Origin of the sequence: Aurantiacibacter flavus (genome assembly GCF_039710615.1) — a bacterium.
GTDB classification, from domain to species: domain Bacteria; phylum Pseudomonadota; class Alphaproteobacteria; order Sphingomonadales; family Sphingomonadaceae; genus Alteraurantiacibacter; species Alteraurantiacibacter flavus.
Window position 1 is genome coordinate 1 of sequence record NZ_JBDLBR010000006.1, and the last position, 52,355, is coordinate 52,355.

At 64.1% G+C, this 52,355-nt stretch carries 64 protein-coding genes, 1 tRNA gene and 1 riboswitch (1 of these 66 running past the window's edge); of the genes, 28 read left to right on the forward strand and 37 right to left on the reverse strand.

Annotated elements, in window-relative coordinates; all coding sequences use genetic code 11:
* Positions 1-320 precede the first annotated feature (320 nt).
* Positions 321-411: transfer RNA gene (locus ABDJ38_RS15065), tRNA-Ser, on the reverse strand.
* A 108-nt stretch (positions 412-519) separates the two neighbouring features.
* On the opposite strand from ABDJ38_RS15065, the gene ABDJ38_RS15070 reads away from it, so the two are divergent.
* The 3 genes from ABDJ38_RS15070 to ABDJ38_RS15080 are packed head-to-tail and all read left to right on the forward strand — an operon-like array spanning position 520 to position 2,306.
* Positions 520-924 (forward strand): metallopeptidase family protein, encoded by a 405-nt coding sequence (locus ABDJ38_RS15070; RefSeq protein WP_346785958.1) that lies wholly within the window; start codon positions 520-522, stop codon positions 922-924.
* 36 nt (positions 925-960) lie between these two features.
* Positions 961-1,986, forward strand: a complete 1,026-nt coding sequence (locus ABDJ38_RS15075) for a peptidylprolyl isomerase (protein ID WP_346785959.1) — start codon at positions 961-963, stop codon at positions 1,984-1,986.
* Positions 1,983-2,306 carry a DUF1905 domain-containing protein gene (locus ABDJ38_RS15080; protein ID WP_346785960.1) on the forward strand — a complete coding sequence of 108 codons (324 nt, stop codon included), beginning with the start codon at positions 1,983-1,985 and terminating at the stop codon, positions 2,304-2,306. The genes ABDJ38_RS15075 and ABDJ38_RS15080 overlap by 4 nt, the downstream gene beginning before the upstream one ends.
* A 7-nt stretch (positions 2,307-2,313) precedes the next feature.
* Here the strand turns inward: ABDJ38_RS15080 and ABDJ38_RS15085 are convergent, their stop codons facing one another.
* The 5 genes from ABDJ38_RS15085 to hemF form a co-directional block, all read right to left on the reverse strand.
* Positions 2,314-2,688, reverse strand: a complete 375-nt coding sequence (locus ABDJ38_RS15085) for a VOC family protein (RefSeq protein ID WP_346785961.1) — start codon at positions 2,686-2,688, stop codon at positions 2,314-2,316.
* Entirely contained in the window at positions 2,685-4,766 is a 2,082-nt protein-coding gene (locus ABDJ38_RS15090; RefSeq protein ID WP_346785962.1) for a RelA/SpoT family protein, read from the reverse strand. The genes ABDJ38_RS15085 and ABDJ38_RS15090 overlap by 4 nt, the downstream gene beginning before the upstream one ends.
* Positions 4,767-4,878: 112 nt before the next feature.
* Positions 4,879-5,352 (reverse strand): CHAP domain-containing protein, encoded by a 474-nt coding sequence (locus ABDJ38_RS15095; protein WP_346786074.1) that lies wholly within the window; start codon positions 5,350-5,352, stop codon positions 4,879-4,881.
* Between the two features lie 234 nt (positions 5,353-5,586).
* Entirely contained in the window at positions 5,587-7,515 is a 1,929-nt protein-coding gene (locus tag ABDJ38_RS15100) for a M1 family metallopeptidase (RefSeq protein ID WP_346785963.1), read from the reverse strand.
* Between the two features lie 102 nt (positions 7,516-7,617).
* Entirely contained in the window at positions 7,618-8,472 is an 855-nt protein-coding gene (gene hemF / locus ABDJ38_RS15105; protein WP_346785964.1) for an oxygen-dependent coproporphyrinogen oxidase, read from the reverse strand.
* Between the two features lie 45 nt (positions 8,473-8,517).
* Here hemF and pdeM point away from each other — a divergent pair, with 45 nt between their 5' ends.
* The 3 genes from pdeM (at position 8,518) to ABDJ38_RS15120 (ending at position 10,580) form a co-directional block, all read left to right on the forward strand.
* On the forward strand, positions 8,518-9,222 hold the full coding sequence (pdeM, locus tag ABDJ38_RS15110; RefSeq protein ID WP_346785965.1) for a ligase-associated DNA damage response endonuclease PdeM: 705 nt from the start codon (positions 8,518-8,520) through the stop codon (positions 9,220-9,222).
* A gap of 98 nt (positions 9,223-9,320) precedes the next feature.
* Positions 9,321-9,842, forward strand: a complete 522-nt coding sequence (gene infC / locus ABDJ38_RS15115; RefSeq protein WP_346785966.1) for a translation initiation factor IF-3 — start codon at positions 9,321-9,323, stop codon at positions 9,840-9,842.
* A 294-nt stretch (positions 9,843-10,136) separates the two neighbouring features.
* Positions 10,137-10,580 (forward strand): hypothetical protein, encoded by a 444-nt coding sequence (locus ABDJ38_RS15120; RefSeq protein ID WP_346785967.1) that lies wholly within the window; start codon positions 10,137-10,139, stop codon positions 10,578-10,580.
* A gap of 31 nt (positions 10,581-10,611) precedes the next feature.
* Here the strand turns inward: ABDJ38_RS15120 and ABDJ38_RS15125 are convergent, their stop codons facing one another.
* Entirely contained in the window at positions 10,612-11,010 is a 399-nt protein-coding gene (locus ABDJ38_RS15125) for a VOC family protein (RefSeq protein WP_346785968.1), read from the reverse strand.
* Positions 11,011-11,087: 77 nt separating this feature from the next.
* Here ABDJ38_RS15125 and ABDJ38_RS15130 point away from each other — a divergent pair, with 77 nt between their 5' ends.
* Together ABDJ38_RS15130 and ABDJ38_RS15135 are read left to right on the forward strand one after the other, a co-directional pair.
* The gene (locus tag ABDJ38_RS15130; protein WP_346785969.1) at positions 11,088-12,500 is read left to right on the forward strand and encodes an SLC13 family permease; all 1,413 of its coding nucleotides are present in this window, start codon (positions 11,088-11,090) and stop codon (positions 12,498-12,500) included.
* A 196-nt stretch (positions 12,501-12,696) separates the two neighbouring features.
* Positions 12,697-13,704 (forward strand): GGDEF domain-containing protein, encoded by a 1,008-nt coding sequence (locus tag ABDJ38_RS15135; protein WP_346785970.1) that lies wholly within the window; start codon positions 12,697-12,699, stop codon positions 13,702-13,704.
* A gap of 125 nt (positions 13,705-13,829) precedes the next feature.
* Here the strand turns inward: ABDJ38_RS15135 and ABDJ38_RS15140 are convergent, their stop codons facing one another.
* Positions 13,830-14,600, reverse strand: a complete 771-nt coding sequence (locus tag ABDJ38_RS15140) for a hypothetical protein (protein WP_346785971.1) — start codon at positions 14,598-14,600, stop codon at positions 13,830-13,832.
* A 32-nt stretch (positions 14,601-14,632) separates the two neighbouring features.
* Entirely contained in the window at positions 14,633-15,166 is a 534-nt protein-coding gene (locus tag ABDJ38_RS15145; protein ID WP_346785972.1) for a J domain-containing protein, read from the reverse strand.
* A gap of 155 nt (positions 15,167-15,321) precedes the next feature.
* On the opposite strand from ABDJ38_RS15145, the gene ABDJ38_RS15150 reads away from it, so the two are divergent.
* Positions 15,322-15,513 carry a hypothetical protein gene (locus tag ABDJ38_RS15150; RefSeq protein ID WP_346785973.1) on the forward strand — a complete coding sequence of 64 codons (192 nt, stop codon included), beginning with the start codon at positions 15,322-15,324 and terminating at the stop codon, positions 15,511-15,513.
* Here the strand turns inward: ABDJ38_RS15150 and pal are convergent, their stop codons facing one another.
* The 13 genes from pal to hisB all read right to left on the reverse strand — a co-directional run bounded on the left by pal (position 15,514) and on the right by hisB (position 24,173).
* Positions 15,514-16,029, reverse strand: coding sequence for a peptidoglycan-associated lipoprotein Pal (gene pal / locus ABDJ38_RS15155; protein WP_346785974.1), 516 nt, complete (start codon positions 16,027-16,029; stop codon positions 15,514-15,516).
* A gap of 84 nt (positions 16,030-16,113) precedes the next feature.
* Positions 16,114-17,535, reverse strand: coding sequence for a Tol-Pal system beta propeller repeat protein TolB (gene tolB / locus ABDJ38_RS15160; RefSeq protein ID WP_346785975.1), 1,422 nt, complete (start codon positions 17,533-17,535; stop codon positions 16,114-16,116).
* Positions 17,535-18,377, reverse strand: coding sequence for an energy transducer TonB (locus tag ABDJ38_RS15165; RefSeq protein ID WP_346785976.1), 843 nt, complete (start codon positions 18,375-18,377; stop codon positions 17,535-17,537). Before ABDJ38_RS15165 ends, tolB begins: the two co-directional genes overlap by 1 nt.
* 30 nt (positions 18,378-18,407) lie before the next feature.
* Positions 18,408-18,857: an ExbD/TolR family protein gene (locus ABDJ38_RS15170; protein WP_346785977.1), complete on the reverse strand. Its 450-nt coding sequence runs from the start codon at positions 18,855-18,857 to the stop codon at positions 18,408-18,410.
* Positions 18,857-19,564 (reverse strand): protein TolQ, encoded by a 708-nt coding sequence (tolQ, locus tag ABDJ38_RS15175; RefSeq protein WP_346785978.1) that lies wholly within the window; start codon positions 19,562-19,564, stop codon positions 18,857-18,859. Before tolQ ends, ABDJ38_RS15170 begins: the two co-directional genes overlap by 1 nt.
* A gap of 14 nt (positions 19,565-19,578) precedes the next feature.
* A complete protein-coding gene (locus tag ABDJ38_RS15180) occupies positions 19,579-20,064 on the reverse strand; it encodes a YbgC/FadM family acyl-CoA thioesterase (protein WP_346785979.1) in 486 nt (161 codons plus the stop codon).
* A 7-nt stretch (positions 20,065-20,071) separates the two neighbouring features.
* Positions 20,072-20,449 (reverse strand): histidine triad nucleotide-binding protein, encoded by a 378-nt coding sequence (locus ABDJ38_RS15185; RefSeq protein ID WP_346785980.1) that lies wholly within the window; start codon positions 20,447-20,449, stop codon positions 20,072-20,074.
* Positions 20,449-20,763, reverse strand: coding sequence for a phosphoribosyl-ATP diphosphatase (locus tag ABDJ38_RS15190; RefSeq protein WP_346785981.1), 315 nt, complete (start codon positions 20,761-20,763; stop codon positions 20,449-20,451). The genes ABDJ38_RS15185 and ABDJ38_RS15190 overlap by 1 nt, the downstream gene beginning before the upstream one ends.
* Positions 20,764-20,837: 74 nt before the next feature.
* Entirely contained in the window at positions 20,838-21,017 is a 180-nt protein-coding gene (locus ABDJ38_RS15195; protein WP_346785982.1) for a hypothetical protein, read from the reverse strand.
* A 69-nt stretch (positions 21,018-21,086) separates the two neighbouring features.
* A complete protein-coding gene (hisF, locus tag ABDJ38_RS15200) occupies positions 21,087-21,845 on the reverse strand; it encodes an imidazole glycerol phosphate synthase subunit HisF (RefSeq protein ID WP_346785983.1) in 759 nt (252 codons plus the stop codon).
* Between the two features lie 253 nt (positions 21,846-22,098).
* Entirely contained in the window at positions 22,099-22,827 is a 729-nt protein-coding gene (gene hisA / locus ABDJ38_RS15205) for a 1-(5-phosphoribosyl)-5-[(5-phosphoribosylamino)methylideneamino]imidazole-4-carboxamide isomerase (RefSeq protein ID WP_346785984.1), read from the reverse strand.
* Between the two features lie 130 nt (positions 22,828-22,957).
* Complete coding sequence (gene hisH / locus ABDJ38_RS15210; protein WP_346785985.1) at positions 22,958-23,632, reverse strand: imidazole glycerol phosphate synthase subunit HisH; 675 nt, start codon at positions 23,630-23,632, stop codon at positions 22,958-22,960.
* Positions 23,580-24,173 carry an imidazoleglycerol-phosphate dehydratase HisB gene (gene hisB, locus ABDJ38_RS15215; protein WP_346785986.1) on the reverse strand — a complete coding sequence of 198 codons (594 nt, stop codon included), beginning with the start codon at positions 24,171-24,173 and terminating at the stop codon, positions 23,580-23,582. Before hisB ends, hisH begins: the two co-directional genes overlap by 53 nt.
* Positions 24,174-24,275: 102 nt before the next feature.
* Here hisB and ABDJ38_RS15220 point away from each other — a divergent pair, with 102 nt between their 5' ends.
* The 8 genes from ABDJ38_RS15220 to ABDJ38_RS15255 all read left to right on the forward strand — a co-directional run bounded on the left by ABDJ38_RS15220 (position 24,276) and on the right by ABDJ38_RS15255 (position 27,832).
* Positions 24,276-24,776, forward strand: a complete 501-nt coding sequence (locus tag ABDJ38_RS15220) for an SspB family protein (RefSeq protein ID WP_346785987.1) — start codon at positions 24,276-24,278, stop codon at positions 24,774-24,776.
* Between the two features lie 35 nt (positions 24,777-24,811).
* Positions 24,812-25,120, forward strand: coding sequence for a hypothetical protein (locus tag ABDJ38_RS15225; protein ID WP_346785988.1), 309 nt, complete (start codon positions 24,812-24,814; stop codon positions 25,118-25,120).
* A 59-nt stretch (positions 25,121-25,179) separates the two neighbouring features.
* Positions 25,180-25,815, forward strand: a complete 636-nt coding sequence (gene gmk / locus ABDJ38_RS15230; protein ID WP_346785989.1) for a guanylate kinase — start codon at positions 25,180-25,182, stop codon at positions 25,813-25,815.
* A gap of 61 nt (positions 25,816-25,876) precedes the next feature.
* On the forward strand, positions 25,877-26,716 hold the full coding sequence (gene dapD, locus ABDJ38_RS15235; protein WP_346785990.1) for a 2,3,4,5-tetrahydropyridine-2,6-dicarboxylate N-succinyltransferase: 840 nt from the start codon (positions 25,877-25,879) through the stop codon (positions 26,714-26,716).
* 19 nt (positions 26,717-26,735) lie between these two features.
* Positions 26,736-27,173, forward strand: coding sequence for an ion channel (locus tag ABDJ38_RS15240; RefSeq protein ID WP_346785991.1), 438 nt, complete (start codon positions 26,736-26,738; stop codon positions 27,171-27,173).
* Between the two features lie 62 nt (positions 27,174-27,235).
* Complete coding sequence (locus tag ABDJ38_RS15245; RefSeq protein WP_346785992.1) at positions 27,236-27,385, forward strand: hypothetical protein; 150 nt, start codon at positions 27,236-27,238, stop codon at positions 27,383-27,385.
* Between the two features lie 4 nt (positions 27,386-27,389).
* Positions 27,390-27,617 carry a hypervirulence associated TUDOR domain-containing protein gene (locus ABDJ38_RS15250; protein WP_346785993.1) on the forward strand — a complete coding sequence of 76 codons (228 nt, stop codon included), beginning with the start codon at positions 27,390-27,392 and terminating at the stop codon, positions 27,615-27,617.
* On the forward strand, positions 27,617-27,832 hold the full coding sequence (locus tag ABDJ38_RS15255; protein WP_346785994.1) for a DUF3008 family protein: 216 nt from the start codon (positions 27,617-27,619) through the stop codon (positions 27,830-27,832). Before ABDJ38_RS15250 ends, ABDJ38_RS15255 begins: the two co-directional genes overlap by 1 nt.
* Here the strand turns inward: ABDJ38_RS15255 and ABDJ38_RS15260 are convergent.
* Entirely contained in the window at positions 27,829-29,079 is a 1,251-nt protein-coding gene (locus ABDJ38_RS15260) for a dipeptidase (protein WP_346785995.1), read from the reverse strand. The genes ABDJ38_RS15255 and ABDJ38_RS15260 overlap by 4 nt on opposite strands.
* Before the next feature lie 91 nt (positions 29,080-29,170).
* On the opposite strand from ABDJ38_RS15260, the gene ABDJ38_RS15265 reads away from it, so the two are divergent.
* The gene (locus tag ABDJ38_RS15265) at positions 29,171-29,587 is read left to right on the forward strand and encodes a DoxX family protein (RefSeq protein ID WP_346785996.1); all 417 of its coding nucleotides are present in this window, start codon (positions 29,171-29,173) and stop codon (positions 29,585-29,587) included.
* A 10-nt stretch (positions 29,588-29,597) separates the two neighbouring features.
* Here ABDJ38_RS15265 and ABDJ38_RS15270 read toward each other — a convergent pair whose 3' ends face one another.
* A complete protein-coding gene (locus ABDJ38_RS15270) occupies positions 29,598-30,866 on the reverse strand; it encodes a gallate dioxygenase (RefSeq protein ID WP_346785997.1) in 1,269 nt (422 codons plus the stop codon).
* Positions 30,867-31,120: 254 nt separating this feature from the next.
* The gene (locus ABDJ38_RS15275; RefSeq protein WP_346785998.1) at positions 31,121-31,900 is read right to left on the reverse strand and encodes a DUF2189 domain-containing protein; all 780 of its coding nucleotides are present in this window, start codon (positions 31,898-31,900) and stop codon (positions 31,121-31,123) included.
* A 379-nt stretch (positions 31,901-32,279) separates the two neighbouring features.
* On the opposite strand from ABDJ38_RS15275, the gene ABDJ38_RS15280 reads away from it, so the two are divergent.
* Positions 32,280-33,356 (forward strand): sensor histidine kinase, encoded by a 1,077-nt coding sequence (locus tag ABDJ38_RS15280; protein ID WP_346785999.1) that lies wholly within the window; start codon positions 32,280-32,282, stop codon positions 33,354-33,356.
* A gap of 109 nt (positions 33,357-33,465) precedes the next feature.
* On the opposite strand, the gene ABDJ38_RS15285 is transcribed toward ABDJ38_RS15280, so the two are convergent.
* Both ABDJ38_RS15285 and ABDJ38_RS15290 read right to left on the reverse strand, forming a co-directional pair.
* Positions 33,466-34,005 carry a GNAT family N-acetyltransferase gene (locus tag ABDJ38_RS15285; RefSeq protein WP_346786000.1) on the reverse strand — a complete coding sequence of 180 codons (540 nt, stop codon included), beginning with the start codon at positions 34,003-34,005 and terminating at the stop codon, positions 33,466-33,468.
* 48 nt (positions 34,006-34,053) lie between these two features.
* Positions 34,054-35,316: a gallate dioxygenase gene (locus ABDJ38_RS15290; protein ID WP_346786001.1), complete on the reverse strand. Its 1,263-nt coding sequence runs from the start codon at positions 35,314-35,316 to the stop codon at positions 34,054-34,056.
* Between the two features lie 240 nt (positions 35,317-35,556).
* On the opposite strand from ABDJ38_RS15290, the gene ABDJ38_RS15295 reads away from it, so the two are divergent.
* Positions 35,557-35,874: a DMT family transporter gene (locus ABDJ38_RS15295; protein WP_346786002.1), complete on the forward strand. Its 318-nt coding sequence runs from the start codon at positions 35,557-35,559 to the stop codon at positions 35,872-35,874.
* An 80-nt stretch (positions 35,875-35,954) separates the two neighbouring features.
* Here ABDJ38_RS15295 and ABDJ38_RS15300 read toward each other — a convergent pair whose 3' ends face one another.
* Both ABDJ38_RS15300 and ABDJ38_RS15305 read right to left on the reverse strand, forming a co-directional pair.
* Positions 35,955-36,206, reverse strand: coding sequence for an SWIB/MDM2 domain-containing protein (locus ABDJ38_RS15300; protein WP_346786003.1), 252 nt, complete (start codon positions 36,204-36,206; stop codon positions 35,955-35,957).
* Between the two features lie 126 nt (positions 36,207-36,332).
* The gene (locus ABDJ38_RS15305) at positions 36,333-36,917 is read right to left on the reverse strand and encodes a YbhB/YbcL family Raf kinase inhibitor-like protein (RefSeq protein ID WP_346786004.1); all 585 of its coding nucleotides are present in this window, start codon (positions 36,915-36,917) and stop codon (positions 36,333-36,335) included.
* A 243-nt stretch (positions 36,918-37,160) separates the two neighbouring features.
* On the opposite strand from ABDJ38_RS15305, the gene ABDJ38_RS15310 reads away from it, so the two are divergent.
* Complete coding sequence (locus ABDJ38_RS15310; RefSeq protein ID WP_346786005.1) at positions 37,161-38,627, forward strand: S41 family peptidase; 1,467 nt, start codon at positions 37,161-37,163, stop codon at positions 38,625-38,627.
* Here ABDJ38_RS15310 and ABDJ38_RS15315 read toward each other — a convergent pair.
* Positions 38,624-39,088 (reverse strand): COG3650 family protein, encoded by a 465-nt coding sequence (locus ABDJ38_RS15315; RefSeq protein WP_346786006.1) that lies wholly within the window; start codon positions 39,086-39,088, stop codon positions 38,624-38,626. The genes ABDJ38_RS15310 and ABDJ38_RS15315 overlap by 4 nt on opposite strands.
* Positions 39,089-39,179: 91 nt before the next feature.
* On the opposite strand from ABDJ38_RS15315, the gene ABDJ38_RS15320 reads away from it, so the two are divergent.
* The gene (locus tag ABDJ38_RS15320) at positions 39,180-39,488 is read left to right on the forward strand and encodes an alkylphosphonate utilization protein (RefSeq protein WP_346786007.1); all 309 of its coding nucleotides are present in this window, start codon (positions 39,180-39,182) and stop codon (positions 39,486-39,488) included.
* An 8-nt stretch (positions 39,489-39,496) separates the two neighbouring features.
* Here ABDJ38_RS15320 and ABDJ38_RS15325 read toward each other — a convergent pair whose 3' ends face one another.
* From ABDJ38_RS15325 to ABDJ38_RS15345, 5 genes are all read right to left on the reverse strand, one after another.
* On the reverse strand, positions 39,497-39,799 hold the full coding sequence (locus tag ABDJ38_RS15325) for a hypothetical protein (protein ID WP_346786009.1): 303 nt from the start codon (positions 39,797-39,799) through the stop codon (positions 39,497-39,499).
* A gap of 98 nt (positions 39,800-39,897) precedes the next feature.
* On the reverse strand, positions 39,898-40,251 hold the full coding sequence (locus ABDJ38_RS15330) for a UrcA family protein (RefSeq protein ID WP_346786010.1): 354 nt from the start codon (positions 40,249-40,251) through the stop codon (positions 39,898-39,900).
* A gap of 175 nt (positions 40,252-40,426) precedes the next feature.
* Positions 40,427-40,942 carry a nuclear transport factor 2 family protein gene (locus tag ABDJ38_RS15335; protein WP_346786011.1) on the reverse strand — a complete coding sequence of 172 codons (516 nt, stop codon included), beginning with the start codon at positions 40,940-40,942 and terminating at the stop codon, positions 40,427-40,429.
* 92 nt (positions 40,943-41,034) lie between these two features.
* Complete coding sequence (thiC, locus tag ABDJ38_RS15340; protein ID WP_346786012.1) at positions 41,035-42,894, reverse strand: phosphomethylpyrimidine synthase ThiC; 1,860 nt, start codon at positions 42,892-42,894, stop codon at positions 41,035-41,037.
* A gap of 46 nt (positions 42,895-42,940) precedes the next feature.
* Positions 42,941-43,066: riboswitch (TPP riboswitch) on the reverse strand.
* 48 nt (positions 43,067-43,114) lie between these two features.
* A complete protein-coding gene (locus tag ABDJ38_RS15345) occupies positions 43,115-43,516 on the reverse strand; it encodes a hypothetical protein (protein WP_346786013.1) in 402 nt (133 codons plus the stop codon).
* Between the two features lie 568 nt (positions 43,517-44,084).
* Between ABDJ38_RS15345 and ABDJ38_RS15350 the strand changes: the two genes are divergently transcribed.
* Positions 44,085-44,720, forward strand: a complete 636-nt coding sequence (locus ABDJ38_RS15350; protein ID WP_346786014.1) for an SOS response-associated peptidase family protein — start codon at positions 44,085-44,087, stop codon at positions 44,718-44,720.
* A gap of 84 nt (positions 44,721-44,804) precedes the next feature.
* Positions 44,805-46,856: an alpha/beta hydrolase family protein gene (locus ABDJ38_RS15355; protein WP_346786015.1), complete on the forward strand. Its 2,052-nt coding sequence runs from the start codon at positions 44,805-44,807 to the stop codon at positions 46,854-46,856.
* Positions 46,857-46,874: 18 nt separating this feature from the next.
* Here ABDJ38_RS15355 and ABDJ38_RS15360 read toward each other — a convergent pair whose 3' ends face one another.
* Complete coding sequence (locus ABDJ38_RS15360; RefSeq protein WP_346786016.1) at positions 46,875-47,759, reverse strand: MipA/OmpV family protein; 885 nt, start codon at positions 47,757-47,759, stop codon at positions 46,875-46,877.
* A gap of 80 nt (positions 47,760-47,839) precedes the next feature.
* Here ABDJ38_RS15360 and crtY point away from each other — a divergent pair, with 80 nt between their 5' ends.
* From crtY to ABDJ38_RS15380, 4 genes are read left to right on the forward strand one after another with little or no spacing between them, the layout of a single operon-like run.
* Positions 47,840-49,036 carry a lycopene beta-cyclase CrtY gene (gene crtY, locus ABDJ38_RS15365; RefSeq protein ID WP_346786017.1) on the forward strand — a complete coding sequence of 399 codons (1,197 nt, stop codon included), beginning with the start codon at positions 47,840-47,842 and terminating at the stop codon, positions 49,034-49,036.
* Positions 49,033-50,529, forward strand: a complete 1,497-nt coding sequence (locus ABDJ38_RS15370) for a phytoene desaturase (RefSeq protein ID WP_346786018.1) — start codon at positions 49,033-49,035, stop codon at positions 50,527-50,529. The genes crtY and ABDJ38_RS15370 overlap by 4 nt, the downstream gene beginning before the upstream one ends.
* The gene (locus tag ABDJ38_RS15375) at positions 50,526-51,107 is read left to right on the forward strand and encodes an LOG family protein (RefSeq protein ID WP_346786019.1); all 582 of its coding nucleotides are present in this window, start codon (positions 50,526-50,528) and stop codon (positions 51,105-51,107) included. The genes ABDJ38_RS15370 and ABDJ38_RS15375 overlap by 4 nt, the downstream gene beginning before the upstream one ends.
* A gap of 35 nt (positions 51,108-51,142) precedes the next feature.
* The gene (locus tag ABDJ38_RS15380; protein ID WP_346786075.1) at positions 51,143-52,189 is read left to right on the forward strand and encodes a phytoene/squalene synthase family protein; all 1,047 of its coding nucleotides are present in this window, start codon (positions 51,143-51,145) and stop codon (positions 52,187-52,189) included.
* A 113-nt stretch (positions 52,190-52,302) separates the two neighbouring features.
* Here ABDJ38_RS15380 and ABDJ38_RS15385 read toward each other — a convergent pair whose 3' ends face one another.
* Positions 52,303-52,355, reverse strand: partial view of a glycerol-3-phosphate dehydrogenase gene (locus ABDJ38_RS15385; RefSeq protein WP_346786020.1) — the 3' portion only. Its footprint extends 1,423 nt past the window's final position; 53 of the gene's 1,476 nt are visible here — the last part of the coding sequence; its start codon lies beyond the right edge, outside the window; the stop codon is at positions 52,303-52,305.

Genomic DNA, 52,355 nt, shown 5'->3' on the forward strand with positions numbered 1-52,355 from the left:
GACGAACGCCTTCTGAGCGTCCGTGAACTTCGATGCCTTCATGCCACGACTCCTTGCCCAGCCAAGGAAATCTACGGCCGAAAACTCTAGCTGCGAATGGTCCAAAATTCAGGTGGCAGAGCATTTCGCCGCCGCTGCGCGCACCGCCTTGTCCGTCAGCATCCAATACCCCCAATCCAAATATTCGCTACCCCCAATTTACCCCCATATGCCTTCGGCAAGGGGTAGATTGGCATGGACGGGATTGGAGTCGTAAATGGCGCAATTATAAAGGTTTTTGCGCAATTCTGGTGAGGGCTGGACGGCTCTGAAAGGGCTGATGGCGGAGCGGGAGGGATTCGAACCCTCGATACGGGGTTACCGTATACACACTTTCCAGGCGTGCGCCTTCGACCACTCGGCCACCGCTCCGCATGTCGATCCGCCCCGCACGTAAACCGGAGTGATCGGACAAGGGCGTCGCCCTAGCGGCGTGTGGGACGGATGACAAGCGCGCTTGCGCCGTCTAGGCAAAACCCCATGACCCGAACTTTTGGCAAGGCGCCCGGCGCGCAGGAAATGGAGGCTGTCGCGCGCAAGACCCTCGCCCGCCTCCCCGCAGCCTTCGCCGACCAGCTCGACAACCTCAGCTTCGCGGTCGAGGACTTCGCCGAAGATGCCCTGCTCGACGAGCTCGGGATCGAAAGCGCTTACCAGCTCACCGGCGTCTATGAAGGTATTCCGCTAACCGAACAGTCGATCGACCATTCCGGCACCATGCCCGAGCGAGTGCGATTGTTCCGCCTCCCCATTCTGCTCGAATGGTGCGAGCGTGGCGACGTCACCCTCGAGGACCTTGTGGCGCATGTCGTGATTCATGAGATCGGGCACCATTTCGGGCTGTCCGATGCGGATATGCATGCGCTGGAAGATCAGGTTTTGTAGCTTGCCAAAGCGCGCCGTGGTGGCACTCTCGCCCCCATGATCAAACTTCGCCTGATGGCCGCCAGCCTGCTCGTCCTCCCTTCGCCTGCCATGGCGCAGGACGAGCCACCCACCCCCGACAGCGTGGTCGCCGCAGCCGCGCCGGAGGAATGGGTGCCGATCGCGCCCGAGGATATTCTCGTGATGGAGTTGGCGCCCGCCAACGAAGGCTCGGCGCGCCGGGTGGTGATCCAGCTCCTGCCGCCGCCGTTCAGCCAGCCGTGGGTCGAGAACATCCGGACGCTCGCCCGTGCGCACTGGTGGGATGGCAAGAGCGTCTATCGCGTCGTCGACAACTGGGTGGCGCAATGGGGAGGCGGCGATCCTGAGCTGGGGATGGACCCTGGGCCGTTGCCCGAGGGGGTGGCGGCGCCCACAGCAAGCTACGAATTGCCGAGCCCTTTCGACCTCGACGCGATGCGGCATAGCGGGGTCGCATGGCAGGATGTCGCGGCAGCGGCAATGCTCACCGGTTTCTATGCAAGCGGGCGCACCCTCGAAGATCTTGCTTCGCTTGATGTGTCAGGAGATTACCACAACATCAGCGGTGACCGCTACGCCAGCATCACGGCGTTCACGAACGGCTGGCCTTTCGCCGGAGAAGGAGAGAGCTTCTGGCCAGTCCACTGCTACGGCTCGGTCGGCGTCGCGCGCGATCTTGCGCCCGATACCGGCACCGGTTCAGAACTCTACACAGTGATCGGCCATGCACCGCGCCAGCTTGATCGCAATATCGCCGTGGTCGGGCGGGTGATCGAGGGGACCGAACATCTCTCCACCCTCCCCCGTGGCACCGCCGAAGCTGGAGTCTATGCCGAGCGCAGCGAAGACACTCCCATCGTCAGCGTCCGGCTCGCCAGCGAGTTGTCCGAGCCGCCTGCCTATGAATACCTCGACACAGCCAGCGGAAGCTTCGCCCGCTATATCGCAGTGCGCGCCAACCGGAAGGATAGCTTCTACGAAGTGCCCGCTGGCGGGGTCGACATCTGCAACGTGCAGGTGCCGATAAGGCCCGCCCCATGAGCGACCGCGTTACCCACACCGGCGAGGTCTGGCTCTGGACCAGCGCCACCTCGCCCGGCAGCTGGCACTTCCTCACCATCGACGGCGCGGCGGGCGAGGCCATCGCAGCACACGAGGCCATGCGGCGGCTCGAATTCGGCAGCGGGCGGGGGTTCGGCTCGGTGAAGGTGCGCGTGCGGCTGGGCAAGAGCGAATGGGCGACGTCAGTCTTTCCGTCGAGCGACCATGGCGGCTTCATCCTCCCGCTCAAGGCCGCGATCCGCAAAGCCGAGGGGATCACCGAGGGCGGCGAGGTAACCGCCGAGCTGGAATTGCTCTGACGCGTCCTTAACCGGGCAGCCGCTGCATCAATTCGATCCGGTTTCCGAACGGGTCGTGAATATCCGCCCGGACATAGCCCTCCAGCGGCCCACCTTCACTGCTGGTCACGCCTGCCTGTGCCAGCCGGGCGCAAAACTTCGCCAGATCGTCGACCAACAAGGCCGGGTGCGCCTTCTTCGCCGGAACGAAACCCTGCTCCACTCCGAGATGGATTTGCGCCCCTCCGCCTGCGAACCAGCATCCGCCACGTTTTGCCATGTCGGCAGGCTTGGGCACTTCCGTCAGGCCGAGAATGTCGGCGTAGAAGCCCCGCGCCCGGTCTTCCTCGCCCGGCGGCATGGCGATCTGCACATGATCGATGCCGACGACACCGGCGCTCATATACGCTCTGCCTGAGCCACGGCGTCGGTCGCCCTGAGCGCGGACACAATGCGCGTCAGGTGCGCCAGATCCTGCACCTCCAGATCGACGATGTCGGTGTGGAACAGCTCATCGCGTTCGGCCAGTTCGAGGTTGATTACGTTGGCCCCGGCCTTGGCAAAGACCTCGGCCATCTCGGCCAGCGTACCGGGCCGGTTGTAGAGCGTCACAGACAGCCGTCCGACCGCCCCGTGCGAACGTTCGCCCCACGACAGGTCGATCCAGTCGATATCCTGGCCATTGGCCAGCTCGAGACAGTCGATGGCATGGACTGTCACACTCTCGCCCGCATGGCGCAGGCCCACGATGCGGTCGCCCGGCACCGGGTGGCAACAGTCAGCCAGCGTGAAGCCGACACCTGGTGTCAGCCCCTTGATCGACAGCGCATGGCCAGGCTTCAATTCCTCGGGCAGGTCGGCAGTGCTGCCGGGAACCAGCGCCTCCATCACCGCCCGGTCGGCCAGCTTGGCCGAGCCGATGGCCTCCATCAGCGCGTTCTCGTTCGGTAGCTCGAGCCGCTCCAAGGCCTGCGCGATGGCCTTCTTGCCGATCTTGGTCGGCATCTCCTTGGCAATATCTTCGAACAGCGCACGCCCGACTTCGGCAATCTCGGCCCGTTCGCGCAGGCGCACCGAGCGCCGGATTGCCGCGCGCGCCTTGCCCGTCACCACGAAGCCGAGCCAATGCAGCTGCGGCTGCGCGCTCTTGCCCTTGATGATCTCCACCACGTCGCCGTTGCCAAGCGGCGTGCGCAGCGGCATGTGCCGCCCGTTGATCTTCACACCCACGGTCTGCGCGCCCAGATCGGTGTGGACGGCATAGGCGAAGTCCACCGCGGTTGCTCCCTTGGGCAGCTGGTGCAGCGCGCCCTTGGGGGTGAAGGCAAAGATCCGGTCCTGATAGATTGCCAACTTGGTGTGTTCGAGCAGCTCTTCGGGATCATGGCTCTGCTCGACGATCTCGATCAGATCGCGCAACCAGCCGACTTGCCCATCCACATGCCCGCCCTGCTTGTAGGCCCAGTGCGCGGCGAGGCCGAAGCCGTTGGTGCGGTGCATCTCGCGGGTGCGGATCTGCACCTCGCAGCGCATCGACTTGTCGTAGAACACCGTGGTGTGAAGCGAGCGATAGCCGTTGGTCTTCGGGGTCGAGATATAGTCCTTGAACCGCCCCGGCACCATCTGGAACGTCTGATGCAGCACGCCCAGCGCGCGGTAGCAGTCGCTCACATTATCGGTCAGCACGCGGAAGGCCATGATATCGGAAATGTGCTCGAACGGCAGGTGGCGTTCGGCCATCTTTTTCCAGATCGAATAGGGATGCTTTTCGCGCCCCCACACCTCGACCTCAAGCCCTGCCTCGCTTAGCGCCTGCTTGAAATCGAGCGCGATCCGGTCGACCTGCCCGGCATCGGACGAGCGCAGCTGCTCCAGCCGAGAGACGATGGTGGCATAGGCCTCTGGCTCAAGCTGTTCGAAGGCGAGCAGCTGCATCTCGCGCATATATTCGTACATGCCTACCCGCTCGGCCAGCGGGGCATAGATATCCATCGTCTCGCGCGCAATGCGGCGGCGCTTCTCCGGCTTGGAGATGTGGTGCAGCGTGCGCATGTTGTGCAGGCGGTCGGCCAGCTTCACCAGCAGCACCCGCAGGTCCTCGCTCATGGCGAGCAGGAACTTGCGCAGGTTCTCCGCCGCGCGTTCGTCCTCTGTCAGCTGCTCGATCTTCGAAAGCTTGGTCACCCCATCGACCAGCCGGGCGACCTCGGGGCCGAAGTTTGCCTCGATATCGTCGATGGTGGCGAGCGTGTCCTCCACCGTATCGTGAAGCAGCGCGGTGATGATCGTCTGCTGGTCGAGCTTCAGGTCGGTCATCAGCCCGGCCACTTCGACCGGATGGCTGAAATAGGGATCGCCCGAAGCGCGCTTTTGGCTGCCGTGCTTCTGCACGGTGTAGACGTAGGCGCGGTTAAGCAGCGCTTCGTCGGCGTTGGGGTCGTATTCCTTGACCCTTTCGACAAGTTCGTATTGGCGGAGCATCTGCGCTCCTAGATAGTGGCGATTTCGTGGCTGCACAGCCGCTTTCTTCAGGCTCTTGCAAATTTTGCATTATGAGCAGGCCAAGCGGTGCGCCCCTGCGACGGGGTCGTGATCAGCCCCCGACGTTGGTGGACACCTCAGCTTCCGCCACTTCGATAAGGGGGAGCGCGGCCGGGGGACTGTCAGCATAGATGAAGCCAGCGATCGGATTATGTCGCGAGCCGAGCGCACCAATGGGGCCATACCACACGCGTACTTCGCTCCAGTCACCCGCCTCCGACACATCGACCACCGGCACACCAGTTTCGATCCCGCCGGGTCGCGACCAGTTCGCGTGGTCGATGAGGATGTGCCTGTCGTCGATCACCTCGCTGACCACGGCGACATGGCCGAGCGGCATGGCCCGGCTCGAGCTAAAGGCCATGACGGCGCCGACCTGCGGCTCCTGCCCGCGCGCGTAGCGGCCTTCCGCCGCGCTCCACCACAGATGCGCATTGCCATGGATTGCGATGCCTGAATGATCGCGAGCATAAGGCACACATTGAAGCCGGGCTTGGGCGGGCTGAGCCGTGAGCGCGGCCATCATCAGCAGCAATGGCCAGCGCCACTTGCGCCGTGCACACGCACCAATACCAACCGATCCCCGCAGGAACCCCATGCTCGCGACCATGACTTACCCGTCCCTTGGCTACTTCAACCCCGGGACGAATTGATACAATATATCGTCGCGAATACAATCCCCCCAAGACCTCTTGCGGTCGCGTTAGCGTACCGGTTCAACGCGCAAGAGTGAGTGCTGACAGAAACGCCTAGCGCAAAGTCATTCGGTCAAGCCGACGATCTCATCGACATTACCACGCGTCATCGAGTGATAGCCGCTGCGGGTCTTGGCATAGAGCGCCCTGGCGATGGCCTGTCCCCATTCGTCCTGCGCCATCAGCGTGGCGAACAACGGCGAGACGAACTTGTTACGGCCCACCCGGGTGAGGAACTCCTCCGCCTGCGGCACCACCGGCTGATAGCGATTGCGCAGTGCTGCATCGAGCCACAGGAACTGCACCTCGGCATTGCCCGTCTGCGACAGGCCGAGCGCCTGATCGAGCGCGGCCAATTCATTCGCCGACAGCTCTTCGGGCAGACGTTCGAGGAAACGGCGCTGTTCGGCTGCGCTCCACTCGGGCCATTCGGCTTCGATCAGGGTCAGATCGCGGCTGTCGGCATAGGCGTCCACCGCTGCATCGACCGCAGCGAAGGCCTCCGGATCGGGCTTCAGCGCGTTGGAAGGCAGGCCCGTGCCATAGACCCATTCGTCGAGCATCAGCTTGTCTTCCAGTTCCTCGTCCCCCTCAAGCAGGTTCTCGCGCATGTCGGCAAGGAACATCTCGGAGGTCGCGGGCTGGAAGGCGTGGCGGTCGAACCAGCTGCGCAGCCAGGCATCGAACTTCTCGCGCCCGACAATGCTCTCGACGGTGCGCAGGAACACGGTGCCCTTGTCGTAGATCGCTTCGCTCGCCGTATCGAACGGGCTGGTGCCCGGCGGGGTACGCATGGCGGTGACCGGGTTGCCCTGCCCCATCTCCTCCACCATCTCAGCCAGCGCCGCATAGCTCAGCGCATATTCCTGCTCGGCGCGCAGCTTGCCGAAAACCTTCTCGCTGATGCGGCTCTCGATATAAGAGGTGACGCCCTCGTTCAGCCATCCGTCGCGCCAGCTGGCATAGGTGACGAGATTGCCCGACCAGCTATGCGCCAGTTCGTGCGCCACGAGCCCCGTGTTCGAACGGTCACCCGCGATGAAAGTCGGGGTGAGGAAGGTCATCACCGGGTTTTCCATCCCCCCATATGGGAAGCTCGGCGGCAGCACGATCATATCGTAGCGGCCCCAGCGATAGTCGCCATAAAGCTCCTCGGCGGCGTCGATCATGGCCTCGGTATCGCCCAGCTCGTCCTTCGCCGCCTGCAGCACCGAAGGCTCGGCCCAGACGCCTGTGCGCGGGCCAAGCTGCGCGAAGGCAATGTCACCCGCTGCAATGGCGATGAGATAGGGCGGCACCGAGTGTTCCATCTCGAAGGTGTAAATCTTGGTGCCGTCCGGCCCGCTTGCGGCATCGCCCCGGCGGATGCCGCTCATCACCACGCCCAGCGCGGCGGGCGCGGCGATGCGCGCGTCCCAGCTCTGGCGGATGCCGGGGCTGTCCTGCGTAGGGATCCAGCTGCGGTTGAGGATCGCCTGGCCCTGGCTGAACAGGAACGGATGCTCCTTGCCTGCGGTCTGCTCGGGATCGAGCCATTGCAAGGCCTCGGCACCGGGCGCGCTCTTGTAGGTGATAACGATCTGCTCGGGCGAGATCACCGTGCCGTTGTCCTGAGCGAAGCTGATCGTGAAAGGCTCGCCCTTTTCGCTGCCATCAGGGTTTTCGCCCAGTTCGAAGATGAGCTGCTCGCCCTCGCCATCGGTGACGGCAGACACTTCCAGACCATTGGAATCGAGCACGATCTCGCGCGCATCGTCGGCTGCATCGATATCCAGCGTGGCGGTGCCACCAACCTGCTCCGCCTCGAAATCGAGCGCCAGATCGAGCGAGACATGCGTCACCCGCGCCTCGGTGGGGCGCGCCCAGGTAAAGTCGTCGTGCGCCTCTGCGCTGGTCAGGATCGGCGCGATGAGGCGCTCCTCCGCTGGCTCTTCGCTGGTCGAACAGGCAGCAAGAGCAAAGGCCAGCAAGGCAGCGGGACGGGACAGGCGCATGCAATTCTCCGAAGCGGCTGGCCGAGACTGGCGGCCAGTTTCACCGGCAACTACAACAAAGTCGCACGTCCTGTCATCCCTCTGTCCTCAGCGCCGTTGCAATCAACTCCAGGTGACCTCGGGCGGAAGGCTCATCAGAATCGCATCGATATTACCGCCGGTCTTGAGGCCGAACAGAGTGCCACGGTCGTAAACGAGGTTGAACTCGACATAACGCCCGCGCCATTCCTTCTGCGTGGCCTTGTCGGCGTCGGTGAAAGGCGTGCCCATACGCGCGCGCACGATCTTCGGGAAAGTGTCGAGGAAGGCCTCGCCCACATCGCGGGTGAAGGCAAAGTTGCGCTCGAAAGCGGCCATGTCCTCGCATTCGAGGTGGTCATAGAAGATGCCGCCGACGCCGCGCGCCACATTGCGGTGCGGGATGAAGAAATAGTCGTCGGCCCATTTCTTGAAGCGTTCGTAATAGGTCGGGTTGTGCGCCGAACAGGCCGCGCGCAGCCGGGCGTGGAAGGCCTCGGTGTCCTCGGCATATTCGATCGGTGGGTTAAGGTCCGCCCCGCCACCGAACCAGGCCGCCTGCGTGGTGAGGAAGCGGGTGTTCATGTGCACGGCAGGCACGTGCGGGTTGGCCATGTGCGCGACGAGGCTGATGCCGGTTGCGGTGAACTCGGGGTGTTCCTCGCTGGCGCCGTTGATCGTGGCTGCGAACTGCGGGGCGAACTTGCCAGAAACTGTCGACACGTTGACGCCGACCTTCTCGAACACCTGTCCTTTCATCTTGCCCTGCACGCCCCCGCCGCCGTGCGAACCATCCTCGGTATCGCGATCCCACGGAGTATATTCGAAGGCCGCGTCGGACCCCGCCTCGCGCTCGATCGCCTCGAACTCGGCGCAGATGCGATCGCGCAGGCTCTCGAACCAGGTGCGGGCGGCTTGGGTTTGGTCGGTCCAGGTCATGCCCCTGGCCTTGCCATTGCAGCGCGCCTGCGGCAAGGGAGAGCAATGGTTCCCCTTTCGTTCACCTTCCTGTTTTGCGATGAGGAATTCGTGCTGCTGCCGGGCCGCGCGCTGTTCTGGCCGCGCGAGCAGGCGCTGCTGGTGGCTGACCTGCACCTCGAAAAGGCGAGCTTCTACGCAAGGCACGGCCAGTTCCTCCCCCCTTACGACAGCCGCGAAACACTGGGTCGGCTGGCCGAAGCGGTGCGCGAGACGGGTGCAAGGCGGGTGTTCTGCCTCGGTGACAACTTCCACGATTCGGCAGGCTCCACCCGGCTGGAAGAGCACGCCGCCGGAATGCTTTCGGCGCTCACACGGGCCACAGACTGGGTATGGATCACCGGCAATCACGATCCGGCGATGGAAGCGCGCCACGGCGGCACCATGGCCGAGGAACTCGAGGTCGCAGGCATGGTGCTGCGGCATGAAGCACGCAGCGGCGAGCTGCGGCCCGAGCTTTCGGGCCATTTCCACCCGCGACTCCAGCTCAAGGTCCACCATCGCCATATCCGCAGGCCCTGCGCGGTGGTGAGCCGCGATGCGCAGGGCGCCGGACGGATGATCCTGCCCGCGTTCGGCGCGCTCACCGGCGGGATGAATGCTGCCGACCCGGCGATTCTCAAGGCACTGCAGCCGGCCTGCGCAATCGACGCGCTCGTTCCGGCGGGGCGTAAGCTCGCACGGTTTTCGCTCTGGAGAGACGCGGCCTAGCCTCTGGTATTTTGGGCTGAACGCTCCTACATAGTCTCTGAATAAATCGACCCGACGCAATAGCAGGAGCAAAACCCATACCCCGTCCACCCCGCCGCATGATGGCACCGCCGGTCAAGTCCGGCCCCAAATACGACAATTTCATCCAGGCCAACAAGGTTCGCGTGATCGATGATCAGGGCGAAAATATTGGCGTGATGTACACCAACGAAGCGATCGAGCAGGCGCAAGAGCTCGGGTTGAACCTCGTCGAGGTATCCCCGAACGCCGATCCGCCGGTGTGCAAGTTCCTCGACGTCGGCAAGCATCGCTACGAAGCGCAGAAGAAGGCCAACGCGCAGCGCAAGACGCAGAAGACGCAGGACATCAAAGAAATCAAGATGCGTCCCAACATCGACGATCACGACTATGACGTGAAGATGAAAGCGATGCACAAGTTCATCGACAACGGCGATAAGGTGAAGGTCACACTTCGCTTCCGCGGTCGTGAGATGGCGCACCAGCACCTCGGCATGGACCTGCTCAAGCGCGTACAGGAAGACATGGCGGAAGACGCCAAGGTCGAAGCCTATCCGCGCCTCGAAGGTCGCCAGATGCTGATGGTTCTTGCCCCCAAGTAACGCCAGGCGGGCGCATCCCTTGGGCAGCATGGACAGGGTGATCTAGCCGAAACAGCCGTTTGAACCGGGAACGATCCGGCTCAAACGGCTGTTGGCTTGAGTATGGCACTCGCTTTTTCGCCTTGGTCAGCGAGCAACCGGATTGAGCTCGTCTTTATCCCGGCCCTGATGCTGGGCCTTGCCGCTTGCGGCGACGAAGGCCCAGTACCGCGCAACAGCAACCCCGTAACTCCCGCCGAAACGTCCACACCAGCCCCTTCGTTTGCCCCGGCTGCAGATGATCCCCTACCGCCAGTGGGCTACACAGACGGTTCGGGCATCAACGAACACTATCCCGATCTTTCGCCCAAGCCCCTCGCCTCCGATCTCGAGGGAACCGAAGCAGGTGCCCGCAACGTGTTGCTTGCCTTCACCCGCGCAATCGAGATGCGCGAATACGATCAGGCATGGGATATGCTCGACGAAAGCGCCCAGCAGCGCTGGAGCAAAGCCAAATTCAACCGCTTCTTCGATGGCCTGAGCAATATTGCTGTGGCCGTGCCCGGCGGCACCATCGAAGGCGCGGCTGGCTCCTCCTACTACACCAGTGAGGCAGAGCTGACCGCCACGGATGCGAACGGACAGCCGGCCCGGATGGAAGGGCAACTGGTCCTGCGTCGGGTCAACGACGTGCCGGAGGCGACAGAGAGGCAATTGCTCTGGCAGGTCTATCGCGTCGATCTGCCAATGACTCATTGACAGATTTCCGCTCTGGCGGGCACTTGCCAGGTCAGGCCGGCTCCCAGAGTTCGATGGGATTTCCTTCCGGGTCATGGATGCGCGCAAAACGGCCGACTGCGGGATCGTTCCAGTCGTCTTTTTCGATCACGTCGATCCCCACTGCACGCAGCCTGCCGACCAGCGCCGCAAGGCCGCGCACGCGAAAATTCATCATGAAAGCACGGTCGGCGGCGAAATAATCGCTCGCATGTGGAAACGGTGCAAAGACCATCGGCCCCGCAGCCGTGCCCCAGTGCCATTCCCCAGAAGGACCGGCGCCCTCGGCGCTGCACCCAACTCCCACGCCCAACATTTCGCGATACCAGGCCGACAACGCCTCCGGATCGCGGGCGCGGAAAAACAGCCCTCCCATTCCGAGCACTGCAAAATCTCTGGGCTCTTCCTCCATCAGGATGCTCCTTGCCGATCCGCCACCGTTGGCTACAAATACCATGAAACGAGGGGCCAAGGGGAGCAATGGGTTCAATGAACGCAAGCCGCATCGGCTTCTGTGTCGGGTTGCTCGGCTTTGCGCTCACGCTCGTCGTCGCGCCGCCGGAAGGAATGAGCACAGCGGCCTGGCACACCGGTGGGCTGGTGGTGTGGATGGCCGCCTGGTGGATGACCGAAGCGGTCCCGCTTACCGCCACCGCACTACTGCCCTTCGCGGTTCTTCCCTTCGCCGGGGCAGGCAGCGCCGATGAGGTCGCCAGTGACTATTATTCACCGATCCTGTTCCTGATTCTCGGCGGAGCCTTTCTCGCACTCGCGATAGAACGGACCGGGCTGCACAAACGGCTGGCCCTGTTCCTGCTTGGCAGCGTTGGCGGACGCGGCGGAGCCTGGGGTATCCTGCTCGCCTTCATGATCGCAGCGGCGGCGCTTTCGAACGTCATCTCGAACACGTCGACCACGCTCATCATGATGCCGATGGCGCTGGCGGTTATCGCAGGAGGTTGCGCAGGTGAGGACGACCAGTCCGGCCTGGCCGGCGCGCTGCCTATGGCAATTGCCTTTGCCGCCAGCATTGGCGGACTCGGGACGATCATCGGCTCACCCACGAACGCTATCGCCGTGGCCCTGCTGCGGGAAACCGCGGGGCTTGAGATCAGCTTCGCGCTGTGGGCGCTATATGGCGTGCCGGTCGTCCTGCTCGGCATTCCGCTCGCGGCCGGGCTGATTGGCTGGGTGCAGCGCATCGGCGCCCATCCCTTCGATGCCGCTGCCGCGCGCGCCGCCATCGATCCGCACGGCCCTTGGTCTACCGCCGAAAAGCGGTTGGTGCCGGTCATTGCGATGACTTTCCTGGCATGGATGCTGCGTCCGTTGATTGCCCCCTGGCTGCCCGCCGGCTCGCTTACCGACGGCACCATTGCCATCGTCTCCGCGCTTGGGCTGTTCGTTCTGCCCGATGGCACCGGGCGGCCCATGCTCGTCTGGCGCGAGGCAGATCGGGCGCCATGGGGCGTGATCATGATGTTCGGCGGTGGGCTGGCACTGGCCGGCGCGATGACCCGTAGCGGGCTGGCCGACTGGCTCGGCGACGCCTTGCTACCGCTGACGGGCCTGCCTTTAGTGGTAGTGGCGCTCGGCTTGGTCGCGATGGTGGTGCTGGTGACCGAATTCGCCAGCAACGTTGCCACGGCGAGCGGCATCGTGCCGGTGGTGGCCAGCCTTGCAACTGCGCTCGGCGGCGATCCGATGCTCCTTGCCATGTCGGCCGCGCTCGCCTCAAGCTGGGGCTTCATGCTGCCCGCCGGAACCGGACCAAATGCCATCGCCTGGGCGACCGGCCGCATCGTGCTGTCCCGCATGGTTAGGGCCGGCTTGTTGCTGGACCTAGCCGGTATTGCCCTGATCGTCGGAACGGTCTGGGTCATTGGGCTTATGCATAACTAAGGGAAAATACTTATTCCAGTCAGTCCAGCCCATTTGCCTTACATGGCTATCGCGGCGTCTCGAGCACAGGGATAACAGGGATAGACGCATGGGACATGAGTCTCGCATTGGCGTGAGAGAAGACGATTCTGGCACCGGCCGCCTGTGGCGGATGCTGGGCCTGGGGACGCGATCCGCCGATCGCCGAGACACAAGCATGGCCAGTTCCCGGATGGCGGAACGTGCTCATCTGCTGGAGGCCATAACCGAATTTCTGCTGCGCCACGAACTGCCGGTTTCACCCGAAAACCTGCTGTGCACCCATGCGATTATGTCCAAGACCAACCTTCGCCTCGCGAAGCGGGTGGCAGAGCTTGAGGAAGCGGGCGAACCGATTACACAGGAGTGGCTCGACCTGCAGATGAGCGAGAGCCTCACCGCCGACACGGCCTCATCCAACCTCGACCGCCTTGCACGCGAACTGGACCGCTCGATGGAGCGTTTCGGCGAAAGCACGCGCAGCGCGCAGGAAGCTGCGAACGACTACGGCGCCCAGTTGGTGCAGCAGACCGAGATGGTAGCAAATTCGTCCTCGGAGGAAGAAGTGGTGGCCAGCCTCGCACAGGTGGCACGGGCAATGCTCGATCGCACTCGCGAGATGGAAGAGCAAATGAAGAAGAGCGAGGACGAGGCGCGCGACCTGCGCCGCAATCTCGCCAAGGCCCGACGCGACGCCACAATAGATTACCTCACCAACCTGCCCAACCGCCGCGCCTTCGAGGACGTGTTCAAGAGCGAATGGGTTGCCGCCCAGGCCGAGATGGAACCGATGTGCCTGGCGCTGTGCGACATCGACTTCTTCAAGCGCGTCAACGACACACACGGGCATGACACCGGCGACCGGGTGATCCGCGCGGTGGCTCAGGCGCTTGATCGGATTTCAGACAATTGCCACGTCGCCCGCCACGGCGGCGAGGAATTCGTGCTGCTGTTCCGCGGACTCGACCTTGCTGGTGCCAGCGCTGCGCTGGATGCGGCGCGTGAACGGTTTGCAGCCCGTCACTTCGTCGACAAGGTTTCGGGCAAGGCGATTGGCGGGGTCACCTTCTCCGGCGGGCTGACCGACGTGTTCGCTCACCCCGACCTGTCGAGCGCGCTGCGCAGTGCCGACGAAGCGCTCTATCGTGCGAAGGAAGGTGGGCGAAACCGGGTTGAGTTGGGTTGAATCAGCAAGCCGTTCGCCCTGAGGAGGGCGCCTTCGAGACGGGGCTCGGTCTTCGACCTCAGCTTCTCCTCGCCATGAGCAGGTGAGATTTAAGGGGCGCTCATGCCGCTTCGATCATGCTCATTTCATTGCGCCCTTAAGAAATCACCTACATTCAGTCTCGATCCAAGCGGCAACTCATGTTTTGGAGTACCCCCTGATATCGGGATCAAACTGCCCCGCCGATCTGGTAGCCACGGTAGCCTTTCCACAATGCCCTTGGTTACGGGATCGCCGGTAAGTTGCACGGTAATACGCCTGAGCCTAACACCCGGGCCGAAGGTGAAAGCTAGATCGTCCGGATCGACCTGTTCGACGGTGGAGGGATCCTCGATGTCGCCAAAACGGACCAGCATAGGGCGCGCGGGCTGGTTCTTGAGATGGCCTACATCGGGAAAAGTTCTGGGCAGTTCGATAGGCTCGCGGTGCTCCAACATAGTCGCGTACTGTGCTTCGAAATCGCTGTCGGAGTCCAACCTTCCTTCGGCATCGCGTACGCGCGGCATTTTGGGAGCAAGGCGATAGGCGACATTGCTCGCCCAGTCGAAATTGTCGTCAGAGCGCAGCAGCGCAAAGAGTACACCTCGCGCGCCCAAATCGACCATTACCGCCTCGCCCCGCACGCGGTGGCTGACCGCGCCCGGCATAGGAACAATGTTGCGCCCGGCAACCGACGTTTTCACCTCGATCACGCTCGATCCGGTCTTTAAGCCTTCCGGTGTTTCAACTTCGACGGTCAGGCGATAGCGATAGTCGGGCAATCCTGGGTCAAAAAAGCCCCAGCCCCACAGAAACGCTGTAGCAATCGCCAAGGCCAGCACAGCCAGAACCGTGCAACCAAGTGTCCGAGTTTCCATACTTCGCCCGCCGCGCCCGTTACCTTGCGGCCTCAGCCCTTCCAGGTGCGCCGCTCTTCAGCGGACTTCAAAACCTCGTAGGCCAGTTGTAGCTTCTGGAATTCCTCGGCGGCTTCCTTGTCGCCGGGCTTTACATCGGGGTGGACCTTTTTCGCCCGCGCGCGCCACTCACGCTTGATCGCTTCGAAATCGGCATCGGCCTCCAGCCCCAGCACTTCGAGCGCCCGCATCTCGTCCTGACTGCGCGTGCCATCGCCGCTCCCGCCCCAGCCATAGTGCGCGCTTTCAGCATAGCCGGCGTTCTCGCGCTGCTCGTTGCTGGCGCGACTTGCCGCTTCTTCCTTGCTCAGGCCCTCGAAATAGTCCCATTTCGAATTGTACTCGGCCGCGTGTTTCTCGCAGAAATACCAGCGGTCGGGGCTGTTCGGGCTTTTGGGTGCGGGGCACTTGCCCGGCTCGGTGCAGCCATGCCGGTCGCACAGGCGCACCTGCGCAGCCTCGCGCGTGCTTTCATAGCCGCGCCAGCGGGGGAAACCCCAGTCGTTCGATCGGCGTGCGCGGCTCATCCGGGCAATATAGGCACAATGGACGCGAGCGGAAACCCGCGCTGTCGTAAATCTGTGCAGGCAGCTCACGATACAAAATGATGCATTATGCTGCATTGCAATATGCCAAGTGTCGCCTATCTGCCGCCTGTAACAATCGAACCGAGGCATAAGACGTGAGCAAGCAACTGAGCATTTCGGCAAAGGCGTCAGTTCTGGCGATGGCCCTGTTTGCGCTCAGCACACAGATCGGCGCGCCGGCTGCGCCCTCCCCCGCTCCTGCCGCGCATATGGAAACGGGCGCGACGGCAAGTGCCATCGCGCCCGCAGTCGGCCGACTGGTGCCGGCTCTCTTCCCCATTCGCTAGCTAGTCGATCATCACCGTGACCGCACGGCGGTTGCGCGCCCAGGCCGCCGGGGTCGATGCGATATCGACCGGGCGTTCTTCACCATAGCTCACCGTGCGCAGACGGTTTTCGGCAATGCCGAGGCTGACCAGATAGGCGCGCGCTGCATTGGCGCGGCGTTCGCCCAGCGCCAGGTTGTAGTCGCGCGTGCCGCGTTCGTCGGCATGGCCTTCGACGGTGGCGCGGGCCGAAGGATACTGGGTCAGGTATTCGGCCTGACGGCGCAGCGCGGCCATGTCGGTGGCGTCGATGTCGTACTTGTCGGTGTCGAAATAGATCGTGTCCGCTCCGGCCATGGCCGAAGAGAAGTGCGCCTGCGAGCCGGGCTGCGGGCCGCGCGGCGCGGTGGGCGTCGGGGTCGGAGCCGGCGTGGAGACATCACGCGGTGCGGGCGGAATGACTTCGGGCGGTTCCTTTTTGCAGGCCCCCAAAGCGAGCACGCTGGACATGGTAAGCGCGATGACAATGCGATTCATCCTGTAGGCTCCTAAAAATGGCGACAGTCGCCGGAAGTCTTTCATGCAATAATAGAGCGGGCAACTTTTAATTTGCCTGTGGGCCTAAGGCAACACCGGACCCCAGGCCGGATCGGAAGCGCCCACAGGGGTTTGCAGGCGTCGCAGGTTGTCGCCGGTAAGATCGACCTGCCAGATGCTCGAAGCGCCCGAACCGCGCTCGGAGCGGAAAAACTGGATGATTCGGCCATTGGGCGCCCAGGTCGGGGCTTCGTCCTGCCAGCCATCGGTGAGCACCCGCACGTTGCCGCCAGAAGGCGTCATCACCGCGATGTTGAAGTCGCCGGCGATGCGGGTGAAGGCGATCTGGTCGCCGCGCGGGCTCCATTCGGGCGTGGCGCAGCGCCCCGAGTTGAACGAGATGCGGCGCTGATTCGAGCCATCGGCATTCATCACGTAGCACTGCTGCACACCCGAGCGGTCGCTCTCGAACACGATCTGGCTGCCATCGGGCGAATAGGAACCGCCCACGTCGATAGCGGGGCTGTCGGTGAGGCGCACCGGGGTGCCGCCGCCGCTCGCCGACACGCGATAGATGTCGGTGTTGCCGCCAATCGCCATCGAATAGAGGATCCAGCGGCCATCCGGGCTCCAGCGCGGAGCGAAGGTCGGGTTGCTGCTCTCGGTCACCAGCACCTGCTGACGCGTCTCGATGTCGTAGACGTAAATGCGCGGATTTCCGTCGGTGTAGCTGAGATAGGCGATCTTTCGATAGTCGGGCGAATAGCGCGGCGTCAGTGCGGTCGAGCGGCCATTGGTGATGAACCGGTGGTTCGCCCCGTCGCTGTCCATGATGGCGAGGCGCTTGATGCGATTATCCTTGGGGCCGGTCTCGGCGATATAGGCGATGCGGCTGTCGAAGAACGGGCTTTCGCCAGAAAGGCGCGAATAGACGAGGTCGGCGCACTTGTGCGCGGCGCGGCGCCATTCGCTTGGCAGCACTACCCAGCCCTCGCGCGCGAGTTCGCTTTGAAGGGCAACGTCATAAAGATAGCAACCGACCGTCAGGCGACCGTCCGTCCCGGCGCGGACATAGCCCTGCACCAGCATTTCCGCGCTGCGGCCCTGCCACGTGGCGAAGGCGGGCGCGGTGATCTGCTCGTAACTCGGGCGCGGCAGGGCATCGGGGCCGACCGGTCGGAACAGGCCGTTGTTGCGAAGATCGTTGAACACGACGCGCGCCAGTTCGCGCCCCAGCGCGGTGGTGCCCGACGAGTTGGCGGGCGTTGGCTGTTCGCGGTTGGTGGCGAAGGCGGGAATGGCGATGCCGGTATCCTGCCAGGCGGAATCGTCGGTGACGGTGCCGCGCAGCGGGCCGTCCTCACCGCCGTCGTCCATCGTGGTTTCAACCGGCTCGGCACCGATGCCCGCCGGATCGAGATCGGTCATCAGGTCGCCGCTCGACTGAGCCACGGCAGGCACCGAAAGCGAGAGGGTAACGGCAGTCAGGAGGGCGGGTATCTTCATCACAATCTCCGGTCGAATTCCCATTCGAGGTCGTTCCAGCGGCTGTAGAACTGTTCTGGCAGGCTGGAGAAATCGGCCAGCTGCACCGCACGGATAGCGCGCTCGCAGTGCAGTTGCGCCTGCGGGCGGTTACTGTCGGTGATACCGCGCTGGCCAATGCAGCGCGGCTGACCGTTCAAGGTACCATCGCGGTTGAGCTTCCAGCCGACCACGGTCACCAGCTGTTCGGCATCGACGCCCGAGGGCGCGGTCCAGTTGGGCCGCAGTGCGCGCGTGATCGCCGAGGACAGCGCTGCACGTTCGGTCTGCCCGAAGGCGGCGGCGGGCGATCCGCGCGTGCCTGTCGAGGCGCTCGATCCGTCGAGGAAATCGTCCCCGATGCGGCTACCGCCGGAAGTTGGCCGCGTGCTCGGGGTCGGAGCGGGCGTGGAGGTCGCGCGCGAGGTAGGCCGCGCGGTGGGCTGCGATGTGGGCCGCTGGTTCGGCCGCGAAGTGGGACGCGTCGTCGGCGTAGCGGTCGGCCGCTGGGTGGGCCGTGCGGTTGGCCTCGGCGCAGGCTCTTCGACCGGGGGCTGTACCGTCCGTTCAACCGGGCGCGCCACTTCGGGCTCGGCCGGTTCGGGCGCGGGCACGTCGGCGAGGGTCGGAGCATAGGCTGCTGCGGGCTCGGCGCTGGGATCGGGCGCGGTCGATTCGAGGCTGACCTCGGTGGCGAGACTTACGTCGATCCGCTCCGGCGGCGCGCGCATGCTCGGAGTGCTGTCGTGCAGGACCAGAAAAGCGCCTAGCGCCACGTGCAGCACCACGGCTGCGCCAAGGCCGACATATTCTTCACGGGTCAAGGTGGCGTTCTGGGCCATAAGCGATCCGGGCTATGGGGCTTCGGCTGAACTGTTGCTGACGAGCGAGATGGCAGTGAAGCCCGCCCGGTTCAGCTCGCCCATCACCGCAATCGCGCGGCCCCAGTCGATGCCACGATCCGCGCGCAAGGTCACCAGCGGCCGTTCCGATCCCGGCGCGCCGGCAATCGATTCGAGTGCCGTGGGCAACGTGCCCGGCTCGACCAGCACATCGTCGATATAGACGAAGCCCTCACGGTCGATCGAAACGGTGATCTGGTCGGGCGTCTGGTCAAGCGCTTCGGCCCGACTGTCGGGCAAGTCGATAGGCACACCGCTCGCCATCATCGGGGCGGTAACCATGAAGATGATGAGCAGCACCAGCATCACATCGACGAACGGTGTAACGTTGATTTCCGCCATCGGCGCGCGGCGCGTCGAACGCCCCCGCCCTCGGCTGTGCTTGAGGACGCCCATCGCCATCAGATCGATTCCATCTCGCGGCCGATTTCGCTGCTCACGCGGTCGGCAAAGCGCTGCAAGGCCGCCTCGAACAGCCCGACCTTCCCGCTAAACCGGTTGTAGGCGATGACGGCGGGAATGGCCGCGAACAGGCCGATGGCGGTGGCGAACAGCGCCTCCGAAATGCCCGGCGCCACCACGGCGAGCGACGAGTTCTGCTGCTGCCCGATCGAGAAGAAGCTGTTCATGATGCCCCAGACGGTGCCGAACAGGCCCACAAATGGTGCAACCGCGCCTGTGGTGGCCAGAAAGCCCAGCCGAGCGGCAAGGCCGTCAGCCTCTTCGGCAACCTGCCCCTGCATCGCCATCGCAATCCGCTCGCGCGCGCCTTCACGGTCCCTCAGGCCCGCCTTCTGCGTGCGGCGATATTCGGCCACCCCCGCATAGGCGACCCGCGCCGAGGGGCTTTCCTTGCGCCGCCGCGCATCGAGCAGCGCATCGAGATTGTCGTTGCTCCAGAAATCGTCCTCGAAATGAGTCGCCTTGCGCCGCAACCCGGCCAGCCGCAGCGAGAACCCGATAATGATCGCCCAGACCCAGATCGAAGCCAGCAGCAGGCCGATAATCACCGCCTGCACCACGATATCGGCATCGAGGAACAGCTGCAGCGGGTCGAGCCGGGTCGGCGCGGAGATGCTGGTGGCGGCAAGCAGCGAAAGCGTGGTCATTTACAGACTCTTCCTTAGGATTCTTCGGCCCCGGCGAACCGGGCAAATTTCGCGCGCCATTCATCGGGCTGGCGGCGCGGACGACCATCGGGGGAAACAAAGCCGATGCGAAGATTCACCTCGGCCAGAACTTCGGCACTCTCCAGAGCGGTCGGCGCAACTGCCGACGGACGCAGAATGCGCTGATACATGCGGACGCTGGCAGCACGCAAGCTGGTTGCGCGCGTTTCCACCAAGAGGCCGTCACCGAGCCTGGCCGGTCGCTTCCAGCCGATTTCGGCATCGGCCACGGCATAGGCGCCCTCGCCCGCCTCCAGCGCCGCGCGCTGGTCGACTTCGAGCAGGTCGAGCAAGTCCGAACGCGCGCGTTCGCAGTACTTCAGATAGTTCGCATGATAGACGATGCCCGAAAGGTCGGTATCCTCGTAGAACACGCGCAGGGCATAGTAGTGGCAGGGGCCGACGATGCGCCCGCTGGCTGGCAAAGGCAGCTCGACCATCGGCAGCTTAGCGGGCCAGCATCGGGCCGAGCGGCGCGCCGCCGAACAGGTGGACGTGAAGATGCGGCACCTCCTGCCCGCCGTGCGCTCCCACATTGGCAAGCAGGCGGTAGCCCGGCTCAACCAGCCCCTGATCGCGCGCCACGTGCCCCACTGCGCGGACAAACCCGGCAATCTCGGCCTCGCTCGCGCGGGCGGAGAAATCGTCCCAACTGACGTAGGCCCCTTTGGGGATCACCAGGATATGGATTGGCGCCTTCGGATCGATATCGTGGAAGGCGAGCGCGTGTTCGTCTTCGTAGACGGTCTTGTTCGGAATCTCCCCGCGCAGGATTTTCGCGAAGATGTTCGTATCGTCATAGGGCTGGGTTGCGTCGATTGTCATTACTCGCTCCTCGCTGCCTTTTCGGCGAGGCCGCTCACGCCCTCGCGCCGATCGAGTTCGGCCAGAACCTCTTCCAGCGCGACGTCCTTCGCGCCAAGCAGCACCAACAGGTGAAAGAGCAGGTCCGCCGCCTCGCCGATCAGTTCTTTCCGCTCGCCCGCAAGCGCGGCGATGACGGTCTCGACGCCCTCTTCGCCGACCTTCTGCGCGATCTTCTCCAGCCCCTTGGCGTGAAGTTTCGCGACGTAGCTCGCGTCGGGCGAAGCGGCGCGGCGAGCGGCGATGGTCTGTTCAAGACGAGCAAGCGTTTCCATGGCGCGAGCCATGCGCGAGCCGTGGCCGCGCCGTCAAGCAGAGCGTGCGGCGAGCTGGTGGGTTCTGACGGCGATCAGTCGTCGCGCCGGTGGCGGCCGCGCATGGCGGCATGGCGCCCGATCAGCACACCGGCCGCACCAAGCGCGAAGAGCAGGGTGCTCGACGCCTCATCCACCGGCACGGCATCAACCGCGTGCGCAGCCGCCGGAATGGCAACCAGAATCATGGCAGAAGCGAGAAGGCGGGACGTCATGGCTGCGCTAAGGCAGCAATCTTAACCGATTTTCAACCATTATGAACAGCCTGTCCCGTTTCAGGACCGTCAGCCGCGTGCGGGGAGCCCCGCAGCGCGCAGGGCCGCATGGGCCTCGGCGATCGAATGGGTGCCGAAATGGAAAATACTGGCGGCCAGCACCGCGCTCGCCCCGCCCTCGGTCACGCCTTCGACCAAGTGCTGGAGATTGCCCACTCCGCCCGAGGCGACGACCGGCACCGAGACGGCATCGGCGATGGCGCGGGTCAGCTTGAGGTCGTAGCCCTTCTGCGTGCCGTCACCGTCCATGCTGGTGACGAGCAGCTCGCCCGCGCCGAGATTGGCGAGCTTCACCGCGTGGTCGATGGCGTTAATCCCGGTGGGGCGGCGGCCGCCATGGGTGTAGATCTCATAATGGTCCTCGTTCCAACGCGCGTCGACCGAGGCGACGATGCACTGGCTGCCCATCTTCTCGGCAATGTCGGCAACCACTTCGGGGCGCGAGACGGCGGCGGAATTGACCGCGACCTTGTCCGCCCCCGCCAAGAGCAGCGCGCGCGCATCTTCCACCGTGCGCACTCCGCCACCCACGGTAAGCGGCATGAAGCATACCTCGGCGGTGCGCTTCACAATGTCGAGCAGAGTGCCGCGCCCTTCGTGGCTGGCGGAGATGTCGAGGAAGCACAGCTCGTCGGCCCCAGCCTCGGAATAGGCCTGCGCCTGTTCGACCGGATCGCCGGCGTCCTTGAGGTCGACGAAGTTCACGCCCTTGACCACGCGGCCATCGGCGACGTCGAGACAGGGGATGACGCGGATGCGGACGGTCATGGTTTCGGAGCCTCAATGATTATCGTGCAAGGATCGGCGCCCTCGCAGGCCTCACGCCCCAGCTCCTCTACCACGACGATCGAAGAGCCGAGCAGACAGGCACACCAGGCCGCTATGCCGAGCTTGAACAGGCCCGGGTGAGCGCTCCGGCCTGCGGTGAATTGGGCAAAAGCCGTTCGCCGATGCCAAAGGTCATGCACCAGAATGCCCGTACAGGCGATTGCGAGGGCAGTAGCGATTAGGCCCAGTGCACTCACGCCCGCTCCGCCATCTGGATCGCCGCCGCCAGATCGAGCCGCCCCTCATACAGCGCGCGGCCCGTGATCACGCCCTCGATCCCGTCATCGGCGTGGACCGCCAGCATGCGAATATCGTCGAGCCCCTTCACACCGCCCGACGCGATCACCGGGATATCGACGCTGCGCGCCAGTTCCACGGTCGCCTCGATATTGCAGCCCTTGAGCAAACCATCACGACCAATGTCGGTGAACAGCAGCGAGGCCACGCCCGCATCCTCGAACCGGCGGGCGAGATCGCGCACCGGCACGTCGGACACCTCGGCCCAGCCCTCGGTCGCGACCATGCCATCGCGCGCATCGACCGCGACGACGATGCCGTTCTCCGATTCCTTCGCCATTTCTTTGACGAATTCGGGGTCTTTCAACGCCGCCGAGCCCATCACCACGCGCGAAACGCCAAGATTGAACCAGCCCTCGACCGCCGCCGCATCGCGAATGCCGCCGCCGAGCTGGACATGGCCGGGGAACGCCGCGACAATCGCCTCGACCGCCTCGCGGTTCTCCGCCCGGCCCGCGAAGGAGCCGTCGAGATCGACCACATGGAGAAACTCGGCCCCGGCCTCGGCGAAGATTATCGCCTGCGCGGCAGGGTTGTCGCCATAGATGGTCGCGCGGTCCATATCACCTTCGGCAAGGCGCACGACCTGTCCGGCCTTGAGGTCGATGGCAGGGAATACGATCATCGGGCAGCAACCCCCTCTCCAACTGCGGCTATACTCGTTCCTCGCCAAGCCTTCGTATCCTCTCCCCGTGCGGGGAGAGGGTTAGCGCAGCTTGCCTGCTTGCAGGCTAGCGAAGCTGGGAGAGGGGCGTTCACGGTTTCCACTCCAGAAAGCGGGCGAGCAGGTCGAGCCCATAGCGCTGGCTCTTTTCCGGATGGAACTGCACGCCGATGATATTGTCGCGCGCCACGGCAGCCACCAGTCCGCCGCCGTGATCCGTCATGGCGGCGACATCTTGGCCGTTTTCGGGCGCGAAGTGATAGGAATGAAGGAAGTAGGCTTCGCCCGGTTCGAGCAGGTCATGGTCGCCGTGATGCGGGGTAAGCGCCACGTCGTTCCAGCCCATGTGCGGCACGCGGATGGCCGGATCGGTCCGCTCGATCTTCTCGACCTCGCCCGCGATCCAGCCCAACCCCGGCGTCTCGCCGAATTCGAGCCCGCGGTCGGCCAGTAGCTGCATCCCCACGCAGATGCCGAGGAAGGGGACGCCCTGCTCGATCACCCGCTCGGTCAGCGCCTCGACCATGCCGGGAATGCCGAACAGCCCGTCACGGCAGGCCTTGAACGCACCGACACCGGGCAGGACGATACGCTGCGCTCCGCGGACGAATTCCGGGTCGTCGGTCACGGTGATGAACTCGCTTCCGGCAGCGGTCAGCGCGTTGTGAACCGAGTGAAGGTTGCCCGCGCCGTAATCGATGAGCGCAACCCTGTTACCCACCAAGCTGCCCTTTCGTGCTCGGGATCGCGCCGTTCTTGCGCGCATCCAGCTCGACCGCCTGCCGCATGGAGCGGGCAAAACCCTTGTAGAGCGCTTCGCAAATATGGTGATTGTTGGTGCCGTAAAGCACCTGACAATGCAGCGTCAGACCCGCCGCCTGCGCCACCGACTGGAACCAGTGCTCGATCAGCTCGGTGTCCCACTCGCCCAGCTTTTCCTGCGTGAAGCGGGCCTTCCATTCGAGCCACGGACGGCCCGAAATATCGACAACGACCCGCGCCAGCGTCTCGTCCATCGGCGAGTGCGCCTCGCCATAGCGGCCGATCCCGGCCTTGTCGCCGAGCGCCTCCGCCAACGCCTGACCGAGCGCGATGGCGCTGTCCTCGGTGGTGTGGTGCTGATCGACGTGGAGATCGCCCTGCACCTTCAGCGTAACGTCGATCAGCGAGTGGCGCGAGAACTGCTCCACCATATGATCGAGAAAGCCGATCCCGGTCGAAATGTCATAGCTTCCCGTGCCATCGAGACATACCTCGACGGCAATGGAGGTTTCCTTCGTGGTTCGCTCTATCCGGCCTGTGCGCATGGGCCTCGCCTATAGGCCGCTGTGCCACAGGTGCAAGATATCCCACAATTGCGAGCGCTTTGCGACTTGACCTTGGGCGCGCCCATAGTCACCTAGCCTTCCATGAGCGACGAAGCGCCTGACAGCCTGATCCCCTACGACGAAATCGTGCAGGAAGCCCTGCGCGCGGTTGTCGGCCGGGTTCTGGGCTCGGTGGAAGAATCCGGCGGCGAACTGCCCGGTGGCCACCATTTCTACATCACCTTCAAGACCGCCGCGAGCGGGGTCGATATCCCCTCGGCGCTGCGCGAACGCTTCCCCGACGAGATGACGATCGTGCTCCAGAACAAGTTCTGGGATTTGTCGGTGGGCGAAGACGGTTTTTCGGTGGGCCTCAGCTTCAACCAGATTCCTTCGAAACTGGTCATCCCCTTCTCCGCGATTACCGCATTCGTCGATCCTGCGGTGGATTTCGGCTTGCAGTTCCAGGCGGCAATCGAGGATTTCGAGCAAACCTCGCCCGCCGAGGGCGAGGCCACGGAGACAGACGAGACGGGCGAGCCCATCGCCAAGAGCGAAGACGGTTCGAACGTCGTCACCGTGGATTTCGGCCGCAAGAAATAGGACCATTTGTGCCAGTTATGCGTTAGACTGGACATATGACCCGCAAATCCAAAGCCAAGCGCACCGCCGAAGCCGAAGTTGGCAAGCCCATTACCCACCCGGTCATTGCCGAAATCCTGATCGTTGTCATTGCCGCACTGCTACGCAATTTCGTCGTTCAGATGCTCGAGAAGGGCAAGATCGTACAGACCGAGAGCGACCGCAAGCTGCTCAAGTCGAGCCCGACTCGAAGGGTCGGCCTGCTCGGCGCCAAATATGTCGCGAAAAAGTCGGTTCCGGGCGCCATGATGATCGGCGCCGCTATCGTCGCAAATGCCCTTATCCGTGGACGAGCGGGCAATTAGGCAAAGCACACCCATGATACGGGCTTGATCGGCTGGGGCGGCTTGCGCCAGAAGCGCCTATGGCCGAATCCGAGACCCTGCCGCGCCGCGGCCTGATGTTCATCCTCTCCTCGCCATCGGGCGCAGGCAAGACCACAATCGCACGCAAGCTGCTTGCCGCCGAGCAGAGCCTCGCCATGTCGGTGTCGGTCACCACCCGCCCGATTCGCCCCGGCGAAAAGGAGGGACAGGACTACTTTTTTACCGAACGGCCCCAATTCGACCGCATGGTCGAAGCTGGCGACTTTCTCGAATGGGCCGAGGTGTTCGGCAACTGCTACGGCACACCACGCGCGCAGATTTCCGAAGGCCTCGCTGTCGGGCAGGATTACCTGTTCGATATCGACTGGCAGGGCGCGCAGCAATTGTCGCAGGCCGCCGGGCCGGACGTGGTCTCGGTGTTCCTGTTACCGCCGAGCATTGGCGAACTCGAACACCGCCTGCGTTCACGCGGGACCGACAGCGACGAGGTGATCCGCGGCCGGATGGACCGCGCAAAGGCCGAAATCAGCCATTGGGACGCTTACGACTACGTGCTGGTGAACGAGAACGTCGAAGCCTGCTTCGAGCAGGTACGCGCCATTCTCCAGGCCGAACGCCTGAAGCGAGAGCGGCAGCGCGGCCTGATCGAGTTTGCGCGCGAATTGATGCGCTGACTTGTCTCGCGCAAGGCGAGCGGCTAGCCGCGCTGGCAAACAGACACGAGGAACACGCTGCATGACCGCCGAACTCCAGTCCGCCATCGAAGCTGCCTTCGAAGACCGCGCCAATGTCACCCCCGCCAGCCGCGAGGTGGCCCAGGTCGTGAACCAGGCGCTAGAACTGCTCGACAGCGGCGCCGCCCGCGTCGCCGAGCCCGATGGGAATGGCGGCTGGCAGGTCAACCAGTGGCTGAAGATGGCCGTCCTGCTCTCGTTCCGCCTGCGCGACAACGTCGTGATCGAGAACGGTGCGGGCGGCGCGCCCGCTTTCGACAAGGTGCCGAGCAAGTTCGCCGGCTGGGGCGACAACATGTTCTCCGATGCCGGCTTCCGTGTGGTGCCGGGCGCCGTGGTGCGCCGCGGCAGCTTCATCGGCAAAAACGTGGTGCTGATGCCGAGCTTCGTGAACATCGGCGCTTTCGTGGATGAGGGCACCATGGTCGATACCTGGGCGACCGTCGGCTCCTGCGCGCAGATCGGCAAGAACGTGCATATCTCGGGCGGCGCGGGGATCGGCGGCGTGCTCGAGCCGCTGCAGGCCGGGCCGGTGATCATCGGTGACGGCGCGTTCATCGGGGCCCGCTCGGAAGTGGCAGAGGGCGTGCGCGTGGGCGAAGGCGCGGTGCTCTCGATGGGCGTCTATCTCGGCGCCTCGACCAAGATCGTCGACCGCGCCACGGGCGAAGTGCACATGGGCGAGGTGCCGCCCTATGCCGTAGTTGTTCCCGGCACCATGCCCGGCAAGCCGCTGCCCGACGGGACGCCCGGCCCCAACCTCTATTGCGCGGTGATCGTGAAGACGGTCGACGCGCAAACCCGCTCGAAAACCGGGATCAACGAACTGCTGCGCGACTAGCCGCGCCTGAGGAGAGCCGATGGCCGCAAGCCTGTGGATCGAATTCGTCGTTTCGACGGCGCTGGTGGTCGCCACCATCGTGATCCACGGCTTCGGCCTGTTCAGCCTCAGCCGCGCGCTGCGCACCGAACGCTCGATCGAGCGCATGCAGCACACCGATGCGCTGTCGCTGCGCGGCGTGGCCTTCACCCTGTTTATCGTCCTCTCGCTGGTGACGTTGCACGGGCTGGAGATCTGGCTGTTTGCCCTCACCTACCTTGCCGTGGGCGCCAACGAGACGCTCGAGGCGGCGATCTACTTCTCGTCTATCTCCTATTCGACAGTAGGCTATTCGGATGTTCATGTGACCACCGACTGGCGGCTGGTGGGCGCGTTTGAGAGCATCATCGGGGTGATCATGCTGGGCTGGTCGACCGCGTTCTTCTTTCGCATGCTGGGGCGCATCGATCCGGGTTAAGGCGGAACCAGCCGGGGCCTGCGTGCGTAGTTCTGGTAAGAACACAATCGAAAGGCAGCAAAATGCAGAACGATGATCAGCAGCTCCACATGAAAACCGACGATGCGCGCGGGGGTACAGCGCCCAACACCGTTCGTTGGGTTCTGGGCATCAGTCTTGTTCTTGCAGTGATCGCGATGTCCATCATCTGGATCATCCCGGCGCTGGCCTGATATCGTGAGCAATGCCAACAGCTTCAGAAGCGGCCAGTACGTGACATGGTCGTGGGGCAACGGCACAGGGGAAGGCCAGATCGCGGAACGGTTCGAATGCGAAGTGACTCGCACCCTCAAGGGGAGCGAGATTACGCGCAAGGGTGATGCGGACAACCCGGCCTATCTGATCAAACAGGACGATGGCAGCCAGGTCCTGAAGCTAGGCTCCGAAATCGAGGCAAGAGGCTGATGAACCAACAATCGCAAGCACGACAGGAGGCCGCCGGTGAAGCCCTTGCCGCCAAGCGCGGCAAGGCGGACGCATCCCGGCTGGATGGCGTGGCTCGCACCTTCTACGAGCGCATGAGCGAAAGCGAGCTTGAAGAAGTGGCAGCGGCCACGCACGGGGTCTTGCCCGAGTCGCAGCCTGAGACCAATTCCGACGATCTTGCCCGAGGAGACTAGTTCGTAGGCGTCTCGATCGGCGGCACGGCGGCCATGCTGGCGGCATAGGCTTCGGCCTTCTTCAGAACCCGCATCATGTTGCCGCTGGAGATCTTTTCGAGGTCCTCCTGCGAGTATCCGCGCCGCGCCAGTTCGATGAACAATTCGGGATAGCCCGTGACATCCTCCATCCCGACAGGGCCGCTCGCCATACCGTCGTAATCGCCGCCGATGCCGATGTAGTCGATGCCGATCAGATCACGGATGTGGTCAATATGGTCGGCCATGTCGGCAATGGTCGCATCAGGCATGGGATTGGCTTCCTCCCACACTACCAGTCCGGCTTCGACCGCCGCTGGATTGCCGAGATTGAGAGATTCCAGCCGCGCCTTTTCGGCCGCGCGGTTGGCGTTGCGCTCACGCTGGGCCTCGCTGATATAGCCGGGCAGAGCCACCACCATCACGATGCCATCATTCTCTGGCAGCCGCCGCAGCACTGCGTCGGGCACGTTGCGCGCATGTCCCGTTACCGCCCGCGCGCCTGAATGGCTGAACATCACCGGCGCGTCAGTCGCGTCGAGTGCGTCCATCATGGTCGCTTCGCTGACGTGGCTAAGGTCGATCATCATTCCCAGACGCGCCATTTCCTGCACCAGCTTCACACCCCATTCGGTCAAACCGTCATGCTCGGGATCATCGGTAGCGCTGTCGGCCCAGCTGGTATTCGACGAGTGGGTGAGCGTCATGTAGCGCGCGCCGAGGTCGTACATCTGGCGCAGCACCGCCAGGCTTGAGCCGATCGAGTGGCCACCTTCCATGCCGATCATCCCCGCGATCTTGCCCTCGGCGAGCGCCGATTCGACATCGGCTGAGGTGAGCGCCAGCGCCATGTCATCGGCGTTCTCGGCGATCAGGCGCTTGAGCACGTCGATCTGTTCGATGGTGGTCTGCACCGCAACCGGCTCTTCAAGGCTGGCCGAGACATAGACCGACCACCACTGCACCCCGACCTTGCCTTCGCGCAGGCGCGCGATGTCGGTGTGCATCTCGCCGGGGGTCCAGTGCTCGCCCTCGAGCGTGTGGGTGAAGTCGAAATCGCCGATCACGTTGTGGAACCGACCGCGCAGCTGGCCGGGAACGTCGTTATGCCCGTCCCACACCGGCGCTTCTTCAAGCGCGGCGGCCGCCGTTTCTTCAGGGGTCTGCGCCGTGGCGGGAAGCGAAAGCGCGAACAGCGAAGCGGCGAGCATCAGGCGGGAAACAGACATGCGACCTCCTATGTGGTATCCCGGCATATCATCGCATCTCGGTTTATGTTGCAAGGCACAATGACGCTTGTGAGCCAGCAAAGAGCAAGGCATGTCCTCACGCATGACGAGAACGATCCTGCGCTGGCTTCTGGTGCTGCTCTATCTGGCGGCGGGGTACTTCCATCTCACCACACCGCTTACCTTCCTCGCGATCATACCCGGCTGGGTGCCCTACCCGCTGCAGGTGATCTACTGGACCGGCCTTGCCGAGGTAGCCGGCGCGGTCGCTTTGGCGCAGCCGTTCGGGCCATGGCTGCGCAAGGCGGCAGGTGTGGGCCTTGCGCTCTATGCCCTGTGCGTGTGGCCTGCCAACATCAACCACATGCTGATCGACCTTGCCCGGCCCGACCATGGCTTGGGCCTTGCCTACCACGTCCCGCGCATGATCGCGCAGCCGCTGCTGATCTGGCTCGCCCTGTGGACCGCCAAGGTGACCGACTGGCCCTTCACCCGCCGAGGCCGATAGCCGCGCACGATCAATTCGCAGGCTCGGCCTCGACCGAGTAGTTGATCGCGGCATTGCGGGTTTTCTGGAACTCCTCGACGCTCATACCCTTCATCGCGGCATAGACGTCGATATTGCCCAGCCCCACCACCGGCGCGAGCTTCTCCAGATTGAAGAAGATCACCCCGTAGTGGATCATGCCGATCCAATCGAGATCGCGGATCATCGTCTTCTCTTCCTCGGTCAGCGCATATTCGTCGGCCAGCGCCTCGAAGTCGCTGGTAAAGCGGGCGCGGAACTCAGGCTTTACGATCGAGTGCAGGAAGTTGTTGATCCGCCAGGCCTTGGCGCTGCGCGTGATCGTGAACGGATAGGTGCCTTCCAGCTCCAGCGCCGGGGCGACATCCCAGTAGATGCGCTTGGCATAGTCCTCCGTGCTCTCAGGCGAGGGATCGGGTTCGGCATCCTCGAACACCATGCTGGCGATTGAAGTCATCGAGGGCAGGAAGAAGCTGCGGTGGAGCTCGTTGACCTTCGGAGCGAGCGCGCCGCGCATCAGCATCCACATCACGATCTCGGCGCCTTCCATGCCGCCGAGCTTCACCAGCTCGCCCACGGGGATATCGAGCAGGCTTTCCGGATCGGAGGCCAGCCGGTCCATGAACTCGTGGTCCCACTCGACATTGTTGAACCCGCAGCGCTCGCCATGGACCTGGTGCGACAGGCCGCCGGTGCCCGCAATCGCCACCTTGATGTCTGCCGGGTAGTTCTGGATCGCGCGGCGCAGCGAGCGCCCGAAGTTCCAGAACCGCCGTGCGCGCGGGATCGGCAGTTCGAGCACACCGCATTGCAGCGGCACGATCCTGCACGGCCAGCCCTCTTCGTCCGAATGCGGCAGCAGCACCGACAATGGCGAGAAGGCGCCATGATCAAGCCCCATGCCCTGCCAGTAGGAGAGATCGAAATCGTCGGCCACCATGCCGAAGGCGAGGTGCTGCGCGAACTCGGGGTCGCCCTTGATCGGCGGGATCTTGCGTGGGCCGCCGCCCTCGTCGGCGGCTGCATACTCCTCGCCGATGCCGATCGCGAAGTGCGAGTAGTGCTGCATCCAGAACGAGGTCATGTGGTCGTTGTAGACGTAGACGATCACGTCGGGCCTGGTATCGGCCAGCCATTGCCTGACCGGCTCGAACCCGTCGAAGATCGGCTTCCACACCGGGTCGTCCTGCTTTCCCGCGTCCTGCGCGAAGGCGATGGTAGGGGTATGCGAGACGGCAAAGCCGCCGACGATCTGGGCCATGTGAGCACTCTCCACTGCCGCCCGCGCACCAAGGCGACCGGGCCGGTTCTTGCCGGGAGCTAAGCCGCCCGCCCGGCAGCGTCCTTGCGCCCGGTCAAGGTGTGACAGGTGTGACAGTGTCCTGGGTGAAAATCTCTGGGCCGGCCTGTGGCGCGCTAACGCTCTGACAGCTTGGAAGATTTTCGAGGTCATGCCAGGAGGGAAAGCACGGTTCACCCGCTGTAGGAAAGGACGAACAGGCTGGCCGCGCGCGGTCAGGTCGCAAAGGTGATGGCCCGCCGGTAAAGATGCCATGTCGCATGGCCGAGCACCGGTAGCGCCACCAGCAGCCCGAGGAACCACGGCAACAACGCCAGCGTCAGCAGCACCGCCACGATCGTCGCCCAGCCGAGCATCACCGCCTTGTGCTGTCCGACAAGGCGCAGGCTGGCGAAGGTCGCGGTGAGGAAGTCGACCTCGCGGTCGACCAGCATCGGCAGGCTGGCCACGGTAAAGGCAAAGAACACATAGGCGACCACGGCCCCCACCGCCCCGCCAACCACCATCATGGCAAGGCCTGCGGGCGTGGTGAACAGGTCGAGCGAATGGGTGCCGATGCCCGATTCGGCCATGAAGATCGCGAAGATGCCGTGGGCAAGGATCATCCAGAAGCTGAAGCCGACGAACAGGAACCCGCCCATCATCAGGAGCTGGTCATCGCCCTGCCCGCGCAGCGCGCCGAGCACCTGCGGCCAGCTCGCCCGCTGGCCCCGTTCGCGCTGGCGGCTCGCCTCGTAAAGCCCGACGGCCGTGAACGGAGCAAGCAAGGGAAAGCCCGCCGCTGCGGCAAAGATCCAGCTGCCCCCGCCGCCGGTCACCAGCGCGTGCGACATCAGGTTTCCGGCGATGACGTAGATGATTGCGAAGAACAGCCCGAACTGCGGACAGGCGAGGAAGTCGCGCGCGCCAGCGGCCAGCGCCGCGCGCAGGTCGCTCCATTCGAGCTTGTTGCAGACCGTCGGCACCGGCCTCGGCGGCGCCCCTTCTTCAGTCATCGCAGTTCTCCCAGTGTCGCTAGCTATGCAGCGAACGGCATGAAATTGCCTTGCGCTCGGTCAAATTGTTGCGAGCGCAGTTAGTCCCACACCCGCTCAGGCTGAGTTTATCGGGACTATGGATGGCTGAAATGGGGTAGTTAACGGACTTCTCCCATGGCGGACCAAGCGCCACTTCCTAGATAGGCCCACTAGCTGGCAACAGCACCCGTCTGTTGCGGTTTGGTTCTAACGATAAGTTGGCCAATACCGGGTTAAGGTGCTACAAACTGTTGAGAGCTATTATCTGCTAGTCGGCTCTCTGCGACTCGCCAATGCCGAAAGACCCGGAATTACCCGCAATTTGCGCTGTGCCGGTCCACATAGGAAAGGGGTATCCATGCCCCCTCCACCAATGCCAGCTTCCGATCCGGTCACCAGTCTTGCCGAGGCGATGGTCGTGAACTCGAACACGCCCCTCATCATGCTGGACGAGAGCCTCACAATCATCGCCGCCAGCCTGTCCTTTTGCCGCGCTTTCGGGGTCGACTGCGCAACGCTTCCCGGCAGCTCCATCCTGGATATGGGCGATGGAGAGTGGGATGTCGCCCGCCTCAAGTCGCTCTTGCGGGCGACGGGTTCGGGTGGCGCAGATATCAAAGACTATGAAATGTTGCTTCCCGCGACCAAGGGCCACGTGGAACGATCGCTCAAGCTGTCGGCACACAGGCTCGAATATGAAGGTTCGCTAGGCATCCGTCTCCTCTTGACGGTTGTCGATACGACGGAAGCCAAGGCTGCCGAGAAGGAAATGGAAGCCCTGATCGCCAATAACGTGATGCTCATGCAGGAACTGCAGCATCGCGTGGCCAACAGCCTCCAGATCATTGCATCGGTGCTCATGCAATCGGCGCGCCGGGTCAGCAACGACGAGACGCGCAGCCACCTGCAAATGGCCCAGAACCGCGTCATGTCGATTGCCACGATCCAGAAGCAGCTTTCACAATCGGGACCGGGCGATGTCAAGTTGCGCCCTTACTTGGAGCAGCTTTGCGAGAGCATCGGCATTTCGATGATCGCAGACCCAGACATCCTGAAGATCAAAGTCGACGTAATGGATGGAAGCAGCGTGACCTCGGCCAACTCTGTGAGCCTTGGGCTGATCGTCACCGAGCTGGTAATCAACTCGCTCAAGCATGCTTACCCCGTCGATCAAGGCGGGATAATCAAGGTCCGTTACGTTACAAATGGCAGCGGATGGACGCTGGAAGTAGAGGACGACGGCGTCGGGATGCCGGTTTTGAACAAACCGAAAGCCGTTGCAGGTCTAGGGACCAATATCGTCGAAGCCCTCGCGCGTCAGCTGCAAGCCAAGACCACCATATCGGATGGAAAACCGGGCACGCGCATTTCCATCCAGCATAAGGGCGCGGAAGACTCGGGCGGTGATCCTATGCCCAAGGTGGCAGCCCTCTAAGCTAGTGACATCTGGAGCGGAGGCGCAGCCATGGTCACATCGATTGCCGAAGTGCGGGTGAAGCCGACACGGTCCCCGCGCTGATACTCCAACTTCCGCAATGGGGTCGTTAGCCGCCGCTACCCGCTCCGCCCTCACCAATCGCCCTCGTCATCCAGCAAGCGGTCTCGCCATAACCCCTGACCTTCTCCGCCAACTCGCGCGAAACCGGTTCCTCCAAAAAGCCAAGCTTGCTCCAATACCCCGCAGCCCCCTCTACCGCGATCAGCTCCGCCGTGCGCAGCCCATCCTGCGCCGCCAGCGCAAACGCACGCTCGACCAGCTGGCGGCCAATCGCAAGGCCGCGCCCGGCGGCCGAGACCGACAGATCGTGCAGGAACAGCACCTCGCTCGGCCCGCCATCGCCAAGGATAGCACCCACCGCTGGCGGTGACTGCCGCCGCCAGCCATGCGCCAGCAGGTAGCCCAGCAGCTGCCCGTCCCGCCGCGCAGCCAGACAATAGGAGGCGCTCAGCGCAATCCGGCTGGCAAAGGCGCGCTCGCCTTCGCGCAGGAAAGGTGGATAGGCCTCGGCCTGAATCGCCAGCGCGGCGGGCAGATCGGGCAGACACAGCGCATCGACGGCAACGGTTCGGCTATCGCAGGACATCGGCCACCTATCGCCAAGCGAGCGACCAGCCGCAAGCTGCTGGCCCGCTCAGTCTTCCTTGCCCGCCACGCCGTAGTTGATCGCAGCGTTGCGGGTTTTCTGGAACTCGGGGACCGTTAGGCCCTTCATGCTGGCATAGATGTCGATGTTGCCGATGCCGGTCACCGCGCCGAGCTTTTCGAGCATGAAGAAGATCACGCCATAGTGGATCATTCCGATCCAGTCGCGCTCGCGCACCAGCGCCTTTTCCTCCTCGGTCAGCCCTGCCTGCTCATAGGCGGCTTCCTCGTCCTCGCGGAACAGCTTGCGCACCTTCGGATCGGTCAGCGAGTGCAGGAAGCGGTTGAGGCGAAAGCCCTTTACGCTGCGGGCGATAGTGAAGGGATAGGTGCCCTCCATCTCCTCGGCCCCGACATAGTCGTGGTCGGCCCGCGCGCGGGTGGCTTCGGGGGCCTCGACCGGCGCATCGACCGTGCGCTCTTCGAGTATCATCGTCGCGATCGGGCACATTGAGGGCAGGAAATAGGTCTTGTGCGTGCACTCCACGTCAGCCGAGAGCGCGCCGCGCATCATCAGCCACATCACTACCTCGGCCCCTTCCCAGCCGCCGAGCTTCGCAAGTTCGGCCACGGTCATGTCGAGCAGGCCTTCGGGGTCTTTCTCCAGCCGCTCCATGAACTCCATGTCCCAGTCGGGATTGTTGAAGCCGCAGGCCTCACCGTGGACCTGATGCGACAGGCCCCCGGTTCCCGCGATGGCGACCTTGATGTCCTCGGGGTAGGAGAGGATCGCCTGCCGCAACGACTTGCCGAATTTGTAGAACCGCCGCGCCGAGGGCAGCGGGACGGTCAGCACGCCGCAGACCACCGGCAGGATCTTCGTCGCCCAGCCGTGCTCCTTGTCATGGTCCACCATCACCGACAGCGGCGAAAAGGCCCCGTGGTCGAGGCCCTTGCCCTGGAAATAGCTGAGGTCGAACTCGTTCGCGACCATCACACGGGCGACGTGTTCGGCGAACTTGGGATCACCCTTGATCGCGGGAATATCGCGCGGCCCGCCGCCTTCGTCAGCCGCCTTGAACTCCTCGCCCACGCCCAGCGCGAAGTGGCTGTAGTGGTCGAAAAACGAGGTCATGTGGTCGTTGTAGATATAGACCAGCACATCGGGCTGTTTCTCGCGGAACCACTCCTGCACCGGCTCATAGCCTTCGAAGATCGGCTTCCAGACGGGATCGTCCTGCTTGCCGCCGTCCTTGGCGAAGGCGATGGTGGGGGTGTGCGAGGTGGCGACGCCGCCGACGATAGTGGCCATGTAATCTCTCCATCAGGGCAGGTTCGGACCTGCTCACATCGGAGGCGACAATGGCATAGCAAAAGCGCGCGGGACAGACCTTTGTCCCACCGGCTGAATCTTTCGGATATGTGAAAGTGCAGCTCAGCCATTGCACCGCGCGGAGCAAACGCTACCTCAGCCCTGCGGCGACCACGTTCCCGCCCCCTTGGGTAGGTCAAGACCGGGACGGCCCGGCATTGGACACCGAAAGGAGATGCAATGGCGTGGTTTGCCCTTGTTTGCGCTGGTTTTTTCGAGATCGGCTGGCCGGTGGGCCTGAAGCTGGCCCAGTCGCCCTCGACCCGGCTGGGCGGGTTTGCCATGGCACTCGTCTGCCTTGGCATCAGCGGCACCCTGCTCTGGTTCGCCCAGCGGCAAATCCCCCTGGGAACGGCCTATGCGGTGTGGACCGGGATCGGCGCGGCCGGAACCTTCGCGGTCGGCGTGCTGGTCTATGGCGATCCGGGCTCGCTGATGCGCTATGTGGGCGTGACGCTGATCGTGGCCGGGGTCATCACCCTCAAGCTGGCGACCTGACCGGCTTACACGAAAACGGGCGCGAAACGCCTTCACGCTTCGCGCCCGGTTTCATTCTGCCCCTAAAGGGGGAGAAGCGTTTAGCTCAGATGCTTGGAGACCGCAGCGGTCATCTTGAACATCGAGATCTGGTCGTTGCCGATCACGGCGCCCAGCTTGGCGTCGGGATTGATCTGACGCTTGTCCTTGGCATCCTGCAGGTTGTTGGCCTTGATGTATTCCCACACCTTCGAGGTGACCTGCGCCCGCGTCATCGGGCCTTTGCCGATCACGTCTTCGAGCGCCGGCGACAGGGTAACCGGCTTGCTCAGCGCGTTGTTCTTGGCAGCCATAATCTAACTCACGTCCTTTACCGTTCGAATCGGAACTATTCGCTTAGCCCGGCCAAAAGCCCGCCGTCGCTATGCCTGAGTGCGTAATCCACCGGTTTTTCACAGGTTGCCCACTTGCGAAGTGCATCAATTGCCGTCGAAGTCGATCGAATCGATGTCGACATCGTCCCATTCGCCTTCCTCGCCATCACTCTCGGCGCGGGCATAGTTGGCTGAGAGCATCGCAGCGGCGACCACGTGGCCCTCCATCGCCGCGAACAGCTCTGCCCGGCCAGCACCCGGCATCAGCGCCACCGGCAGGTCGAGGGCGAACAGCTGAAAGATGTATTCGTGCGCCTCGTCGCCATGCGGCGGGGCGGGCAGCGCCCACTCGGAATTGCCGAAGGAGTTCTTGCCGACGCGCGGCGGAACCTCGCCCTCGAGCAACTGGCCCTGTTGCGGCGCAAGCCCCCAAACCAGCCAGTGACAGAACGGCTCGTCACCCGGCGCATCGGGATCTTCAACGATCAGCACCAGCTCGGCCGCTTCAGCGGGCGGCGCGGTCCAATCGAGCGGCGGGGCGACCGCGTCTTCCTCGTCGGAGGTGAAGCACGGGTCCAGCTCTTCGCCCTGTTTGAAGGCGGCCGAGGTAAGACGGAAGCCACCCTTGCCGAGGATTTCGGGTTTGGCCAGTTTCGCCAGTGCCAGCTCTGCGCGCGTGTTTCCTGCCATGGACGGTCCTTTCATTCCGGAGGGCTTGAGTGCTTGCGGCGGATCGGGGCCCATCTGAAGACTTGGCCCCCAAAGCGCAAGGATCAGCCCCAGGTTCTCCTCGTTGCGGAACACCAACGCGCAAGACACCGGCGCGATCCGCCAGGGGCAGCTTTCTTCCGCTTGCCACCGCCGTGCCGCTGACCTAGCACTTTCCCTTAGGGGCAGGTCGCCCCTCCCCTCCGGGAGTGCAAAGTTACCGCCATGCGCGCCTCACCCTTCGTCGCCTCGCTTGCCAGTATCGCCATGCTTGCCTCCTGCGGAGGGGGTGGATCGGGCTCCGGCAGTTCGGCGACGCCCGCTCCGGGCGCAGGCGCGCCAACCCCGTCTCCGACCGCAAGCAGCGCGCCATGCTCGCTCACCAGCCGGGCCGCCGCTTTCGACGCGGTGATCGACGAATGGTATGTCTTCCCCGATCTGCTCGCCAATCCCTCGATTGCGTCTTTTGCGAACCTGGACGACTATATCGACGCCCGCGTGGCCCCGGCCCGGGCGCAGAACAAGGATCGCTATTTCACCTATCTGACCTCGATCGCGGAAGAGAACGCCTACTATTCCTCGGGATCGAGCGCGGGGTTCGGCTTCCGCCTGTCTTACGATACGGCGGCGCGCCGGGTATGGGTGGCGGAAACCTTCGAGGACACACCCGCGCTGGGCGCCAATCTCGATCGCGGCACCGAAATTCTGGCCATCGGCACGTCGCCATCGAACCTCCAGACCATCGACGAGATCATGGCGAGCAACCCGGTCTATCCCGACTATGCCGTTTATCTCGCGCTTGGCCCGAACGATGCGGGTGTGACACGCGTCTTGCGGGTGCGCGATCAGTCTGGCGTCACGCGTGAAGTCTCGCTTACGAAAACCGACTTCGCGCTCGATCCGGTGTCGGACCGCTATGGCGCGAAGGTGATCGACGATAACGGCAAGAAGGTCGGCTATTTCAACCTGCGCACCTTCATCGAACCGGCCATTGCCGACATGCGCGTTGCCTTCGACGATTTCCGCAGCCAGGGCATCACCGAATTCGTCGTCGACCTGCGCTACAACGGCGGCGGCGCGCTCTCGGTGTCGGACGTGCTCGGTGACCTGCTCGCGCGCGACTATGTCGGCGAGATCTATTACACGCTGGCCTTCCGGCCATCGAAATCGGGCGAGAACGAGACCTACCGGTTCGTGAGCAGATCGCAGTCGGTGGCACCCACCCGCATTGCCTTCATCGGCACCGGTTCGACAGCCTCTGCCAGCGAACTGGTGATCAACGGGCTCCAGCCTTACCTCGGCACCAACATGGCTCTCGTCGGGTCCAACACCTACGGCAAACCGGTCGGCCAATCGGCCTTCGACCTGCCCGATTGCGACGACCGCCTGCGGCTGCTGACCTTCAAACTCGAAAATGCCGAGGGCAACGGTGAGTATTTCAACGGGTTGGCCACCACCGTGCCCAACACCTGCCGTGCCGACGACGACCTGTCCTTTCAGCTGGGCGATCCGCGCGAGAACATGGTTGCCCGCGCGCTCGATTTCCTTGCCGGGCGCTCGTGTGCGCCGATTGCCACGAGCACCGATGACGCCATCGCTTCGACCGAGCCCACAAGCCTGGGCAAGCGCGGCCTGCTTACGCCCGAGCAGCCGCGCAGCACCGCCGAACGCGAGGTTCCGGGGCTGTTCTAGGCGGGCTGCTGGGCTGGCTTTTGGGCCGGATCGGCAGGCGGATGGCTGGCGCGCCATGCGCAGCCTTCGCGCTGCTGCGAGCCCAGTTGCAAGGTCGCCACGAACGGATAGGTCCGGTCGCTCATGCCGTCGGAACACCGGCCCGGCGTCACCATCAGGTCGAAGCTCTCGCCGTCGAGCATGCCCGACCAAGTCACCCCGCCCCGTCCGGCGAAGCGGCTCACCGCAATCGCGGTGCCGTCGATATTCTCGGGCGTGGTGTAGGTGAGGCGCTCACCCACAACCGAGCCGCCCCAGAACGGCTCTGTTCCGGTAAAGCGCATTTCCTCGTCGGCGCCGATCTCCGAGAACGGCCTTGGGTCTTCGGCATTGCCCGGAACGACGCTGTCCGATCCCGAACAGGCAGCCAGCATAAGGAACGACAGGGCGACGGGAACGAGCTTGGCAGCGGCGCGGTGCATGACGATTTCCTCTGGACGATCGGGGATTGCCTCTTTCCAGCAAAGTCCGCTCCTGCCAAGGCCGCAGCCACGCGAACGGGAGCATTTACGCATGAGCGGCGAAGACGAAGAATACGTGTACGACGAGGAAAGCGGCGAATGGATGCCGGCTTCCGAACTGGCGGCCAAGCAGGCTGCGGCCAACACGGTCGAGGTGCGCGACGCGGTAGGAAATGTGCTGGCCGATGGCGATCAGGTCACGCTGATCAAGGACCTCGAAGTCAAGGGCGCGGGGCAGACGCTCAAGCAGGGCACGCTGATCAAGGCGATCCGGCTGACCGGCGATCCGCAGGAAATCGACTGCAAGTATCCCGGCATCAAGGGGCTGGTGCTGCGCGCCGAGTTCGTCCGCAAACGCTAAACGGCGCGTTACTTGCGCGCACGCGACAGGCGCCGCTTGTTGGCACGAACAGGCTTGCGATAATGCGCCAGCATCTTGTTGGCGACCGCTTCGGGCTGTGCGCCGCTACTCATCAGCGGCCACAGCGCCATGGGCAAGCTCGCCCCGGCCGTGATCTTTTCGCTCAGCATGCGCTTCGCCTCGCGCTCGGCCAACGCACCGCCGCCCATCATCCGCATCGAGCGCAGCCAGATGACGTTCGCCGCCTCCAGCCCAAGCATCCAGCTGTCGAACGCAACTTGGGCAGGGTTCGCGGGTGTCTTGCGCGTCATGGCAGTCTCCGATTCAGGAAGGGGGGCCATGAGATAACGCAGGTGCACCCGTTTGGTTGCGCCCCGATCGCACGATAGCGACCGGGGCGCGAAACCGGTTAGCCTCCGGCAAGTGCGCTTGCCGGCACGCCGCGTGCTGCCAGCTGCGAAACGGCACTCTCGCGCGCGTCATTGAAGCAAGCGCGGGCATCGGGTAGCCGGTCGATCTTGGAGCCGCCATTGATGTCGCACACCGTCCGCGCCGCATTGTCGATGCGGATTTGCAGCGTGTCGCGATCATAGGCGCTGGTAAGGTCCAGATCGGCAGTTTCGATCACCACCGCATTGTGATCGAGCGACTGGCTCACCAGCACCTCGCCGTCGCTGGCGAAAGCCGGGGCCATGGCAGTCATACCAAGTAGGCCGGCGACAAAAATGGCGGCCCCACGCGGGGCCTTTTGCATGATAGGCATCGTATTCTCCTGCGGGCCCGCCGAACGTTCATGCGTACGGCGTGACGAAAGGGCGGCGCACTATGCGCCGCTCCTTCGGGAAAAATGGTTCATCTGCCGAACGGTTCCAACCACCTGGTGAGACTGACTGCGCCGAACAGAGCCTAACGAAAGACGAGCCGAACCAGCGCCGCCTCTAACCCGCAGCGCGGGCCTTGCGCACTGCCGCCAGGAAGGGCGCGTAGTCCACGTAGTCGCGGTGTTCGACCACCTTCCCGTCCGCCAGGGTCAGCACGATGACCATGGGCGTGACGCTGTCCACCGTATGGCCTTCGCCAAGGTCAAGCCCCCAGTGGAGCGCCCCTTCGGCCAGCGCGACATCACCCGAGACGATCTGCCGGAAGGGCGTAAATTCCATATGTGTGATCCCCGCATAGCCGAGGCGGAACCGCTCCATCATGGCCTCACGCCCCACCGATTCTACCCCGCCGAAAACGAGCGTGGCGGTCGGGTCGCGAAAGGTCGCATTGTCGGCCAGCAGCCCTTCGAGCGCATCCCAATCACGCGAGGTATAGGCCTGGAAATAGGCCTCGGCCACGGGCGCGGTTGCGGCGCTGACTGCGGTATAGTCGCGCGGCGGGGCCTCCTCGGCCGCAACAGGGGCCGCTATCGTCAGACTGGCCGCAGCCAGCGCCAGACCTGTCGAACGCATTGATCTCATTCTATCGCCCCTCATGCACCGGGGGCGATGCAAGCCCGCCCCCGTGCACAAGTCAAGCGTCGCCCGACGAAGGTCGCACAGCGTCAATCGTGCTCGCGGTCGCCTGCACCCATGTAGAGTTCGCGTCCGGTCTCTTCGTAGACCTTGCTCATCTCTTCCATGCCCTTCTCGGCCTCTTCCACGGCAACGAAGCCGTCGCTCGACTGGTTCTGCAGCCGGGCGAACTCGCGAACTTCCTGGCTGATCTTCATCGAGCAGAACTTCGGCCCGCACATCGAGCAGAAATGCGCCGACTTTGCGCCTTCTGCCGGAAGCGTCTGGTCGTGATACTGCTCGGCCGTATCGGGATCGAGCGAGAGGTTGAACTGATCGCGCCAGCGGAACTCGAAGCGCGCCTTGCTCAAGGCATCGTCGCGCACCTGCGCTGCCGGGTGGCCCTTGGCGAGATCCGCCGCGTGGGCCGCCAGCTTGTAGGTGACCACGCCGACCTTCACGTCATCACGATCAGGCAGGCCGAGGTGCTCCTTGGGCGTGACGTAGCAGAGCATCGCCGTGCCATACCAGCCGATCTGCGCCGCGCCGATGCCGCTGGTGATATGGTCGTAGCCCGGCGCGATGTCGGTCACGAGCGGCCCGAGCGTGTAGAACGGGGCCTCGCCGCAGGCTTCGAGCTGCTTGTCCATGTTCTCCTTGATCTTGTGCATGGGCACGTGGCCCGGCCCTTCGATCATCACCTGCACGTCCTGCTCCCAGGCGCGCTTGGTCAGCTCGCCCAGCGTGTACAGCTCGGCGAACTGGGCCTCGTCGTTGGCGTCGTAGATCGAGCCGGGGCGCAGGCCGTCGCCCAGCGAATAGGCGATGTCGTAAGCCTTCATGATCTCGGTGATCTCGTCGAACTTCTCATAGAGGAAGCTCTCCTTGTGATGCGCGAGGCACCACTTGGCCATGATCGAGCCGCCGCGCGACACAATCCCGGTCATGCGCTTGGCCGCCAGCGGCACATAGGGCAGGCGCACCCCGGCGTGGATCGTGAAGTAGTCGACGCCCTGCTCGGCCTGCTCGATGAGGGTGTCGCGGAACACCTCCCAGGTCAGATCCTCGGCAATGCCGCCGACCTTTTCGAGCGCCTGATAGATCGGCACCGTGCCGATCGGGACCGGCGAGTTGCGGATGATCCATTCACGGGTGTCGTGAATGTTGCGGCCCGTCGAGAGGTCCATCACGGTGTCCGCGCCCCAGCGGATCGACCAGACCATCTTGTCGACCTCGCTCGCCACGTCGCTGGCAACGGCGGAGTTGCCGATATTGGCGTTGATCTTGACGAGAAAGTTGCGCCCGATGGCCATCGGCTCGGCCTCGGGGTGGTTGACGTTGGAGGGGATGATCGCCCGCCCGCGCGCCACTTCGTCGCGCACGAATTCGGGGGTTACGTAGTCGGGGATGGCGGCACCCCAGTCCTGCCCCTCGCGGCGGTATTCCTTCAGCTTCGCGCGCCCGAGGTTTTCGCGCTCAGCGACATATTCCATCTCGGGGGTGATGATACCCTGCCGGGCGTAGTACATCTGCGACAGGTTCTTGCCCGGCTTGGCGCGCAAGGGGCGACGCAAGGCGGTAGGGAACGGGGGCACGCCGCCCGACCGGTCCGGCCCAAGCTGGCCGTTATCCTCCGGCTTGATTTCGCGCGGAGCATATTCCTCGACATCGCCGCGCGCGAGCTGCCATTCGCGGCGCAAAGGCGGCAGGCCCGCCTGAATGTCGATGGTCGCGTCAGTGTCGGTATAGGGGCCGGAGGTATCGTAGACGCGCACCGGCGGCTCGCCGCTGCTCGGTTCGAGGTCGATCTCGCGCATGGCCACCTTGAGCGGCCCGACGTGGACCTTGCGGCTACCCCGGATGGGGCCGGTGGTTACACCGATCTCGAGCTTGCTGTTGATATCGGCCATGCACTTCTCTCCTCGTTACCGGAGAAAAGGCCGCGTTTTCCTGTGGTGAGAAAACCGCTTCCCTCCCTCCGCCGGTCTTAACCGGATCAGGTTCAGCGGGTCGGCGGCTCGTGCCGCCCTCTCAAGCGCCGTGCCTCGATACGATCAGGCAGCGCTCCCCCGGGGCAGGGGCCTCTATAGAGGCTAATCGCCCACGAAGATAGGGAGCTGTTCGCGCGGGTCAGATAATCCGGGCAAAGGTGGCGACGATCAGCACCACGCCGCCACCGACCAGCGCATAGGCCCAGCCCCGGCCCCGCACGCCGACCAAACGCCGCCCCAGCGCCATCATGCGCTCGCCAACCGCCACAAAGGCCAGCCCGGCGGCCACCACCGCGCCGCCCAGCGCTGTCATCAACATCGTCAGCGGATCGCCCAGCTGCCAAGGGTTGGCAAGATAGATCGCCGCGCCGCCCAGCACGAAGACGACACCGGTGAGGAAGCGCAGCCCCGGCGAGTGCTCCCATTCGGACAGCAGTTCGAGATAGAACCCGCGCACCCGCAATTCCGCAAAGCCAAGCGCGAGAGCAAACAGGCCGGCAAAGAACGCCAGGCCGGCGGCAAGGTCGGTGAATTGAGCCATAAGCGCGGATACCTCTGGCCGGGCGCAGGGTCTAGGTGGCGTGGACAAATTCGAGCTTCTGGTTTTGGCTCCATTTGCGGAAGTCTCGATGAAGTGCCATCCTTCAAGCATTGGGCAGATGTGCATGGGGAGTAAGACTCGATGAATTGGAGGCGAGCATTCTGGCGCTATGCCCATCGTCGATACCAAATTAGAAAGCCTTCTGTAGTCAGGGAGCGACTTGCCTTTGGCTTCGCCATGTTTTTCGGGTTTATCTATGCTATTGCATTCTGGAATGATTTTTATGGGAATCTCGAAGTCATCCCCGGTGTGATCGGCTTCGTCGCAGTGCCACTAGCACTTTCGATCGCGCACCGACAAATACGCCTTGAACGGGCTAAGGGCGGAGACGCCCTCTACCGGAAAATGCTAGAGCACAACGGTTGAGCATTGGCGCAAACCAAGTGCGCTTTACCTCAAACACCTTGGCCGCTTCACTCCCTAATTTAAGTCGCTCCAGCCTCTCCCAAATTCGTCCACACGGCCTAGGGTTCAAGGCCCGGAAAGCCCCCACCCGGCACGCCACACCATGACTGTTCTGTTCCGCCTCGACGCCAATGCCCGCGCCATCGCCCGCCCTTTTGGCGCCTATAGCGGCAATGACCCGTGGGCGGGCGGGCATGTCGCGCCCGGCGGGTTCGCCCCGATCATCACCGAGGGGCGCGAGTTCGTCGCCGGGCCGGGCGCGGCGCGGCAGACGCGGCGGATGGTCCCGCGCCTGTGGGGAGTGCCGCCGCCGCCCTCCGCCAATTACAATGCGCGGCCTGTGCTCAGCGTCGCCAATCCCGATAGCCCGTTTTGGATCGGCAACCTGCGCAACCGCGAGTTCCGCTGCCTTGTGCCTGCCACCAGCTTCATGGTCTGGGGCGCGGGGACCGACTACGAAGGCCGCCGCCTGCGCCACTGGCTCGCACCCGAGGGCGAGACGCTGTTCGCCTTTGCCGGATTGTGGAAGGATAGCGAGGTGCCAAGCTTCGCGCTCATCACCCGGCCCGCCAGCCCCGAAGTCCGCGCCCTTGGCGCAGAGCGGATGCCGCTGGTGCTTCCGGGGCACGAGAAAGCCTATGCCCTGTGGCTGCGCGGCGGGTGGGACCGGGCCTCTTCGCTGCTTGAAACCGATCCCGAAGCGCCCTTGCGCGAACTGCCCCCAAGCGACCGGGGCTAGTTACGCACTGGGCGGCCATTGCCAGCAGCGCCCCTCGCGCTATGACCGTTGCTAACACCTGAAACCGGAATCGAGGACGACCCCATGCTTCTCCGCCGCGCTGCTCTGCTTCTGTCGCTCCCGCTCGCCGCAGGCGTTGCCCTGCCCACCGCGCTCGCCGCCCGCCCGATGACGCCGCAGGACGTCGCCCGCATCGAATACACGGCGGGAATCGCGATTTCGCGCGATGGCACCAACATCGCCTACACCACGCTTTCGCGCCCCGATGTCACCAAGGGCGAGGAGAACGGCGGCGCGCGGCAGGAGCTGTTTCTGGCCGATGCCCCGATGCAGGCGCGCGCCTGGCTGCCCGAGGGGATGGAGGTTTCGCGGATAGGGTTCACCCCCGATGGAGCGATGGTCACCTTCCTGTGGAGCGCCGAGGACGAAAAGCGCGCGCTTTGGGGCGTGCCCGTCAATGGCGGGCCCTATCGCAAGCTCGCCGAAATCGACGGGGCCAATGTCACGTCCTATTCCTTCGCGCCTTCGGGCAGCGAGGTCTATCTGATCGCCGCCCCCGCCAAGGACGACGAGCGCGAAGCCGAGTCCGATGCCGGCTTCAACGCTCGCATCTACGAGGAAGAGCTGCGCTATTCGCGGGTCTTCGTGGCAAGCCTTGGCGAAGAACCTGATGCCGAACCGCGCCAGCTTGAGCTTCCGGGCGAGGTTTACAGCTTCGAGGTTGCCCCCAATGGCGAGTTCGCGGTGTTCACGTCCGCGCCAACGCCGCTCGTCGACGATGAATACACGAGCCTGCGCGCCAATATCCTCAACCTCTATGACGACAGCGTCGTGACCGTGCAGACCAACGGCAAGCTGGGCGATATCGAGATTTCGCCCGATTCACGCCAGCTGTCGATGATCGCGGCGGTCGATGCCAACGATCCGGCGGCGACCACGCTTTACCTCGTCGATGCCACGACCGGCGACTTTACCGCGCTCAACGAAGGCGCGCCCGAGGCGGCAGTCGATGCCGAGTGGATGGCCGACGGGCGGCTCGCCAGCGTGATCCACGTCGGCGCGCAATCCGTGCTGCGCTACTATTCGGATAGCGGAGAGGTGCTCGGCAATGTCGATCCGGGCGAGCTGATCCTGACCGGGCTCGATCAGGGGGGCAATATCCTGATTGCTACGGCCAATTCGCCCGCGCATCCGTCCGAGCTGTTCGTCGCCTCGCGCGGCGGGTTCGAGCGCTGGACTGCGCACAACCCGTGGCTGTCGGAGGTCGACTTCGGCACCCAGCGCACGCTCACCTATGCCGCGCGCGACGGGCAGGTAATCGAGGGCATCCTGATCGAACCGGTAGGCGAGCCTCCGCTCGGCGGATCGCCGCTGATCCTCGATGTCCACGGCGGGCCGGAATCGCACGAGAGCAACGGCTGGGTGACCAGCTATGCCAACCCCGGACAGGTGGCGGCGGGCCAGGGTTATGCGGTGTTCCTGCCCAACTATCGTGGCTCGACCGGCTATGGCACCGCCTTTTCGAAGCAGCATCAGGCCGATGCGGCGGGCAAGGAGTTCGACGATCTGGTCGATGCCAAGCGCGCGCTGGTCGAGCAGCTGGTGGCCGATGAAAACCGGGTGGGCGTGACCGGCGGCTCTTACGGCGGCTATGCCACCGCCTGGAGTTCGACGCGCTATTCGGAAGAATTCGCCGCTGGCGTCATGTTCGTTGGCATTTCCAACCTGGTTTCCAAGCTCGGCACCACCGACATTCCGAACGAGGAATTCCTCGTCCACGCCCGCGCGCAGCCTTGGGACAATTACGAGTTCACCATCGAGCGCAGCCCGGTGACCTACGCCGGACAGGCCGAAACCCCGCTGCTGATCCTGCACGGCGAGGATGATCCGCGCGTCAGCCCCACGCAGAGCCTCGAGCTTTATCGCAATATCAAGATCCGCAAGCCGGAAACGCCGCTGCGGCTGGTGTGGTATCCGGGCGAAGGCCACGGCAACGCGATGGCGGCCGCGCGCTACGACTATAACCTGCGCATGATGGAATGGTTCGACACCTACCTGAAGACGGGCAACCGCACCGCGGCCGTCCCTGCGCCTCGGCCCGACCTGATGATCGAGGAGGACGAAGCGGAGGAGTAATCCTCCGCCCCCCAGTGCTCAGAAGGTGTAGCCGACCCCGAAGGCGCCGAAGAACTGGTCTTTCGAACCGCGCACACTGGTGAAAGGCGTATCCGCCGCATCGCCAAGCACGCGCGAATAGCCGCCAACAACGATCAGCCCAAAGCCGCCGTTGGTGATATCGCCATCGAGGTCGATGCCGGTCAGCAGTGTCGCGCCCGCGCGGGTAAAACCGCCGCCCGAGGGCTGAAACTCGGGCAACTCGCCACCTGTTGCCACGCTCTGCGCGGGGCTGACGGCGAAGTAATAATCATGGAACTTCGCGTCGGCATATTCGGTCGACAGCGAAAGGCTGGCCACCATCCCGCGATTGAGTGGGGTGAAATAGGTCACCGAGGGGCTGACAACGAAGCCATCGTGCGCACCGTTGATGTCCCATACAGCATCGGCGCTGAAGGTCAGGCTGTCATAGCCATGCAGCACCTTGTTGATGGTAACGCCCGCCGTGGGGCCGACTTCGATCGCCTTGTCGAGTTTGCCGAGACTGGCGACAACTTCGTCCTTGATCTGGGTGTTGCGATTGGCGCGCAGCCGCGCGGCGACACCGAGATCGAAGCCGATCTTCCCATCACCGTCAGGAATGAAATCGAGCGCAAGTCCGCCGCCGCGCGGAGAGATACCCACCCCGCCCAGCGAGCCCTGCACGATCGGCAGCGGCGTGAAAACGTAATCGTCCGAGCCAAGGTAGCTCGGGTTCACCGCCACGCCCACGCCCACCGACAGATAGTCGCCGGAAAAGGCGGTATCGCTCATGTCGATCTGCTCATCGCTGTCCTGCGCGCTGGCGCCGGCCGACATCAAGGTGGCCGCGGCAAGAGCAAGACTGGCCTTGAGCGAACCGGCCTTGAAAGAATTACTGAACATATTGGGGCTCCCCGAATTTTAAGTGAAATGTTCGGCGCACCGAGTTGGTTCCGCAATGACAATCGGCTATCGCAGTTGGAATGACCGGGCATACCTTCGATATCGCCATTGTCGGCGGAGGTCTGGCCGGAGGGCTGATCGCGCTCGCGGTAACGCAGGCACGTCCCGATCTGACGCTGCGATTGATCGAGGCAGGGGCGCAGCCCGGCGGCAACCATCGCTGGAGCTGGTTTGCCAGTGACCTGCCCGCAGGTGGTGATGCCCTGCTCGCCCCCTTCGGCAAGACCGCGTGGAACCACGGCTACGACGTGAGCTTCCCCGGCCACAGCCGCCATCTCGCCAGCCGCTATTGCTCGCTGGCGAGCGAGGACTTTGCCGCCACGCTGGCCCGCGAACTTCCCGCAGGCGCGATCCTGACCGGGGCCGAAGCCGCTTCGCTCGATGCCGGCGGCGTGACACTCGGCGACGGACGGCGCATCGATGCGCGCGCAGTGATCGACTGTCGCGGCTTTGCCCCCACTGCGAGCCTCTCGGGTGGCTGGCAGGTATTCATGGGCCGCCACCTGCGCGTTTCCCGGCCCCATGGTCTTACTGCACCGGTCATCATGGACGCAACGGTCGCGCAACTGGGCGGCTACCGCTTTGTCTATGTCCTGCCGTTGGGCGAGCGCGAGCTGTTCATCGAGGACACCTACTATCAGGACGAGCCCACGCTCGACCATGCCGCGCTCAACGCCCGGCTTGACGACTATGCGCGGACGCAAGGCTGGGATGGCGATATCCTCGGCAGCGAAACGGGTGTGCTGCCGGTTATAACCGGAGGCGACTTCGCCGCCTTCCAGGCCGAGCAGCGCATAGAAGGCGTGAGCGTGGCGGGCGCACGTGGCGGATTCGTCCACCCGCTGACTAGCTACACCCTGCCCTTCGCCGTCGCCACCGCGCTGGCCGTCACCGCCGAGGCCGATCTGCCCGGCGACCAGCTCGCCACGAAGCTAGAAACGATGGCGCGCGAGCACTGGCGCGCGATGGGATTCTATCGCCTGCTCGGGCGGATGCTGTTCGGCGCCGCTTTGCCCGAAGAGCGTTACCGTGTGTTCGAACGCTTTTACCGGCTATCCGAAAGGCTGATCGAACGCTTCTATGCCGGGCGCTCGACGATGGCTGATCGTGCAAGAGTGCTTGCGGGCAAGCCCCCTGTTCCCGTATCTCGGGCTGTCGCTGCCCTGACACGCCCTGCCCCGCCCCTGCGGGCGCCCGAACACAAGGATTATCCATGACACGCCCCGAAGGCCGCACCGCCTGCGTGATCGGCGCCGGTTTCGGCGGGCTCGCGCTCGCGATCCGGTTGCAGAGCGCCGGGATTGCCACCACCGTGACCGAATCGCGCGACAAGCCCGGCGGGCGCGCCTATTTCTGGGAGCGCGACGGCTTCACCTTCGACGCCGGGCCGACCGTCGTAACCGATCCCGATTGCCTGAAGGAACTGTGGGCGCTCTCCGGCCACGACATGGCCGCCGACGTTGAACTGATGCCGGTCATGCCGTTTTACCGGCTCAACTGGCCCGATGGCACCAACTTTGACTATTCGAACGACGAAGCCAGCCTGCGCAAGGAGATCGCCAAGCTCGATCCCGCCGACGTGCAGGGCTACGAACGCTTCCTCGAATATTCGGCCGGGGTGTTCGAAGAGGGCTACGTCAAGCTGGGCTCGGTGCCGTTCCTCGACTTCAGCTCGATGATCAAGGCCGCGCCCGCGCTGATGAAGTATCAGGCCTGGCGCAGCGTCTATTCCATGGTGAGCAAATTCATCCGCAGCGAGAAGCTGCGCGAGGCGCTGAGCTTCCACACCCTGCTGGTGGGCGGCAACCCGATGAAAACCAGCGCAATCTATGCGCTGATCCACAAGCTGGAGAAAGACGGCGGCGTGTGGTGGACGCGCGGCGGCACCAACCGCCTGATCGCCGGGATGGTGCGCCATTTCGAGCGGATCGGCGGCAAGGTCAGGCTGGGCGATCCGGTCAGCCGGATCGAGACGCTCGGCAAGCGGGCCAAGGGCGTTCACACCAGGAGCGGCTGGTACGGCGAGTTCGACGCGGTCGCCTCGAACGCCGATATCGTCCACTCCTACCGTGATCTGCTGGGCGACAGCCATCGCGGCAAATCGCAGGGCAAGGCATTGGCGAAGAAGAGCTTCTCGCCCAGCCTGTTCGTCGTCCACTTCGGGGTCGAGGGCAGCTGGCCGGGAATTCCGCACCACATGATCCTGTTCGGCCCGCGCTACAAAGGCCTGCTCGACGACATCTATACCCACGGCGTGCTGCCGCAAGATTTCTCGATCTACCTTCACCACCCGACCGTGACCGATCCCAGCATGGCGCCCGAAGGCAAGAGCACCTTCTATGCGCTGGTGCCGGTGGCGCATCAGGGCAAGCTGGCGATCGACTGGTCGGTGGTCGGCCCGCAACTCGAAAAGCGCATCCTCGACGAGGTCGGGCGGCGGCTGATCCCCGACATCCACGACCGGATCGTGACCAGTTTCCACTATGCACCGACCGATTTCAGCCGCGACCTCAACGCGCACCTTGGCAGCGCGTTCAGCCTTGAGCCGGTGTTAACGCAAAGCGCATGGTTCCGCGGGCACAATCGCGACGACGTGATCGAGAACTTCTACCTCGTGGGCGCGGGCACCCATCCCGGCGCGGGCATTCCCGGCGTGGTCGGCAGCGCCAAGGCAACCGCCGGGCTGATGATCGAGGATCTCACCCAATGAAGCGGCTTGCGGTCTATTGCGGCTCGGCCACGCCCTCCGATCCGCGCTACATGGCGCTCGCACACGAGGTCGGCGCGAGCCTCGCACAGCGCGGGATCGGCGTGGTCTTTGGTGGCGGCAGGGCCGGGCTGATGGGCGCTGTCGCCAATGGTGCGCTGAGTGCGGGCGGCGAGGTGATCGGCGTCATCCCCACGGCGCTGGTGAACCTCGAAGTGGCGCACAAAGGGCTGAGCGAATTGCAGGTGGTCGACACCATGCATCAGCGCAAGCAGGCCTTCACCGACCTGTCGGACGGCTTCGTGACGCTGCCTGGCGGCGTCGGCACTTTGGACGAGCTGTGGGAAGCGATCAGCTGGGCGCAGCTCGGCTATCACGCCAATCCAGTCGGTCTGCTCAACGCCTTCGGCTACTATGACGGGCTGCTCGCCTTCAACGCGCATATGGGCGAGGTCGGCTTCGTGCGCAGCGCGCACCGCGACATTCTGATCTCCGCCGACACCCTCGATGACTTGCTGGCGAAGATGGCCTCTTTCACCCCCGCAAAGACGGTGGTGGAGATGCGGGTGGACGACCTGTGAAGCGCGTTCGCCCCCGGCCGTTGGTCGCCAGCCTCGTGGTCAAGCAGCCCTATCGCTCCGCGGGCGGCGGGCGCAGCCGCGCGGCTCTCGTCAGGCGCGCTGGCGAATCCATTGCACTAGGCTCGAAGAGTTTCGCCAGCGCCTCGCTGTTGTTCGACAAGGCCACCCGCGAGCGGGTGCATTTGCTCTACGCCTGGTGCCGCCGCTGCGACGACATTGCCGACGGGCAGGATCACGGCGGCCCGCTCAGCATCGACGAAAAGCAGGGGCACGACCGGGTCGAGGCGATCCGCATCCTCACCCACCGCGCGCTCGATGGCCAGCCGACCTCGGACCTCGCCTTCGATGCGCTCGGGCTGGTTGCCGCCGAATGCGGGCTGACGCAGGCCATGTGCGACGATGTGATCGACGGCTTCGCGCTCGATGCCGAAGGCTGGCGTCCGCGCACCGAGGCCGACCTGATGCGCTATTGCTACCACGTTGCCGGCGCGGTGGGGGTGATGATGGCCAAGGTCATGGGCGTGCCCGACAGCGAGAGCGACACATTTGATCGCGCCTGCGACCTCGGGCTCGCCTTCCAGCTCAGCAACATCGCGCGCGACCTCAGCGAAGACGATGCGGCGGGACGCTGTTATCTGCCGGTCGAGTGGCTGGTGGAGATGGATATTCCGCCTGGCCAACACCTGAAACCGATGTACCGCGACAAGCTGGTCACGCTGGCGCGCAGGCTGGTGCATCTGGCCGAGCAGCACGAGGCTGCAGCCCGGCTGGGCGCGCGGCACCTGCGCTTTCGCCAGCGCTGGGCGGTGCTGTCGGCGACGAATATCTATGGCGCGATCGGGCGCAAGGTGGTCGAGCAGGCGGAGCTGGCCTGGGATCACCGGGTCCACACCACGAAGCTGGAAAAGCTCGGCCACGTGCTGTCGGCGCTCAGGGAGGCGCGGCTGGGTGCCTGGCCACCGAGCGAAATGCCCCGCTGGACGCGCGGCGAACTGATGGTGCGCGCCCGCATGGCAGGCAAGCCGGCCGATGTGAAGTACACCCCGTTGCGCGACGAGGATGTGCGCAAGAAAGAGGATTGAGGAAAATAGGTCGTTCGTGCTGAGCTTGTCGAAGCACTGCCTTCTTCTTGGCCAAGCGCACAATCCGAAAAAAGGACGGCCCTTCGACAGGCTCAGGGCGAGCGGGGTCGGGCTTAGGCTCCGAGATATTCCCTTAGATCCGCCTGCTGCTCAGCGCTCATATGCA

What these genes read in the sequence shown, in the direction of transcription:
- pdeM (WP_346785965.1), top strand. Translation starts at nt 8,518, where the DNA reads ATGGTTCCCCTTTCGTTCACCTTCCTGTTTTGCGATGAGGAATTCGTG.
- ABDJ38_RS15170 (WP_346785977.1), bottom strand. Translation starts at nt 18,857, where the DNA reads ATGGCGATGGGCGTCCTCAAGCACAGCCGAGGGCGGGGGCGTTCGACG.
- tolB (WP_346785975.1), bottom strand. Translation starts at nt 17,535, where the DNA reads ATGAAGATACCCGCCCTCCTGACTGCCGTTACCCTCTCGCTTTCGGTG.
- ABDJ38_RS15370 (WP_346786018.1), top strand. Translation starts at nt 49,033, where the DNA reads ATGACACGCCCCGAAGGCCGCACCGCCTGCGTGATCGGCGCCGGTTTC.
- ABDJ38_RS15085 (WP_346785961.1), bottom strand. Translation starts at nt 2,688, where the DNA reads ATGAGCGCCGGTGTCGTCGGCATCGATCATGTGCAGATCGCCATGCCG.
- ABDJ38_RS15345 (WP_346786013.1), bottom strand. Translation starts at nt 43,516, where the DNA reads ATGGCTCAATTCACCGACCTTGCCGCCGGCCTGGCGTTCTTTGCCGGC.
- ABDJ38_RS15280 (WP_346785999.1), top strand. Translation starts at nt 32,280, where the DNA reads ATGCCCCCTCCACCAATGCCAGCTTCCGATCCGGTCACCAGTCTTGCC.
- ABDJ38_RS15275 (WP_346785998.1), bottom strand. Translation starts at nt 31,900, where the DNA reads ATGACTGAAGAAGGGGCGCCGCCGAGGCCGGTGCCGACGGTCTGCAAC.
- ABDJ38_RS15095 (WP_346786074.1), bottom strand. Translation starts at nt 5,352, where the DNA reads ATGATGGCCGCGCTCACGGCTCAGCCCGCCCAAGCCCGGCTTCAATGT.
- ABDJ38_RS15225 (WP_346785988.1), top strand. Translation starts at nt 24,812, where the DNA reads ATGACCCGCAAATCCAAAGCCAAGCGCACCGCCGAAGCCGAAGTTGGC.
- hemF (WP_346785964.1), bottom strand. Translation starts at nt 8,472, where the DNA reads ATGACCTGGACCGACCAAACCCAAGCCGCCCGCACCTGGTTCGAGAGC.
- ABDJ38_RS15330 (WP_346786010.1), bottom strand. Translation starts at nt 40,251, where the DNA reads ATGCCTATCATGCAAAAGGCCCCGCGTGGGGCCGCCATTTTTGTCGCC.
- hisF (WP_346785983.1), bottom strand. Translation starts at nt 21,845, where the DNA reads ATGACCGTCCGCATCCGCGTCATCCCCTGTCTCGACGTCGCCGATGGC.
- thiC (WP_346786012.1), bottom strand. Translation starts at nt 42,894, where the DNA reads ATGGCCGATATCAACAGCAAGCTCGAGATCGGTGTAACCACCGGCCCC.
- ABDJ38_RS15375 (WP_346786019.1), top strand. Translation starts at nt 50,526, where the DNA reads ATGAAGCGGCTTGCGGTCTATTGCGGCTCGGCCACGCCCTCCGATCCG.
- ABDJ38_RS15100 (WP_346785963.1), bottom strand. Translation starts at nt 7,515, where the DNA reads ATGCGCCTGTCCCGTCCCGCTGCCTTGCTGGCCTTTGCTCTTGCTGCC.
- ABDJ38_RS15285 (WP_346786000.1), bottom strand. Translation starts at nt 34,005, where the DNA reads ATGTCCTGCGATAGCCGAACCGTTGCCGTCGATGCGCTGTGTCTGCCC.
- ABDJ38_RS15140 (WP_346785971.1), bottom strand. Translation starts at nt 14,600, where the DNA reads ATGGAAACTCGGACACTTGGTTGCACGGTTCTGGCTGTGCTGGCCTTG.
- ABDJ38_RS15320 (WP_346786007.1), top strand. Translation starts at nt 39,180, where the DNA reads ATGAGCGGCGAAGACGAAGAATACGTGTACGACGAGGAAAGCGGCGAA.
- ABDJ38_RS15265 (WP_346785996.1), top strand. Translation starts at nt 29,171, where the DNA reads ATGTCCTCACGCATGACGAGAACGATCCTGCGCTGGCTTCTGGTGCTG.
- ABDJ38_RS15185 (WP_346785980.1), bottom strand. Translation starts at nt 20,449, where the DNA reads ATGACAATCGACGCAACCCAGCCCTATGACGATACGAACATCTTCGCG.
- ABDJ38_RS15240 (WP_346785991.1), top strand. Translation starts at nt 26,736, where the DNA reads ATGGCCGCAAGCCTGTGGATCGAATTCGTCGTTTCGACGGCGCTGGTG.
- crtY (WP_346786017.1), top strand. Translation starts at nt 47,840, where the DNA reads ATGACCGGGCATACCTTCGATATCGCCATTGTCGGCGGAGGTCTGGCC.
- ABDJ38_RS15310 (WP_346786005.1), top strand. Translation starts at nt 37,161, where the DNA reads ATGCGCGCCTCACCCTTCGTCGCCTCGCTTGCCAGTATCGCCATGCTT.
- ABDJ38_RS15295 (WP_346786002.1), top strand. Translation starts at nt 35,557, where the DNA reads ATGGCGTGGTTTGCCCTTGTTTGCGCTGGTTTTTTCGAGATCGGCTGG.
- hisH (WP_346785985.1), bottom strand. Translation starts at nt 23,632, where the DNA reads ATGCGCGCAAGAACGGCGCGATCCCGAGCACGAAAGGGCAGCTTGGTG.
- hisA (WP_346785984.1), bottom strand. Translation starts at nt 22,827, where the DNA reads ATGATCGTATTCCCTGCCATCGACCTCAAGGCCGGACAGGTCGTGCGC.
- ABDJ38_RS15125 (WP_346785968.1), bottom strand. Translation starts at nt 11,010, where the DNA reads ATGGAGGAAGAGCCCAGAGATTTTGCAGTGCTCGGAATGGGAGGGCTG.
- ABDJ38_RS15190 (WP_346785981.1), bottom strand. Translation starts at nt 20,763, where the DNA reads ATGGAAACGCTTGCTCGTCTTGAACAGACCATCGCCGCTCGCCGCGCC.
- infC (WP_346785966.1), top strand. Translation starts at nt 9,321, where the DNA reads ATGATGGCACCGCCGGTCAAGTCCGGCCCCAAATACGACAATTTCATC.
- ABDJ38_RS15075 (WP_346785959.1), top strand. Translation starts at nt 961, where the DNA reads ATGATCAAACTTCGCCTGATGGCCGCCAGCCTGCTCGTCCTCCCTTCG.
- ABDJ38_RS15260 (WP_346785995.1), bottom strand. Translation starts at nt 29,079, where the DNA reads ATGTCTGTTTCCCGCCTGATGCTCGCCGCTTCGCTGTTCGCGCTTTCG.
- ABDJ38_RS15220 (WP_346785987.1), top strand. Translation starts at nt 24,276, where the DNA reads ATGAGCGACGAAGCGCCTGACAGCCTGATCCCCTACGACGAAATCGTG.
- ABDJ38_RS15325 (WP_346786009.1), bottom strand. Translation starts at nt 39,799, where the DNA reads ATGACGCGCAAGACACCCGCGAACCCTGCCCAAGTTGCGTTCGACAGC.
- pal (WP_346785974.1), bottom strand. Translation starts at nt 16,029, where the DNA reads ATGAATCGCATTGTCATCGCGCTTACCATGTCCAGCGTGCTCGCTTTG.
- ABDJ38_RS15180 (WP_346785979.1), bottom strand. Translation starts at nt 20,064, where the DNA reads ATGGTCGAGCTGCCTTTGCCAGCCAGCGGGCGCATCGTCGGCCCCTGC.
- tolQ (WP_346785978.1), bottom strand. Translation starts at nt 19,564, where the DNA reads ATGACCACGCTTTCGCTGCTTGCCGCCACCAGCATCTCCGCGCCGACC.
- ABDJ38_RS15090 (WP_346785962.1), bottom strand. Translation starts at nt 4,766, where the DNA reads ATGCTCCGCCAATACGAACTTGTCGAAAGGGTCAAGGAATACGACCCC.
- ABDJ38_RS15070 (WP_346785958.1), top strand. Translation starts at nt 520, where the DNA reads ATGACCCGAACTTTTGGCAAGGCGCCCGGCGCGCAGGAAATGGAGGCT.
- ABDJ38_RS15080 (WP_346785960.1), top strand. Translation starts at nt 1,983, where the DNA reads ATGAGCGACCGCGTTACCCACACCGGCGAGGTCTGGCTCTGGACCAGC.
- ABDJ38_RS15145 (WP_346785972.1), bottom strand. Translation starts at nt 15,166, where the DNA reads ATGAGCCGCGCACGCCGATCGAACGACTGGGGTTTCCCCCGCTGGCGC.
- ABDJ38_RS15255 (WP_346785994.1), top strand. Translation starts at nt 27,617, where the DNA reads ATGAACCAACAATCGCAAGCACGACAGGAGGCCGCCGGTGAAGCCCTT.
- ABDJ38_RS15350 (WP_346786014.1), top strand. Translation starts at nt 44,085, where the DNA reads ATGACTGTTCTGTTCCGCCTCGACGCCAATGCCCGCGCCATCGCCCGC.
- ABDJ38_RS15195 (WP_346785982.1), bottom strand. Translation starts at nt 21,017, where the DNA reads ATGACGTCCCGCCTTCTCGCTTCTGCCATGATTCTGGTTGCCATTCCG.
- ABDJ38_RS15290 (WP_346786001.1), bottom strand. Translation starts at nt 35,316, where the DNA reads ATGGCCACTATCGTCGGCGGCGTCGCCACCTCGCACACCCCCACCATC.
- ABDJ38_RS15130 (WP_346785969.1), top strand. Translation starts at nt 11,088, where the DNA reads ATGAACGCAAGCCGCATCGGCTTCTGTGTCGGGTTGCTCGGCTTTGCG.
- ABDJ38_RS15305 (WP_346786004.1), bottom strand. Translation starts at nt 36,917, where the DNA reads ATGGCAGGAAACACGCGCGCAGAGCTGGCACTGGCGAAACTGGCCAAA.
- ABDJ38_RS15270 (WP_346785997.1), bottom strand. Translation starts at nt 30,866, where the DNA reads ATGGCCCAGATCGTCGGCGGCTTTGCCGTCTCGCATACCCCTACCATC.
- ABDJ38_RS15300 (WP_346786003.1), bottom strand. Translation starts at nt 36,206, where the DNA reads ATGGCTGCCAAGAACAACGCGCTGAGCAAGCCGGTTACCCTGTCGCCG.
- ABDJ38_RS15315 (WP_346786006.1), bottom strand. Translation starts at nt 39,088, where the DNA reads ATGCACCGCGCCGCTGCCAAGCTCGTTCCCGTCGCCCTGTCGTTCCTT.
- ABDJ38_RS15335 (WP_346786011.1), bottom strand. Translation starts at nt 40,942, where the DNA reads ATGCGTTCGACAGGTCTGGCGCTGGCTGCGGCCAGTCTGACGATAGCG.
- ABDJ38_RS15135 (WP_346785970.1), top strand. Translation starts at nt 12,697, where the DNA reads ATGGCCAGTTCCCGGATGGCGGAACGTGCTCATCTGCTGGAGGCCATA.
- hisB (WP_346785986.1), bottom strand. Translation starts at nt 24,173, where the DNA reads ATGCGCACAGGCCGGATAGAGCGAACCACGAAGGAAACCTCCATTGCC.
- gmk (WP_346785989.1), top strand. Translation starts at nt 25,180, where the DNA reads ATGGCCGAATCCGAGACCCTGCCGCGCCGCGGCCTGATGTTCATCCTC.
- ABDJ38_RS15355 (WP_346786015.1), top strand. Translation starts at nt 44,805, where the DNA reads ATGCTTCTCCGCCGCGCTGCTCTGCTTCTGTCGCTCCCGCTCGCCGCA.
- dapD (WP_346785990.1), top strand. Translation starts at nt 25,877, where the DNA reads ATGACCGCCGAACTCCAGTCCGCCATCGAAGCTGCCTTCGAAGACCGC.
- ABDJ38_RS15360 (WP_346786016.1), bottom strand. Translation starts at nt 47,759, where the DNA reads ATGTTCAGTAATTCTTTCAAGGCCGGTTCGCTCAAGGCCAGTCTTGCT.
- ABDJ38_RS15245 (WP_346785992.1), top strand. Translation starts at nt 27,236, where the DNA reads ATGCAGAACGATGATCAGCAGCTCCACATGAAAACCGACGATGCGCGC.